The organism is Methanobrevibacter sp., assembly GCF_017447225.1.
In the GTDB taxonomy this organism is placed as follows: Archaea; Methanobacteriota; Methanobacteria; order Methanobacteriales; family Methanobacteriaceae; genus Methanocatella.
In genome coordinates, this window is sequence record NZ_JAFSNZ010000036.1 from 1 (window position 1) to 51819 (window position 51819).

Here is a 51819-nt window from a genome sequence, read left to right on the forward strand (position 1 = left end):
AACTTCTATTATAATGATTATATTGATTTTTCAAAATATTATGAATTTAGTGCATGTATATGAGATTGCCAATATATCAATAAAAATTACATTAAAATAAGCCCGAAATCAAGGTTAAATTTAAATAGTGGACAACACCATTATCTTCAATCCAATTAGTTACATTGTTCAGCAATTTTTTTGAACGAAGTCCAATTAGTCTTTTACAGGCCAATAATATAAATGGTGCTAGAATAATCATCACCAAGGCATGTGCAATTTCAATTGATGTTAAATTCTGATAAAAATCAACAAAACATGATAATGTAAGCAATTGTGAGGTTACAGCTGCCAAAAATAGCAGAATAAAATTTTCCAGATCAAACAATCTGAACAATTGAAAAATTTTTTTAAAGTTAAATGCCTGGAAAAAAGATCCCCTGTGCTGATACCTGTTGAGAAGGGCTGTGATTAATATTGCATATACTGCGATAAATAATGCGAAAAACACCGCAGCCAATAAGATATTATCAGACAAATGAATTTTACCCAAATGGAATAAATATGTAAGCAAAATACCATAAATTGCAACAGTTATAACGGCAAATTACCGATAATCCTTCCTTTATTTTCAATAGCTATCGTGTCTTCTATACGAACCCCGAATTTCCCTTCCAGGTATATTCCCGGTTCAACCGTAATGACCATTCCTTTTTCAATGATTGTCTTATCCCTTAAAGAAAATCCTGGAGTTTCATGAATATCCAAACCCAGACTATGACCTGTTGAATGAATGAACCTGTCGCCATAGCCATATTCAGTGATAATGTCTCTTGAAACTTTATCTATTTCACAGCATTTTAATCCTGGCTTTATTGCCTTGATTGCTTTATCATGAGCTTCACGAACGATATCAAATATCTCATACTGCTTTTCAGTGTAAACTATTGTCCTTGTATTGTCTGAACAGTATCCATTGAATTTAGCTCCCCAGTCAACAAGTATTGGAGTTTCCAAGGGTTTAGACTGCGGAATTGCATGAGGCAGGCTTGTATTGGCTCCACTCACCAAAATAGTGTCAAAGGATTCGCCTGATGCTCCGTTTTCAATCATCAGCCTGACCAGATCAAATGCCAGAACATCTTCATTTTCACTTCTTGAAGCAACATCCAACTCTTTAAAAGCAGTCTGTGCAATTTCTGTTGCCTTTTCAATGTTTTCAATCTCTGAATAATCTTTAATCATCCTTTGTTTATCAATATAATTTTTTGAAGTAATTTCAAAATCGTCCCTGAACTTTTCATAGTAACTGTAAACAAGACTTGGCTCGATGGCCAGATTTTTTATGCCTTCCTTTTTCATATCATCAATCATTATTTCAAATTTTTCGTATTCACGAACTTCGATTGACGAATCCCTTTTTGCGATTTCCATATCCATTTGTGAGGCATAAATTATCGGATTTTCCTTAATGATACAGAAAGCAAAACTGGTAGGTTTATAATTGGAAATATATTGAATATTTGTAAATTGTGTTAATAAGTAAGCCTGAATATTATCTTTTTCCATATCTTTTAGAATATTTTTTATGTGCATAGTTAAATATTTAGAAAAAACTTTTATATATAGAATTAGATATTTTAAAACTATGTTTAAAGTTACAACAAGTGAAATAAGAGATTTGATTATTGCATTCATTTTTATTTCCCTAAGTTTCTCAATCCTTTATTCAGGCCGTAATTTTGCTGCATTACAGCAAATATTTCCAATAGTAATGATTGGATTAGGTTTAGGATTTATATTGCATGAATTAGGACATAAATTCACTTCCATGCATTATGGTTATTGGGCCGAATTCAAGTTATGGCCTGCAGGATTGATATTCGCATTGGTATCATCATTTTTCGGCTTTGTTTTTGCGGCTCCAGGTGCAGTGTATACTTATGCCGGAAACTACTTGGATGACAAGACCAATGGAATCATATCCCTTGCAGGACCTGTTGTTAATATAGCGCTTGCATTAGTCTTTCTGTTTATTGCTGCTGCAGTTTATCCAAGCGCATTTTATGATGCAACAATGCAGTTCGTATTCATTGTATGTTCTCTAGGTTTTTCCACAAACAGTTATTTGGCTGTTTTCAACTTAATTCCAGTTTGGAATTTAGATGGATCAAAAGTACTCAGATGGAATATTGGTATTTGGCTAATTACTATTGCTATTGCAGGCATCATGACATTTATGTCAATGACAATGGGTGTTGAAAGTATAGTTAGAATTTTAATAGGATTTTAAAATGACATCAAAAGAGATTAAATATTTTAAAGGAACTCACAGGATAATTCCTCCAAGCGAAACTATTGCAAACAATGAAGATAAATGCAAGACTGCAGGAATTACCCGTATTACCGAGATTACACATTTGGACAGGATTGGCCTGCCCGTCTTTTCAGCAATCAGGCCAACATCACAGGAAGGGTCAATAAGCATTTATGGTGGGAAAGGAATAAGTGTGGAACATGCCAAGGCCTCAGCCATGATGGAAGGTTTTGAAAGATATTCTGCAGAAAGACAGGATGATGAAACAGTATTTGAAACCTTGAGAGATATTTCTTCAGAAAATGTTATCAATCCGAAATCCCTGAATTTACCGAAGGAATTTGAAAAAAAGGATGTTGATGACATTACACTTGAATGGAGTGTGTGTCATGATCTGATTAGTGGTGAAGACTTTTATGTTCCTTCAAATGCAATTTTTCACCCATATGATTTGGAGAATAATTCCGCTTTAAGCTTATTCAAATCAAACACCAATGGTCTTGCTTCTGGAAACAGTAAAGAGGAAGCTATATTGCACGGAATGTTTGAGGTCATTGAAAGGGATGCGTGGAGCATATTTGAGCTGACCCATAAGAATTCAAAACAGATTGATTTAAACAGCATTGAAAGCGATGTTGTAAATGATGCTCTTTTAAAATTCAGCGATAATGAAATAAACATTAAATTAATGGATTTGACAGCAGACATTAATGTACCGACAATAGCCGCATCTTCAGATGATACGCTGCTAAAAGATGCTGGACTTTTGACTTTGGGAATAGGAACTCATCTGGATCCTGAAGTTGCAATTTTAAGGGCATTGACAGAAGTGGCTCAAAGTCGGGCAACTCAAATTCATGGGGCTCGTGAAGATACAGTCAGGGCAGATTTTGCAAGAACCGCCGGTTATGAACGTATGAAAAGAATCAATAAACATTACTTCCAAGAAGAAGAAAATAAAATTAACTTAAGCGACATTGAAAATAGAAGCACTGACTCGATTACAAAAGATATTGATATTGTTCTGGACGAACTGAAAGCAAATGAAATAGAGCATGTCCTGTATTACGATTTGACACGCCCAGAACTTGATGTTAATGTTGTACGTGTTGTTATCCCGACCATGGAAGTTTATTCAATCGATCAAAGCCGTGCCGGATATAGATTTTTAAGAGTATGATTTTATGGTTAAAATTATAATTTACTGCGGATTATCCGTACCATATGATGAAGCAAAAGAAATTCTGGACTCCCATGATGATGTGGAAGTCATTTACAAAAGGCCAATTAAAAGAGGAGATTTGGGAGTTGACATAAAAGAAAACCCAGATATTATCGGCATTATTGATGGAGTATTTCACCAGAATTCATCTGTTGGCCACAAGGAGCTTTTAAAGGTCATTGACAGTGGAGTCATGGTTGTTGGTGCATCAAGCATGGGGGCCTTGAGAGCATCAGAGCTTGATTCACTTGGAATGATTGGTATCGGATATGTTTATGAGCAGTATGCCACAGGAAAAGTCGCATCAGATGATGACGTGGCAGTTATGCTTGACAGCGAAACACTTGAAAGCTTATCCGAACCCTTGATTAATATGGATTATGTTTTTACCAATGCAGTGAAAGAAAACATCATTTCACAAAGCCAAAAAGAGGAATTGATTCAAATTGCCAAATCAACTTTTTATCCAAAACGTAACTATGCACAAACATTGGCCAGTTCCAATTTAGATGATAATGTGAAATCCAAACTCATTGATTTTATCAGAACATCCCCTGATATTAAAAAAGAGGACGGTAAAGAGTTGCTCAGATATATTGCGGATATGGTGAAATGAAACTAGAAGAAAAGATTAATACTGTTGAAAAGATTTTAAAAGACAAAAAAGTAGCTGTCGGATTTTCCGGAGGTGCAGACAGCACTTTAATCACATATCTTGCATCAAAAGTAAGCAGTGATGTTTTGGCAATAACCATTGACAATCACTTATTTCAGGACAATTTCTTAAATCACACAAAAGATATGGCATCAAAATTTAAGGTAAAGCACCACATAATCGATTTAAACTTCTATGATAATGAAGATTTCTTGAAAAACTTACCTGACAGATGTCATTCATGCAGAAATATGATGTATTCAAAAATAAAAGAGTATGCTGAGGATAATGGCTTTGACTACATCTGTGATGGAAATAACATTAGCGATCTGGTTGTAGACAGACCAGGGATATTAATCACATATGCAATGGATTTCAAAACACCATTAATTGAAGCCAAATTAACTTCAAAAGAAATTCATGAATATCTGAATATAAACAATATCAAATATTCAAAATCAACCACATGCCTTGCAACAAGAATCAAAACCAATACTCCAATCACATCAGACAGGATTGATAAAATCCTGAAAAGTGAAAATTATCTTTCAAAAATAACCGGGAGTGAATTGGTCAAAGTTAGGGATTTTAATGAAATTGGTATATGTGAAGTAGAAGATATTTCAAAAATTGCAAAGATGAATTCATTAAATGAAATTAATGATAAATTAAAATCATATGGATATGAAAAAGTCTGCTTAAATTTGTCATCAATTGATGATAATGAGGAGATAATTATCGACTATGCAAATAATGGATTTTCATACCAACTGCCATTTACAGTAAACATCGAAAATACAAAAAAAGTTCTTGGAAAAAAAATAATCTGTGAAAATTCAGAAAAAATAGAATTGGAAAAAATATGCATAAATAAAAATGGTATGATTGAAGGCCATAATTATGAAGATTATGATGAAGCACTATTAGATTTTATGGACATATTGCCTCAAATCAGAAGAAATATCTAAACTACTTATTTTTCATTTCCATATATTTCTTTAAGACAATGTCCGGAGTTTCAATAACTTTATTATAAGTCTCATTGAATGGAGTCTTTTCATCATCACTTTCTGATGAGTTTCTAAGGCCGTTTAAAAATAATGTTTTGCCATCAATCTTAAATCCGATATCATCGGCTTCGACTTCAATTAGGTTGATTTCGATTTGAGAAGCTCTTTCCAAATCATCATCAGAGGTAACTTCATATTTTAGCTTTAAAGTTTTGTGGGGAGTTAGTTCATTAATAGTTCTTTTAATAACAGATTCAAAAAGTTCCAGGAACTTGACTACAGGAGGTAAGTCATTTGCCCACCAATACGCTAGAACAGAGTTCAGGACGATATGATGTTCCACATATTCATCTCTCCATCTGGCTCTAACGCCTACGGAACTGTCATCAACAATTTTAATAACTAAAACTGGACTAACCGCCATCTTATCACAGTTATTCTACTAAAGCTTTAATTAAGTCACTAGCTCTTACAAGACCAACTAAGTCTCCTTCAACACCAATAACTGGAATTTGCTCAATATGTAATGTTTTCATTTTTTTAGCACAATCTGAAACTTTTGTTTTAGAATTAGCTACTTCAACATTACCGACAGCAACATCACTGACAACTTTATCAGTGAATTTTAAATGATTCTTTTCAATGTATAATACGGAAGTACTGTCCCAAGACCATTTGTCTCCTTCAGTACCAACAGTGGAACTGTGTTCACTTCTTTCGGAAATAATTTCACTTTCAGCAATGAAATCAGTTTCAGTTAAGATTCCGGACAATTGAGCATCATCATTTAATGCCAAGATTGATTTGAGTCCAAATTGCTTCATGGATTCAAATGCAACATTCAATGGAGTTTTTTCCCATGTTGTAGGAACAGTAGTAATCATATAATTTTCAACAGCATCATCAATTTCAAGTTTAGTTAAAGCTTGAGATACTAAATCAAATGAAGTGATTATTCCAACTAATTCACCATCATCATTAACAACAGGAACTCTTCTTACATCATTTTCAATCATTCTTTTAGCAACATCAGTTACATCCTCATCAGGACTGGCTGTAATAAGATTCCTACTCATTAACATAGCAATTTGTTCTTCATCAGGATTATTAATTAAATCAGAACGGGTTACAACACCAACTAATCTGTTATCGTCTTCTTTAACAACAGGAAGAACTGCTTTATTTTCTTTTCTCATTAAGTCTAAAACTTTTTCTCTGCTTCCAGGAACGGAAACACTAACAACCTTTTTAGACATTACTCTTTTAACTAACATTAAAAACACCTTAATAGTAAATATGTAAATAATTATTAAATTAATGTACAATTAATACAGGGCATTTAGCTGTGTGAACAACCTTTTCACTGACACTGCCCAAAATAAATCTATCAAAACCAGATTTACCAGAACTGCCTATAACAATTAAATCGACATCCTCCTCAGAGGCCACATCCAATATAGATTTTGCAGGAGAACCCTCTTTGATAACTGGAGTTATTTTTACGTCTTCTTCATTCATATCTTCAAACTGTTTAAGATCTTTTTCACAACGATCTTTTAATATTTCATTTAATTGTTCTACTTCATCGTTTAAGGAAATCCCATTAATAAAATTATTTTCTGATACACTCAATGCAATAATTTCAGCGCCAGTAACTTTTGCTAAAAATATGGCATGTAATTGTGCTTTTTTTGCAAATTCAGACCCATCTGTTGGGACTAAAATCTTCTTGTACATATTTCCATCTCCAATAATATATGACTCTATATGTTCAATATATTATTGGTTTATAATTTTATTAATAGTATATAATATATTTTTTGTTTCTGAACGATTTATTACAGATAAATGAGGATTTTTAGAAAAACTTTCAATGACATTAAACTCTGCAATCTGGCCAATTTCAATATATGATTTGCCGAAATTAAAAGGACAGGCATTGGTAGTTGCCATTTTCAGAAGTTCACATGGATCTAAATAATCATTATATGTGACAGACATTAGTTTAAGCGTGAATTCCAGTTCTCTGAACATATTTGGTGAGTTAATCATTACATTGTCAGTTCCCAAAATTGGCTTAATGCCTGTTTTCAACATTTCATTTAAAGGAGCAATTCCCACATTCAATGTGGCGTTGGCTCTGGGACAGACAACAACATTGGCATCGGAATTTTTTATCAAATTCAAATCATTGTTTTTAGGATTGGTGCAGTGAACCAGCTGATTGAAGTTAGAATTGACACCTCGCTCAATTTCTGTCCTATTTAATTTGGCTAAAGAGTCAATTTGCGTAGACTCAGACTCGGCAACATGAATGGATGAAATCTTTCCTGCCTTTTTGCACTCTTCAACAATCAGATTTGCAACATCATCGCTAATCTCACCAAATCCACTTGGAGCAATACCGTCAGCTATTTTCAATAACTTGCGAATGGCTTTTCTAACTTCAGATAAATCCGGATCATCGCCATAGAAACTGTCGTCACGGCCGAGAATTATTGGAGTAATCGGAATGTCTTTTGAAGCCTTCCTTAAAAGTTTTACTCCGTTGATGCCCCCTTCACGATAATCAATGAAATGAGTAGTGCCTGATTTGACCATTTCCCACATAGTCCCTCTCATTGCTTCTATGACCGCTTCATCTTCAGCAGCAGCTAAAGCACGGTGTTTAACCCCATTAGGAGGCTTTACCATCTCACCTAAAGATAATCCATATCCTTCATCTTTAATTATTGAGTCACCAATATGAGTATGGCCGTTTAAAAAGGAAGGACATACTATTGCACCATCAACATCAATAATCCTGCCCTCATGGGCATTTTGAGAAATTTCTATGATAATTCCATCATCAACAACAATATTGGCCTTGATTGGATTGAGATTCAGACCTCTTAAAATAATTCCGTTAGCTACAGTAAACATTAAAAAAAAGTTTCTAATAAATAATACTTATAATTTTTCTTTGAAAATTTATGTAAAAACTAAAATCACCAACAATCAAATAAGTTTTTAAAACTTCTTTTTCTTTTTTATAAATCCTCAATTAAAAATTTATTAGATACTAACTATATACTATAATCATACCAAATTTATGAGGATGATTGAAATTAACTCTCAGGAAATAAGATATTTTTACAGAAATATTGTTAAAAGCGGAGACGTATTCCGTATCAAATATAACAATAAGGATTATGGAGAGTTTAAAAAATTATCCGACGCATTATACGAAAGAGATGCTCTTTTTTACTGTAATTTTGACTATGATTTGCTTGTTGAATGTGACCTTGAAAACAAGTATGAAAATATGACATTACCACCATTTCCGGAAAAGAGATCAAAAGGAAGAATAAAAGGAATAAAAGTTAACAAAAAAGAACGTGAAGGAGAAATCCTTTTTGATCACAAAAAAAGAGGATTTTATATTCAGAAAGGAGAAAACATTTTCGGATATTATTCATCAATGACAGAAGCCTTTTATTATAAAAAAATATTGATGGAAAACGATTGGGACGAAAATGCAATTAAAAGCAAGATTACACTTAGAATTGAAATTAATAAAAAACTTGACCTGAATAAGGAATATGAAGTAAAACTTAACTATTGCCCTAACTGCAGAAGCAAACTGAAAATTAACCAGGAAGAATGTCCTTCATGCGGAATTAACATAAAAGAATACCTGTATTCAAACTAAAAAAAGAGAAAAATTAATGAAGAATAATTATTCTTCACCAACATAGTCGTTTAATGATTTTACATTGATTTTATTATTTTGAACCGCTTCAATAGCGTTTAAAGCAGCTCTTGCACCAGCCAATGTGGTAACATAAGGAATTCCTAGCTCAATAGCTAAACGTCTAATGATATAACCGTCCTGAGCAGACTGTTTTCCTTCGGAAGTGTTAATAATCAAATCAATTTCTTTGTTTAAGATTGAATCCCTAATGTTAGGGGAACCCTGAGATACTTTTTTGACTTTTTCAACAGTATCAAGGCCTGTTGCATCAGCTGTTCCTGAAGTTGCGACAAGTTCAAATCCTAGTGTTGCTGCTTTTTCTGCAATTGGTCTGATTTTTTTCTTATCGTCTTCTTTAACACTGATGAATATTTTACCTTCTTTAGGTAAATCCATACCTGCTGAAAGTTGTGATTTGTAAAATGCCATTCCAAAGCTTTCATCAATACCTATACTTTCACCAGTAGATTTCATTTCAGGACCTAAAACAGTATCGGATTCAGGCAGTTTCAAGAATGGGAATACTGATTCTTTTACTGCAACATGATCAATCTTGATTTCTTTAGTTAAATTAAAGTCTTTGAGTTTAGCACCATTCATAATCCATGTAGCCACTTTAGCTAAAGGCACACCAATAGCTTTACTTACAAACGGAACAGTTCTACTTGCACGAGGATTTGCTTCAATGATATAGACCATTTCCTCATCAAGTTTTACTGCATATTGAATGTTCATCAAACCTTTAACATCAAGTTCCAATGCCAATTTTCTTGAATTCTCACGAATAGTGTCCAGGATGTGTGCCGGAATGGTTTGTGGCGGAATTACACATGCGGAGTCTCCTGAGTGAACTCCAGCTTCTTCAATGTGTTCCATGATTCCTGCAATGAATACATCTTCACCATCACATAAGATATCAACATCCAATTCGATTGCATCTTCAAGGAATTTATCAACAAGAATAGGGTGTTCCGGTGAAACCTTAACTGCCTCTTTCATATATTCCTCAAGCTCATTGTTGTCATAAACAATTTCCATAGCTCTTCCGCCGATAACATATGACGGACGTACCAGTACTGGGAATGTGATTTTTTCTGCAATTTCACGAGCTTCCTCAAAGGAATTAGCGGTTCCATAAGGAGCTTGGTGAATGTGTAATTTTTCTAAAAGTTCAGCGAACAATTCCCTGTCTTCTACCCTGTCAATACTTTCATATGGAGTTCCGAGGATTTTTACTCCAGCATTTGCCAAAGGCACAGCCAAGTTAATTGACGTTTGACCACCGAACTGGACAATGACGCCATCAGGTTTTTCCTGGTCGATTACTCCCATCACATCTTCAAAGGTAATTGGTTCGAAGAAGAGTTTGTCTGAAATATCATAATCTGTACTTACGGTTTCAGGGTTGTTGTTGATTAAGATTGTTTCAATTCCGTCCTCTTTTAAAGCTAATGATGAATGTACACAACAGTAATCGAACTCAATACCTTGACCGATTCTGATTGGACCTGCACCTAAAATAACAACTTTTTTCTTTGTTGTTGATGTGAGTTCATTTCCCGTATCATAGCTACTGTAGTAATAAGGAGTTTTAGCTTCAAATTCAGCAGCACAGGTATCTACCATCTTATAAGACTGTTTTATATTGTATCTTGAGAGTAAATTTCTGATATATTCTTCAGTCTGACCTGACAATTCAGCTAATCTTTTATTGGAGCAGCCGATTTGTTTTGCTTTTCTTAAGTATGCTTCATCATCCAATTTATCTGCAGTGACATCATTTTCGAAGTTTACGATATTTCTGATTTTGTATAAGAAGAATTTGTCAATGTTAGTTAATTTTTGGATTTTATCCAGATCCATTCCGTCCTTGATTGCTGAATAGATTTGGAAATAAATTACATCAGTAGGATTGGATAAGTCTTCTTCAGTGTATTCCATATATTCAAAACCGTCAAAGCCCATATCAAGTGATCTGAGTGCTTTTTGGAATGCTTCTTCAAAGGTTCTTCCGATAGCCATTACTTCACCTGTAGCTTTCATCTGAACGCCCACTTCACGGCTGATTCCTTTGAATTTGTCAAATGGCCATCTTGGGATTTTAACGACAACATAATCGATTGCAGGTTCAAATGAAGCTGGGGTTTCTTTGGTGATATCATTTCTGATTTCATCCAATGTCATTCCTAAAGCCACTTTAGAAGAGATTTTTGCAATAGGATAACCTGTAGCTTTGGATGCTAGTGCACTACTTCTTGATACACGAGGGTTTACTTCAATTACTTTATATTCATCAGTTTCAGGGTTTAAAGCGAATTGGATGTTACATCCACCGCGAATGCCCAATGCCCTTATGATTTTAATTGATGCATCACGCATTTTCTGAATGGTTTCATCACATAAGTTTTGAATCGGAGCAACAACAACACTGTCTCCTGTGTGAATACCCATAGGATCGATGTTTTCCATTGTACATACAATAATACAGGTATCTTCCTTATCCCTCATTACTTCAAATTCGATTTCTTTCCATCCGAGAACGGATTCGTCAATAAGAACCTGATTAATGAAACTCATATCCAAACCGTGATTAGCGATTTCGATTAATTCTTTTTCATTATGGGCAATTCCTCCACCAGTTCCACCTAAAGTGAATGCCGGTCTTACAATAACAGGATAGCCGATTTCTTCTACTGCCTTAAGTGCATCATCAACACTTTCAACAGCCTGACATTTTGGAATTTCCCCACCAATCTCTTCCATAAGATTAGCGAACAGGTCCCTGTCCTCCACATCCTTAATGGTTTGAACATCAGAACCTAAAACCTTAATTCCATCCAATAATCCTAAATCTCCAAGACCTGTTGCTATATTTAATCCGGTTTGTCCACCCATGGTTGGTAAAATAGCATCAACTTCTTCTTCCTCAATAATTTTAGCAACAATTTCCGGAGTCAATGGTTCTGTATAAACAGTATCTGCCATGTCAATATCAGTTTGAATAGTAGCCGGATTACTGTTAACAAGCACAGTTTCGATACCTTCTTCCCTTAGTGATTTACATGCTTGTGATCCAGAATAATCGAACTCAGCAGCTTGTCCGATTTGAATAGGCCCAGAACCAATAATTAATACTTTTTTAATATCTTTATCTACTGGCATATCTAATCCTCTTTTAATTAATTAATAATCTTCCATCATTTGATTGAATTCGTCAAAAATGCTCCTTGTATCATTTGGACCAGGTCCTGCTTCAGGATGGTATTGTATACAATGTAGCGGCAATTCCTTATGGGAAATACCTTCAGGAGTTCCATCATTTAAATTAATTTGGGTTAAAACCAAATCAGTTTCTTTCAATGATTCCTTATCAATGGTGAACCCGTGATTTTGTGATGTGATAAATACTTTTCCAGTGTTTAAATCTTTAACTGGCTGATTTTCTCCTCTGTGTCCAAATTTCATTTTATAAGATTTAGCTCCAAAAGATTTTGCAATTAACTGCTGTCCCATACAGATACCAAAAATAGGTAATCTGTTGGATAGTTTTTTCATGGTTTCGATTGTTTCAGTTACCCTGTCGGGATTTCCCGGTCCTGAAGTAATCATCAACCCACTAGGAGAGTAATCTAAAATAGTTTTATAGTCAGTGTCATATGGGAATAAAACTACTCCAATATCCCTTTCTAAAAATGAGTTAATAATATTCTTTTTAACACCACAATCAATTAATGCAACTTTCTTATCAGCATCCTCATTGAAAACTTTAATTTCTTTTGTTGAAACTTCAGGAACAACATCCCTGTCTTCAATGCTTGGCTGTGATTTTGCCATTTCAATTAATTTATCATCAGATATATCTTCAGTGGTGATAGCTGCTTTAAGAGAACCTCTTTCACGAATTTTTAAAGTTAAATCTCTTGTATCAACTCCACTGATACCTGGAGTCTTAAATTCTTTTAAAAATTCATCTAAAGTTTTTTGAGGTCCGAAATTGGATAATTCACGACAAACTTCACGACAAACAAAACCTTCAACCTGAATCTTATCAGATTGATACCAGTCTTCACTTACCCCATGATTTCCCTCTAAAGGATAAGTGGACATCAATATCTCTCCTTTAAAAGACGGATCAGTCAGGGATTCAGTATAACCACCCATACCTGTTGAAAAAACAAGTTCTCCGAGTTTAGTTGTCTCATAACCAAATCCTTCTCCTTTTATAACAGTTCCATCTTCCAAAGCTAATTTAGCTATTTTTACCATTAAATCACCATTATATAAAAAAATATAAAAATTATCTATCTCTATTATATATCTTTTACAATATTATTAAAAGTTTGTTTTTTGCAAAAAAATGGTAAAAAAAGAATTGTGATTAACAAATCACAAATATTTAAGAACCTTATTTCCATTATCTGTTAGCTTATACAATCTGCCCTTACGAACATTAGGGGTTGCGCAAACAACAAGATTTTTCTTTCTTAAATCTGCCAGAATATTAGATATATGATTAGTGCGAATATCCAGCGCATCACCAATTTCAGTAGGAGTTTTCAAATCATAACTAAGAAATTTGATAATGTCTTTTCTGCGATTTGATGCACGGACATATGCAACTAATTCCAGAAACTCTTCATCTTCATGCATAAATAAATATTTATAATAAGTATATACTATTGATATATATCACTTAACACACTCATAACATACCCATGACAAACACTTAATTCACTTCTGATTTTGAGGGAGAAAATGGATGAAAATTTGATTAATATTTTAGACGACTTCAGGAAGATGAAAATTGACTATGACATCGAACGATTTAAACTGATGTCATACCAACTGGAAAATCTCATAAACGAATATGAATCATTAACAAGAATAAGACAGGAAATCCAGGAAAAATACTTTGCCGCAATTGACAATATAAAAGACAATGAAATTGATATGGACATTGATTATTCAAGATGGGAAAAGGTAAGGTTGGATGAAGACTCATACTGGAAAGAGGAATTGGACGAACTGTCTGAAATGAAATATGAAATCGATGAAGCAATAAAACTATTGAAAAATGGTGAGATTGAAAAGCTATTAATTGAAGAAGAAGAAAAATTAACCGGTGATAAGGTTAAAAAATAGTTAATCTATTTTTAAACTGAAATCAAGGCTTCTGGAAGAATGGGTGAGGCCACCTATTGAGATGATATCAACACCAAGATCAAGATAATCCTTAATGTTGTCTTCATTAATTCCGCCGGATATTTCAATTAAGGAATTTTGGCGTATGCCTCTTTTTTCCAGTTCAGCCAAAACCTCACTGACCTGCAGATGATTCATGTTATCCAGCATCACAATATCCGCATTATTTTCAACACAGGCAACTGCATCATCAAGTGTTTCAACCTCAATTTCAATTTTTTTAGAAAAGCTGGCGTTTTTCTGTGCCTTTTTAAGAGCATCCAATGGAGTTCCGACAATAGCTATATGATTATCCTTTATTAAAAGCATGTCATCCAAACTGAATCTGTGAGTATCTGCACCGCCGATTTTTAAAGCCATTTTATCATATTTTCCTATTGCAGGTTGGGTTTTGCGAGTTCCTGCAATGATGACTTTTCCATCAGCCAAGTTAACATACCTGTTTGCAGCACTTGCCACACCGCTCATGCGCATCAGTAAATTCAAAGCAGTTCTCTCAACCAATAATATATCTCGGGCATTTCCATGAATGAACATCAACAAGTCGCCTTTTTTGATTTCACAGCCGTCATTCATATGAAACATGACTCTAACATTTCTTGATTCGAACAGTTCTTTAGCTACATTAATGCCTGCCAAAATACCCTCATCTTTTGAAACAATATATGCATTTACTTCATCCAATTCATCAATAACACTGTTTGAAGTCACATCTCCAAACCCTTCATCTTCTTCAAGCATATATTCAAGTATTTTATCCACATCATCACCTTAAAAAAATTTAATATATTAATTAAAATATATATTTAAATTACAATATAAAATAAGTGATTAAATTATGGAAATTACATTTTTAGGAACGTCATCTGCAGTTCATTCTTATTCAAGAAGCCATCCTTCAATTGCCCTTAAAGCTTTTGGAGAGACCATACTATTTGACTGTGGTGAAGGGACGCAAAGACAATTGATTTATGCAAAAATAAGTCCGATGAAAATTTCCAAGATTTTCATAACGCATTACCATGGAGACCATATACTGGGAATTCCTGGATTGTTGCAGTCAATGAATTTCAGGGGACGCGAAAGCAAATTAACGATTTACGGACCGGAAGGCCTTGATAATTTACGCCAGGCAATATCCCACCTTGGATTTCCTAACTTTGACTTTCCATTGGAATGGGTTGAAATTGACTCAGGAACAATAATTGAAAATGAGGAATACATAATAAAAGCACAAAGAGTCAAACACAATACATTAACTTTAGCTTATTCTGTTGAAGAACTTAAAAAACCAAGATTTTTACGTGAAAAGGCAATTGAACTGGGAGTTCCTGAAGGACCTTTGTTCGGAAAACTCCACAATGGAATTCCAGTTGAAGTAAATGGTGAAATCATACAACCCGAACAGGTTTTGGGTCCACCACGAAAAGGCAATAAACTGACTTATTCCGGAGATACCGTACCTTGTGAAGAGATGATTGAATTTTCAAAGAACTCCACCATTTTAATTCATGAATCAACATACAAAGCCGAAGACAGAGACAAAGCAGACCTGCATGCTCATTCCACTTCAACTGATGCTGCAAATATTGCACTGCAATCAGGCTCAAAAGAGCTGATATTAACTCACATCAGTACAAGATATACTGAATTGGACGATATGCTAAAAGAATCAAAAGAAATATTTGAAAAAACAAGAATTGCCAAAGATTTGATGAAAGTGGAGTTATAATATGATTTTTCCGGTGAACCCTTTAGAAACTACTCTGATGATTATTGCCATAATAGTTATAACAACAATAATAGCCAGAATTATTACAAGACTATTGAATAGATTTGAGCGCTTTAAGGATGATATGACCGGAATATATCTTATCAGAGATCTTATCGTGTACATAATTTATTTTATTGCTTTGATGGAAATTTTAAGTCTGTTTGGAATTAACTTATATGGCACATTATTGAGTTTAGGTATTGTGGGTATTGCAGTGAGTTTAGCAGCCAAAGACATAATATCCAATTTATTTTCAGGAATCATACTTATCCTAGGAAAAAGCATCAGAGTAGGAGATACTATCGAGCTGAATAATACAAAAGGAGTGATAGAAAGTATCCACTTGCGCACAACCACAATAAAAGATGATGATGGCATAGTCAGTACAATACCGAATTCAACTCTTACAAATAACTTGTTCAAATTATATAAGGCTCCTGAAAAGTACCGTATTAATATATTGGCAGGATTACCATTGAATATTGATTTGGATGAATTTAATGAATATATCATTAAAGAAATTAAACAGCTGGATGATGTTTTGGACAATCCAGAACCAAGGATTTATGCAAAAGGTATAACATTTGAAGAAACAAACATTAAAGTATCATTTTGGATAAAAGACTATAATAATAAAGATGATGATAAATTAATTATTACTAATAAAATAAGAGAATTTTCGAATAGGTGAAACGATGAGCATACAGGATGAAATAAAAGAATTGAAAGAGGAGAAAAATGCAATTATCCTTGCACATAATTACCAGCCAAAAGAAATTCAGGAAATCGCTGATTTTTTAGGTGACTCATTGGAATTATGTATTAAAGCATCTGAAATCGATGATAAGGATTTAGTTGTATTTTGTGGTGTCGATTTTATGGCAGAAACTGCATATATATTAAATCCGGACAAAAAAATTGTCATTCCAGATTTAGAGGCGGAATGTCCAATGGCTCATATGTTGCCTGAAGAAGAACTGTTGAAATCCATCGAAGAGCATCCTGATGCTGGAGTAATCCTTTATGTAAACAGTATTGCTGAGGCAAAACAACATGCAGACACATTATGTACCTCTGCCAATGCAGTCAAAGTAACTGAAAGTTTACCTCATGAAAAAATCCTATTTGGACCAGACAATAATTTAGGAGCACATGTTCAGCAAAAAATCGACAAGGAAATCATCCCGACACCAAAAGGCGGACACTGCTATGTTCACAAACTGTTCCATGTTGAAGATGTTGAACTTAAACGTGAACAATACCCTAATGCGATTATCATCTGCCACCCCGAATGTAATATGAACGTTCAGGAAGCTTGTGATGAAGTACTGTCCACCGGAGGAATGTTAAAGTTCATTGCGGAAAGCGATGCTGAAGAATTTGTTATCGGGACAGAAATCGACATGATTACAAGAATTAACTCTGAAATCCCTGGAAAAAAACTTTATCCTTTGCTTGAAGGAGCAATCTGTGAAACAATGAAACTTCACACATTGGAAAAAGTCAGAGATGCATTGAAAAATGAGTCTCCCGAAGTTACTGTTCCTGATGAAGTGGCAAGCAAATCTTTAAAAGCAGTACAGCATATGCTTGATGCATCAAAATAGCTAGTTTATTTCTAGCTTAAAATTTCTTTATTATTATTTTTCAACAAATTCCCTAATCTTATCTTCAATTTTATATAGGGAATCAGCTTCATTGGATTTGTTGGAAGCATCCAACAATATAAATTCGGAACCTTCAACAGCTTCATGAATTGGTATTGAATCATATTCAGGAACAGAAAGGTTATTATTTTTAACACCAATGACCAAAAGCCTGCATTTTATTTTATTTAACTGTGATGTTAAATCCAAAGACAATATGAACTCATTAGCTTTTTTCATATCAAAGATATCCCTAAATAAACCTTCATCGCGGAAATTTTCTAAAGAGACATCTATTTCCTGAGGAGATAATGAATAAATATAATTTATTGGAAAACTCAATAAATAATGAAGCTGTGAAAGCAAAATTAATGCTTGGGACATTGATTTATGATAAACATCCTCCTGATTTTGGATTGAAGTTTCAAGTATGTTGGTTGATAGTTTAGAAAAAACATATTTAAAACCGGAATTTATATGTGAACTTGCAAAATGAATAACAAACTCCATATCTTCAGGATAATGAATAGCCCATCCTAAAGCAATAGATCCGCCAAAAGAATAACCAAAAATACCTTTAATCTTTTTAATTTCTGGAAATTTTTCCTTTAAGAATTGTCTTTGAAAATTAACCAAATCTTCCATTTCATAAGAAGGAAAATCATTTTTTAATTCTGAAACCGATGGGGAAAATGAGTTTGAAAAGCCCAGTGATGTGATGGAAATAATGAAATAATCCTCTTGATTGAATAATTTATCCCTGCCAAATATCTGATTAAAATCATGAATGGATGAGTAGTCATCAAAAAAACCGTGGCAGAAAAGAATTGCATTAATCATATTGCCATTTTCATCATATTTCGGAGTTCCCATACTCCCATAATCAACAACAGCATCTTCAACAATTGTGCCATCATTAAATTCAAATTTCTCAATAAAATATTGTTCATTTTTTAAGAAATATTTCTCTTTATCCATTTCATCTACCATAAATACTGCTTAATGAATAATTGATAATAATCAATATTTATAATTTACTTAAAAAATTAGTAACAAATATGAAATATTCAACAAAACTGTTAAAAAATATCAAAAATATATGAAAAATGTTCATATATCTTCTAAAAAGCCAGATAAAAAAACGTTCATTTCGATTTCTTCACGCGCTATAAAATCATCGAGCCTTATCTTGGCCACATCACTTTGAAAAGGGAAAATATCTTCAAAATACAGCCTTATTTTAATAATATCTTCATTAATTGAAGTTTCTTCATCCAGATTTTCATGGAGATATTTCATTTGATTTGACAATAATCCGCTTACTTCATAATCTATGAAGGGAATTTCAACATTTTCATCAAAATCGGTTATTTTTACAATCATTTTACTCACCGAAATTTTTCATAAATTCGTTTAATTCATCAGCAATAGTTTCTAGTTCATTGAAGCATAAATGGCCGAGTTGGGAGTCCATTATAACAATTTGAGAGCCTTTAATCATTTCAGACATAGGGATTCCATCAAGTTCCGGTGGAAAATGAGGATCTTGAGCACAGGAAATGATAAATGTCTTTGATTTAATCTTGTCCAAGTCATTTTCAACATCATAATTCATGCAAGCTTCATTGCAATATTTAATGTCATATACATCCAAAAATAAGCTTTCTTCACCATACTCCTCAAAATTTTGAGACAATTCGTCCTTTGGAGTTGCCCTTAATGCTTCTTTGGAAACACCAAAATTAAATTCGGCCAAACTGGCTAAGCGGATTGTTCTTTTAATGGAATCGTTTGAAATGCCATTTTCATAATTCTCATCAGAAGTGATGATTTCATTCACGAATTTGGACAGTATATAATCATGACCTGCAACCTTGTAACTGCTTACACCAGGCATAATAAAATCTGCAAAGTCAGGGTATAATATAGCTGAAGTTAATGCAACAAAACCGCCCATGGAATTGCCTATAATACCCAAAACATGATTGATGTTGAATTTTTCAGCCAAAAACTGCTTTTGAAAGTTAACTACATCCTCTATTGTGTAGCTTGGAAATTTATTCTTTAACCCCGTAGAAGATGGAGAACATGACCCTGGAGAACCTAAAGCAGAAATTGATATGAAGAAATATTTATTTTCATCAAAAGGAGCATTTTCATGAATTAAAGGAAAAATCTTTTTTACAGATGTGAAATTGCCTAAAGAACCATGACAATAAACAATAGCATTAGTAATAAGATTTCCATCATATTTAGGAGTTCCAAATGTCATAAATTCAACATTCACAGTTTTTAAAACTTCACCATTTGTAAATTCAAATGAATCCATCACAAACGTTTCCCTTTTCTGTTCAAAATATTCCTCTTCACAAATTTTAAACCCACCATCTATTTTAATATCTAAAATTAATTTTTTAAAACAAAATATTTAAATTAATCTAACCAATGTAAAAAGTAATGAAATATAAAATTCTTGAAAGACCGGATTGTGAAAAAGCATTTGAATTAGTCGAAGAGGCATTACGAAAAAGAGCCACAATAATAATTTTTGCATGCTGCAAAGTGGAGTACGAAGGGCGTGCTTTAAGTCAGCTGAATTGGGGAGAACGCATAATACTAATCAAACCTGACGGATCATTTCTAATACATCAGGACAAAAAAGTAGAACCTGTAAATTGGCAGCCTCCAAAATCCAAAACCAGGCAATACCTGAAAGGAGACAGACTTATATTGGAAAGCCACAGAAGAACACCGAAAGAACTGTTAAGCGTTGAAATCAGACAAATCCAATTTATCAATTATGCGAATGTTGAAGACTTTGAAGAGCTTGAACAGGCAGGATATGAAAAGGACATGAGCGACATGATTATGGAAAGACCACACATTATCGAAGAAGGCTTTACTCCTAAAACAAGAGAGTACAGCGTGGAACACGGATTCATTGACATATTGGGTAAAGATAATGATGGTAATCTGATGATTTTAGAGCTAAAAGCAAGAAAAGCAGGCGTCAGTGCAGTAAAACAACTGAAAAGATACCTGGACGATTTTGAAAATAAAGAAAATGATTATCTGAAAGAATGCAAAGCACAGAAAAAGAAAATTAGAGGCTTACTTGTGGCACCATCCCTTATGGAAGATGCTCGAGAATTGATTGAAGAGGAAGGTATTGAATTTGTAAGTGTTGAACCTCCTCGTGAATTAAAAAGAGATAAAAAAATAACATTGGATGCATTCTAATTCAAGACCGCATCGTCAATTCTTTTCATTTCATCTTCATAATATTTCTTAGTGTGTTCATTTGCAGGAATTGATGTGGTGAGATGACATTCCTTTTCCAATTTGTAAATTAAATAATTTTCATCATCAAGGTCTATTGTTGAATCTTCATCCAGCAATTCCAAATTATCCAATTCATAAATGATATCATCAAATTCCTTTTGTTCCAATTCAATGACATCATCCAATTCCATTTCCTGAATTTTAGGATTTAATTGAAATGCAATTGCTACAAATCCATTCACTGTTTTATTTGAAATGTCAAATTGTGATTTTCTAATTTCATCCATACTAAATTTAATATGAGTTATAGTTGATTTAGTTACTGGGATTTCTTTTGATAAGCCTATTTGATTGATTTCATATGAATTTTTCCAATTTCCAAGTTTATAAACTGCATAATTTATATCATTAACATTAATTTTTTTATCATCAGACATTTGAATCACTCTTACTATTATATTATAATCATTTACTTTAAATAATATAAGTAATAAAACTAAATTTTAATGGAGGTTAATCTGTGAAAAAATGTCCTGAATGTGGAAATCCTAGTTATGATGGTGCTCCAGTTTGTGGAAATTGCGGTTATAAATTTCCCAAACCTAAAGTAAAAGCTATTAGAGAAGAGGATATCTTCGAAGACAGACCAATAATAAATAAAAATGGAAATGAACCAAGTACATTACAAATTTTAAAAGACAATAAACTTGTTATTGGTGCCATTTTACTTATAACAATTATAGTGATTGGTATAATTATAGCTACAGGACCAGCTACCGAAACATCAACTAGTGTTGATGGAGCTCAAAAATATTCAAACGCTGGCGTTTCATTCACATATCCATCAGATTGGAGTGAAACAAATGGAAGCGATGAATTACACGAAGATGCAATCTTCTTTGAAGGTAGCAATGGTACTTTTATTGAGTATTACACTGTTTCTAGTGAATTTTCATCAATATATGAAATAAATAGTCAGAGAATTAGTTCTGCTCAAGAAAATGGAGATTACATAAATACAATTCAAACAATTCAATTAGATGGAAAAAATACGTCTGATGTTGTCTTAGAAAACTACGATGGTAGTTATACAAGATATGTATCATTATTATCTAATGGTAATTTATATGTATTGAAATTTAATGGAAACACATTAGATTCTGTTACATCTAATGAAACTGAAGCTGTATTACAATCTATACATATTGAATAGTATGAATACTTTCATACTTTCAATTTAATTTTTAAGCATAATATGACTAAAATAAAGATAGCTTTATGTCAAATGAATGTTATTGACAATAAGCAGGAAAATATTTTAAAAGCAACTTCGATGATTAATGAAGCTGCTAGTTTCGATTCTGATTTTGTTGTTCTTCCAGAAATGTTCAATTGTCCTTATTCTAATGAAAAATTCATTGAATATGCTGAAGAAGAAAAATTAAGTTCTACTTTAGATATTATTTCTAAACTAGCCAAAAAAAATGAAATTTATATTTTAGCCGGATCAATTCCTGAAAAAGAGAATTCGAAAATATACAATACAAGCTATCTCTTTGACAGGAAAGGAAAAATAATTGCAAAACACAGAAAGATGCATCTTTTTGATGTGGATGTTAAAGACGGAATCTATTTTAAGGAATCAGATACATTAACACCAGGCAATGAATTCAATGTTGCTGAAACAGAATTTTCTAAAATAGGTATGGGAATATGCTATGATGTCAGATTTCCGCAATTAGCCCAAATAAATGTTAAAAAAGGCGCTGAAATTTTATTCTATCCAGGTGCGTTCAATATGACAACCGGCCCTGCACATTGGGAATTGCTGTTTAGATCAAGAGCTTTGGATAATCAGGTATTTTGCATAGGCGTTGCCCCTGCATTGAATGAAGATGCTGATTATCACAGCTACGGCCATTCAATTGCTGTAAATCCTTGGGGAGAAGTAATTTGTCAGCTAGAATATGGGGAAGAATTAAAAATTATAGAAATAGACTTGGATGAAATAAAAAAAGTTAGGGAAGAAATCCCTGTTTTAAAAAATAAAAGAAATGATTTATATGAAATAATCGAAAAATAATTATCTCATTTTTTCCAATCTTTTAACAAACCAGTCTTCTTTTCCCGGTTTTTTCTCGGACAATACTTCAATAGCCTTTTCAAGAACAGCTATTTCATTGTCATCCTGACGCAATTTTCTATATAAAACAGCTAATCTTTTATATGGAGCGTCCTTATCAGTTCCGGAATCGACATATTTTTCATATTCTTTGATTGCTTTTTGAGGATTGGTCTTTTCCATTTCTTTAATAGTTTTCATTGGAATTGTACTTGATACAACTTTGCCTTCAGCTTTTGCCTTTTGAATCTTTTCAGCTTTTTTAATTGCCTTATTACATGATTTTTTGAAGTCTTTTTCAGATTCGGCACGTCTGGCTTTTTTGATTAAGTCAATGGATTCATCGGATGCCAAATCAGCACAGGCATAAATTGTTGCTAATTTTACACCCCAATCTTCATCATCCAGACCTTTGGCAATTGTATCCAATTCCCCGTGAGCCTGAAGTTCGCCTAAAGCACGGATTGATACCTTCCTAACACCAAAATCTTCATCGCTTACTGCTTCGGCAAATAGAGGAATAGCTTTTTCATTATTAGTTTCTTTTAAAGCGAATGCTAAAAATCTTTTATTTTTTCCTGTTTCAGATGTGAATTTAGAAACTAATCTATCGAATGCGACATTGCCCATATTTCCTAAAATTTCAGCAGCTTTAAATCTAACCTGTGCATTTTCATCAGTTGTAGCTTCAATTAACGGATCAATAGCTTCTTCATCAGTTACACCAATTAATGATTCAATGGCTTCTTTTCTAATACTTACATCTTCATTTTGAAGATTTTCTATCGCTTCAGTCATTGTTAGATTAGACATTTATATAACCTCTAATGTTAATATATTAAAATATTAGATTTTGTAAATATATAATCTTTTAAGAAAAGGATTGCTGATAATATGATTCAGGAGCAGACTAAAAATTATTCAAAAAAAGAGATTTATAAAACCCTCCACCCATGGGTTAGAAAATGGTTTGACTCCAAATTTGAAGATTTTACTCCTGCTCAGAAAAAATCAATCGTCGAAATCCATAAGAAGAATAATGTATTGGTTTCATCACCGACAGGCTCCGGGAAAACATTGACTGCATTTTTATCAGTCATCAGCGAGCTTACAGCATTATCCGAAAAGGGAAAACTTGAAGATAAAGTTTATTGTATTTATATCTCCCCATTAAAGGCACTGGACAATGATATTGAAAAAAACCTGGATGAACCTTTAGAGGAGATAGAAAAACTTTCCGGGAAAAAATTGGGCATCAGAAAAGCCGTGAGAACCGGAGACACCACACAATACCAAAGACAGAAGATGCTTAAAGTACCTCCGCACATTCTCATTACAACACCGGAAACATTATCAATTCTTCTTGTAGCACCAAAGTTTAGAGAAAAATTAAGTCATGTGAAATACGTGATTATTGACGAGATACATTCTCTTGCTGAAAACAAACGGGGTGTTCATTTAAGTTTATCCCTTGAGAGACTGCAGCATCTGGTTGGTGGCTTTACAAGAATAGGGCTTTCTGCTACAGTCAGTCCCATTGAAGAAGTTGCAAAATTTTTAGTGGGATATGAATATGGTGTTGAAAGGAACTGCAGCATAGTTAACATAAACTATCTCAAGGAACTGGATATGGAAGTGATGTGTCCTGTCAGCGACATTACAATAGCTGATGAAGAGGATACCCGTTTAGGATTATACAGCTTGCTTGATGATTTAATCCAGGAAAACAAAACAACACTGATTTTTACAAATACCCGTAGCGGAACAGAAAGATTTGTCTATAACCTCAAAAAAATGTTTCCAATGAATTACAACAGCGAAAACATCATGGCACACCATTCATCCCTTTCCAAAGAAGTCAGACTGGAAACTGAAAATAAACTGAAAGAGGGTGAGCTGAAAGCGGTCGTATCATCAACATCCCTTGAATTAGGTATTGATATCGGATACATTGACTTGGTTGTACTTGTTAATTCCCCAAAATCCGTATCAAGAGCCCTTCAAAGAATAGGCAGAAGCGGACATAAGCTGCATGAAAAGTCAAGAGGAAAAATCATCGTGACGGACAGAGATGATCTGGTGGAATGTTCTGTTCTTTTGAAAAATGCCAAGGAAGGCAAAATAGACAGGATTCAGATTCCGACAAACTGTCTGGATGTTTTGGCACAGCATATCTACGGAATGGGAATCGAAAATCCCTGGGATATTGACTATGCATATGATGTTATCCGCAAAAGCTATTGCTATAAAGATTTAAGCAGAGATGACTATGAGGACGTTCTGAGCTATTTGGCCGGAGAATACGGTGCACTTGAAGAAAGATACGTTTATGCAAAAATATGGATTGATTATAATGAAAATACCTTCGGCAAGAGAGGAAAATTAGCCAGAATGCTTTATTCAACAAATATCGGAACTATTCCCGACAGTTCAGGGGTTTTGGTTAAATGTGATGGTGAAACTGTAGGTAAAATTGAAGCGGAATTCATGGAAAGACTTAAAAAGGGTGATACTTTTGTTTTAGGTGGAAACACTTACAGATTCAATTACGGCAAAGGAATGACAATTAATGTCAGTCCATCCAGTGGACCGCCAACGATACCCTCATGGTTTTCACAGCAGCTGCCATTGTCCTTTGATTTGGCAATGGACATACAGCGATTTAGGGCACATATGGATTCAATGTTTCAATACAGAAGAAGCAAGGAAGACATAATGGAATTCATCTACGATTATCTCTATGTTGACGACTTTGCGGCAAATTCCATTTATGAATATTTTGTCGAACAGTTCAAGTATGCTCAGATACCGAGCAACAGAAAATTACTGATTGAATATTACCGTGGTTTTGGTGACAGACGCTTTGTAATATTTCACAGTTTATTCGGAAGAAAGGTAAATGATGCGCTCTCCCGTGCAGTAGCTTACCTTGTGGCAAGAAGATACAATATGAATGTTACAATATCCATATCAGACAATGGATTTTACTTGAGTTCCGACAGTAAAATTGGCGGACTGGAATCATTTAAGGAATTAACTCCTGAAAACTTCAAGCCGATACTTACACAGTCCCTTGAAAAAACAGAAACCCTGGCAAGCAGATTCAGGCATTGCGCCGGAAGGTCACTGATGACTTTAAGGAAATACAAAGGCGAATCCAAATCAGTAGGCCGCCAGCAGGTGCGTGGAAAGATATTGCTTAAATTCGTGCGGGAAATGGATGAGAATTTCCCTATTTTAAAGGAAGCTAAAAGAGAATCACTGGAAGATTATATGGATGTTGAAAATGCTCAAAAAGTAATAGAATGGATTGCCTCAGAAGAAATGGAAATAAAAACAATCAATACTGTAATACCAACCCCATTTGCTTTTAATTTAGTTTCTCAAGGATATCTTGATGTATTGAACCAGAATGACCGTGCAGAATTTACAAAAAGAATGCATCTGGCAGTGCTTGAAAAAATTAAAGACAAATTATCGGATATCTATTAATCAAAAATCATATTTAAAAGATGAATATATAAATTAATGTAGTTAAAAAAATAATTTCATTAAAAAGGTGAAATAATGACTAAATGGAGTGCAGTGATTATAGGTTTTATATTAACCGTTATGGTAAGGGCATTTATTCCACATTATGAGTTCATCGGATTACTTGTTGTAGGATTCATTGTAGGTTACATTGCACACTCAGGAACCCTTGGAGGACTGTGGAATGCTGCTGTTGCAGGTGCTTTAGGCACAATAATAACTGCAATAATATTTATTTTTATGGCAACATTTGGTGGAAGTTTAACTGGAATCTTTGGAGGGCTAGTCGGATTTACCGTATCCGGAGTAGCAAGTTTGATAGAAGTTGTAAAACAACTGATTTATTATGCAATAGTAATGGGAATTACTGGAGCGGCAGGAGGATTTTTCAATTCAAGAAATAAGGAGTAAATAATATGGCATTAAAAGGGGATATTGATTGGAAAGCATTAATTATAGGTGCTGCGGCATCAGCAGCAATGGTAATTATAGGATCTTATGGATATGACTGGGCATACCTTTTCGCATCCATCGGTTTATTATATGTCGGATACACGGCAATCAACATAAAATATGGTGCTATTCTCGGTGCATTAGCTTCCACACCAATTGTATATCTGATGTTTCAGGGAGCACTCGGAGAATTCAGCGGAGAGTTCTTTACATCACCTACAGGAACAGTCAGTGTTGTAGTACTCATTCTTCTTATAGGTGCATTAATCGGATTTGTTGGTGCATGGGCAAAAAGAGACCGTGTAAAAGCAAAGGAAGAGTACGAAAAAAAACAGAAAATTGGTAAAAATAAAAATAAAAAGAAAAATAATAACTAAAATTATGTTATTATTTTTTCTAATTCTTCTTTTTCAATTGCATTTTTGATTTCAAGAGCAATTCTTCTACCCATACTCATAGGTTTACCGTAAGTTAGGTATGAGTAAGGAGAACCGTCCATAAATGTATTTGTTCCACCATCAGTTCTTGCACTGATTTCAAAACAGATTACCTCAAGGTTATCGTTGACTAATGTTTGCATACAGAACGGACCGTTTAATCCAGGTTCAACTAATTTTTTAGCGCTTTCAACCAGTTTATCCGCCATGTCAAACACTTGTGGAAGTAATGATTCTCTTATTACAGCAGGGTGGTTACCTGTTACAACATAAGAAGGACTTAAATCAATGTCAAGTTGGTCTTTTGCAGGCATTCTTACAAAACCGTCAATACTGGATTCATATCTTGTATCCATACCCATCAGTTCAACTTTATCTTCCAGTGCTGAGTAGAAATAGTGTATACAGTAATTACATCCTGAAACATATTCTTCAATGTGTGCTGCTTCGACATCAGAATCTTCTAACCATCCACGAGATTTCATAGCTTCAATTTTAGAGTCGAATTCTTCTGGAGATGATGCTACAAAGTAACCTCTTCCTCCTCTTGCTCCAGGGAACTTGACCATTACTGGCCTGTCAATTTGTGATGGGTCATCATACTTATAAGGAATACGGACATTACCTTCAACAAGCAATGCTCTTTCTTTATCTCTTTCAGCTTCCCATCTTAAAACATCCCTATTACCGAACATAGGAACATTGAACTTGTCTTCAACATTATCCAAACCTGCGTAAGCAACAAAAGAACCGTGTGGAATGACAATTGCATTCATATCTCTTAATTGCTGTTGAACATCCTCATTTACAATGTCTTTGAATTCATCAACAATAATGTATTCATCAGCTACATCAAATCTCTGATATGGGACTTCTCTTCCCTTTTCACAGACAATAGCTGTTCTGAATCCTTCCTCTTTTGCTCCTTGTAAAATATGTAAAGAAGTGTGGCTTCCAAGGGTTGCAAGGGTTATTTCATCTTTATCATATTTACTTAAAATCTCCAAGATATCTTCTTTTTTAACTTCTCCCATAATAACCAAATCCTTGATTAGATAATATATTTTATATATTTATAAATTAATAACTCTTTTTATTTGAACAAATGATTAAAAGCAATGATGACAAAAATATATTTGAGGATAAAATTATGCTAATAGGATTAATTTCAGATACACATATTCCGGATAGGGCCAGACAAATTCCAGGAAATGTTTTGGAATCATTTAAAGATGTTGATTTGATAATACATTCCGGAGATTTAACTACAACAGCAGTCATTGATGAATTGGAAAAGATTGCTCCTGTGACTGCAATTCAGGGAAACATGGATAGAGTTGCAGGTCTTGACCTGCCAACATCACAAGTCATTGATGTGGAAGGCGTGAAAATTGGAGTTGCCCATGGAGAAGTCTATCCAAGGGGAGATACCCAGCAGTTATTGTATTTGGCAAGAGAACTGGACGTTAACATACTCGTTACGGGCCATTCTCATCAGCCGAAAATAGAGCAGGTTGAGGATGTTTTACTTTTAAATCCTGGAAGCCCTATTGTTCCCAGGCTAGCTGACAGGACAGTTATGTTGCTTGAAATTAATGATAAGAATGTGGATGTAGAGATAGTTAAGATTGGTGCGCCTGTATGCAGTGCACTTGATTTTAATCAATATCCGAGGGATTGAAATGGGAAGCAAATGGCAGATGGAAAGAAAAAAAGACCCTTACTACAAAAGAGCTAAAGCAGAGGATTATCGTTCAAGAGCATCATATAAACTCAAGCAATTAGACAAGAAATATAAAATCATTAAAAGCGGAAATACCGTTGTTGATTTAGGTGCAGCACCTGGTGGCTGGTCACAAGTGGCATTGGAAAAAGTTGGTGAAGAAGGAATTGTTGTCGGTGTTGACTTGAACCGTATTGGGGCACTTCCAGAAGAGAATTACTTCAGAATTAAAGGAGACTTCACCACCGAAGAGGTACAGGGAAAGATTATGCGCGTAATCGGCGGTAAGGCGAAAGTTGTCATGAGCGATGCCTCACCGGAATTGTGCGGCATTAAAAACCTGGATCAGTTAAGATCCATTGATTTGACCAATTCTGTTATCGGAATAGCCGACAATATCCTGGAACATAAGGGAAATCTTGTCATGAAAGTATTTCAGGGACCGGAATATAAGGAAATGTTGGATGGGCTTAAAAAGAAATTCAGACAGGTCAAAACTACAAAACCACCATCATCCCGTAAAAAAAGTTCAGAAATGTACGTTGTTGGCTTAGGTTATAAACATCGCATAAAAAAATAAAGAAAAAGAAGTTTAAAGATTTTCATATGCTTGATGAGCAGTAGCCAATTTTTCTTTAGCGAACTCAATTCTACTATCGACATCATTTGATGGTTTGCCTGCATCCAGTGCAGATTGGACATTGTCAATAGCTGAGGCTGCTCGTGAAAGTTCTATTCTAGCATCATTATATTTTTGAATATCATCAGAATCACCAGCATAATAAGTTGATTTTATGGAATCGAACTTGGATTCCAAATCCCCATATTCAGCTTTGAGTTGGGCCAAATCATCATACTGATTTCCGGAAGATATTTCATCAGTAATTGACTCATTAACGATACTAAATCCAACATAAGCAACTACAATGATTGTTGCAATAATCATGATAATTCCAACAACAGAAATTAACATAGAAGTGGATTTGAATAAGCTTAGTCTTGATTTTCTCATATTAACCTCATTTCAATATATTAAATATATAATTTATAAATTTTAATATATAATTTTTACCTAAAAAATTCTTTTTATTCCTAAAATTGAATCAAAATCACTGTCAAATGATACTATTTTGTTTATTCCCAAACTTTCCATAGACTTAAGTATAGTGCAATCAGAATAATTGATAGCCCCATTATAGTGTAAATATAAATCAATAGCATCATTATATTCATTGCTGTTTAAATAATGGATATCGCAAGAATTTAATATTATTTCAATAGATTCTTTAATAATGTATCCTTGTTTGATTTTTTTACATTTGCTTAAGAAATTGATTGTTTCTGTAAGAACCGTATTATTAATAATCAAGTTCCCGCCATCAATCAAACCGATTAGTTCATTTGCACGAGGATTGTTAACATCATTAGTCAGCAATAATCCCACAAGAAACGAAGTATCAACAAAAATCATAGCTCCCGTCTTCCCAATTGTTTTTTGATTTCAACTGAATCAGTAGTGTATGGTAAAGTAATGCTATTCGCCAAATCCTTAAGGGATCCTTTTTTATTGGGCTTTTTTGATTCGGATAATCCCTTAATAATCCATAATTTAATCAATTCTGTTTGGGTCATTCGTGATTCGACTGCAAATTCCTTAATTTGATATATTAAATCTTCATCAAGTCTTAACGAGATCTGTTTGGTTGCCATGAAAACACCTTTTGCTACATTGGTAGCAATATATATTTATATATTAATATATAATTTTTACTTTTCAAATGCTCTATGCAATTATTTTTTAAGCATGAAAACTTAATGTAATATTAATGAAATCTACTACTAAATCACAAACATTAATTACAAAATTTGAAGAATTTTTTGCAACTTCATATAAGGATGATGTGTTTGAAATTCTTGAAACGTACCCGGATAACAGATCGCTGACCGTGGATTATAATATTTTGGAAGTATTCGATCCAGACTTGGCGGATTTGTTGGTTGAAAAACCTGAAGAGGTTATTGAAGCGGCACAAATAGCTGTTAAAAATATTGACCCTCTGGCGAAAGATGCTGATTTAAACATTCGTTTTAAAAATCTGACCAATATTATACCATTAAAGATACTGTTAAGTAAATATATCGGAACATTCGTTGCTGCGGAAGGAATCGTTAGGAAAACAGATGAGATAAGGCCACGTATTGAAACTGCAGTCTTTGAATGTAGGGGATGTATGCGTCTTCACGAAGTTGAGCAAACTTCCGACAGAACAATATTGGAGCCTTCATTATGTGGAGAATGCGGAGGAAGGTCTTTCAGACTGCTTCAGGAAGAATCTCATTATATCGATACTCAAACCGCAAGAATGCAGGAACCTTTAGAGAATTTATCCGGAGGAACCGAACCTAAACAAATGTTAATGATTTTGGAAGATGATTTAGTAGATGAATTAAATCCAGGGGACAAAGTAAGAATTACTGGTACTTTAAAAACATTTAGGGAGGAGCGAAGCGGAAAATTCAAAAATTACATTTATGTAAATCATATCGAACCTTTAGAACAGGAATTTGAAGAGCTTCACCTTTCAGAAGAGGATGAGGAAGAAATCCTGGAATTGTCAAAAGATCCCAATATCTATGAAAAGATAATCAAATCAACTGCACCATCAATCAGAGGATATCGTGATGTAAAAGAAGCTATCGCATTGCAGTTATTCGGTGGATCTGCAAAGCAATTGGAAGATGAAACCAGATTAAGGGGAGATATTCACATCCTTATTGTTGGGGACCCTGGTATCGGTAAGTCCCAGATTCTTAAATACGTTTCCAAACTGGCTCCGAGAAGCATATATACCAGTGGTAAAGGTACCACAGGAGCAGGTCTGACTGCAGCGGCTGTAAGAGACGAACTAGGTGGATGGTCACTGGAAGCAGGTGCATTGGTTTTAGGAGACCAGGGTAACGTATGTGTTGACGAACTGGACAAGATGAGGTCTGAAGACCGTTCAGCACTTCACGAAGCTTTAGAACAACAGACCGTAAGTATTGCAAAAGCAGGTATTATGGCAACTTTAAATTCGAGATGTTCTGTGCTTGCTGCTGCAAACCCTAAATTCGGAAGATTTGACAGATTCAAAGTACTGGCTGATCAGATTGAATTGCCACCCCCAATTCTATCCCGTTTTGATTTGATTTTTGTCGTTGAAGACAAACCAAGCAGAAAAGGGGATTCAGAATTGGCTCAGCACATTCTTAATATTCACCAGTCAAATACTGTTGATTATGAAATCGAACCAGATTTACTTAGAAAATACATCGCATATGCACGTAAAAACGTCAATCCCGTTTTAAGTGATGAAGCAAATGAAGTATTGAAAAATTTCTATGTGGATACGAGAAACAGCAGCGGCAATACTGAAGAAAACTCCGTTGTTCCAATTACTGCAAGACAACTTGAAGCTATTATTCGTTTAGCAGAAGCCTGTGCCAAAATGAAATTAAAAGAAGTTGTTGACAAAGAAGATGCTAAAAAAGCAGTCAGATTGCAGATGGCATGTCTCAAGGAAGTCGGAGTTGATCCAGAAACTGGTGAGCTTGAAGCTGACATCGTTGGCGGAGGAAGACCTAAATCTGAGAGAGACAAAATGGGTGTTATAGTTGACGAAGTAAAATTGCTTGAAGAAGAATATAACGGCCAGGCCCCTGTTAATGTTTTAAAGAACAATATGGAAGAAAAACATGATGTGAGTGAGGATAAAGTCGAAAATCTCATTAGAAACCTAACGCAACGTGGAATCTTATACGAACCAGGTGCAGGATATGTGAAAAGAGTTTAAAAAATAAGTATAGGTATTGAATAATGATTTTAACAATAACTTAATAAATGATTAAAATCATAATTAATATATTATACTTATACTGATTTTTACGGAGTGATAATATGGATAAATATGAAGATTTATTAGAAAGAGCAATAGACCAGTTACCTCCTGAAGTATTTGAACACAAAAGATTTAAAATTCCTAAAGCTTATTCAGATATCCAAGGTAATAGAACATTCATTAAAAACTTTAAAGAAGTGAGTGAAGGATTAAATAGAGATCCTCAACATTTATTAAAGTTCTTAATGAGAGAGTTAGGTACTGCAGGTAATGTAGATGGTGCAAGAGCAATATTGCAGGGTAAATTTACCCATTACTTAATTAATGAAAGAATTGAAGATTATGTGGACAAATATGTAATTTGCCACGAATGTAACAGACCAGATACTAAAATTATAAGAGAAGGCAGAATATTCCTATTGAAATGTTCCGCTTGTGGTGCAACCGCTCCGCTCAAACAATTATAATTTTTTATCTTTTTTACTTATTTTTTAAATGATTTTTATGTTTTGTATAGAATGCGGAAGCGAAGATAAACAGATGGTTGGGGAAATCTGCATAGATTGCTTTTTAAAAGAATTTGAAATGATTGAAATTCCCGAAAACATTATTGTTGAAATATGCAGCCATTGTAACAGCCGTTTAGAGGAAGGAAAATGGAGCGAATCATATCTTCCGGAAGAAGAAATAATATATCGTGCTCTTGAGAGAAATATAAAAATCAATGATTTGGTTGAAAATGAAGAAATCAACCTTGAAATTGACCAGATTAAAGGCACAATAGCTAACTGTTTTGTTGAAGTTGTTGGTGATGTTTATGGAGTTTCAATTGATGAAACACATGACACTCAGGTAAGAATTCAAAAAACCGTTTGTCCAACATGCAGCAAACTTCAGGCAGGATATTACGAATCAGTTATCCAATTTAGAGCAGACAAAAGAGAGATTAAAGCTGAAGAATATAAAAAGGCGGATGAAGTTGTCGCAAGAACGTTGGATAAGCAGGCAAAAGTGGATAAACTAGCTTATTGTCCGCAGATTGCCAAATTAAAAGAAGGTTATGATTACTATATTGGATCTTTAAAGACGGGAAGAAAAGTTGCCGAAGCACTGAAAGAGGAATTTGGTGGAGTCATTAAAGAATCACCAAGACTCATCAGCGAAGACAAATCAACCGGAAAAGGTCTTTACAGAATTTGGATTTCTATTAGGATTCCTGAATTTGAAATCAATGATATTGTAGAATATGAAGATAAGATAATACAAGTGAGTGACATTGACAAAAATAGGGTTGTGGGAACAGATATTAAGACAAACAAGAAGCATAACATTCCAATGAAAAGTTTGGAAAACATAAAACTCGTTAAAAAAGAATCAGAAATAGAAACCACAACAATAATATCAATGTCTCCAAAAATAATCCAAATTTTGGATCCGAGTGATTTTTCTGCAGTCGATTTGGAAATGCGGGATGAATTTAAAGATTACAATATTGGTGACGAAATCAGAATTATTAAAATTGATAATTACATTTACTTGATTAAATAAGTGATAAAATGAATATTGAAGAAAAAATTCAGTTAATTGAAGAAGGAACCCTGGAAGTTATAGACCGTGAAGAACTAAAAGAAGTGCTTGAAAAAGACCAGCCTATAGCTTATACAGGTTATGAACCTTCAGGTAAAATCCATTTAGGGCATGCTGTAACTGTACAGAAACTTAAAACCCTACAAAAATTAGGTTTTAAAATTAAAATATTGCTTGCAGATTACCATGCATTTTTAAATGGAAAAGGAACAGTTGAAGAGATAGCGGAAACTGCCGAATACAATAAAAAATGTTTCCAGGCATTAGGTCTTGACGAAACAACCGAATATGTTTATGGCTCATCTTTCCAATTAGAACCTGATTATACTGATAAAGTTTATAAATTAGCTACATTAACTACATTGAAAAGAGCTAGAAGAAGTATGGATCAAGTAAGTCGTGCAGATGACAATCCTAAAGTAGCTAGCGTGATTTATCCGATAATGCAGACTGTAGATATGGCTGCACTTGAAGTGGATATCGCATTAGGCGGAATGGAACAAAGAAAAATCCAAATGTTAGCCCGTGAAAACCTTGAAAAAATTGGTGAAAACGTTCCAGTATGTATCCACACACCATTATTGCACGGTCTTGACGGTGACGCTAAAATGTCTTCAAGCAAAGGAAATTATATTGCAGTAGATGATTCAGTTGAAGAAATCACCAAAAAAATCAATAAAAGCTACTGTCCACAGGGAGAAATTGAAGGAAATCCAATGATTGAAATTGCAGAAACCTTTGTATACCCAAATCAAGATACTTTACTTATCAAAAGACCTGAAAAATTCGGAGGAGACATTGAATTAACTCACGACGAATTAATTAAGGAATTTGGTGAAGGCAACTTACACCCAATGGATTTGAAAAACGGAATTAAAGATTTCTTAATTGAATTCTTTGCTCCGGTTAGAGAATATATGGAGGAAAATTAAATGGTCGAAGAAAAAGAAGAGTTCGAAATGGGTTTACCGAACGGCGTCGGTGAACAAATGCTTGCTCATGCATTTGAAAAGTTTGATATTAAATTGGAACAAACTGAATTCGGTCCTAAAATTATTGGAGAATACGATGAGCTTGTTAAAGTTAAAGAATTTTTAGCTAATGCGATTGCTGAAAGGATAAAAGAATTAGAAGGATAATTATTCTTCTTTTATTTATTTTTTATGAAAAACTATAAAAACTACATTTCATACATTTTAGGCCTATTTGTAATGACAATAGGCATAGCATTTTCAATTAAATCTAATTTAGGAATATCTCCAGTCAGTACAATACCATACACCATGACTGTCATCTGGGGCGTTGAGATAGGAATAGCCACAATCATTTTCCATTGCATACTTGTTTTAATTCAGTACATACTGCTACAAGACAGATTTGGTATGAAAAACTTGAGCCAGATACCTGTTGGGATAATATTCGGGTTTTTTACAAGTTTCTCTGTTTATATATTATCTTTCATTCCAGAATCAACAAGTTTCTTAATATCGTTAATATATATGATTATCAGTATTTTTACAATAGCATTTGGAATATTTCTGTATTTGCCACCTAATCTGATACCTCTTGCAGGAGAAGGTGCCATGCAGGCCGTTTCAATTGTTTTTAATAGAAAATTTTCAAACGTTAAAATCGGATTTGATGTGACAATGGTGGTGATATCCGCAATAACATGCCTATTTTTCATACATTCCCTGGGCAGCGTTGGTTTAGGAACGATTATTTCAGCCATTTTTGTTGGCATGGCACTGAAGTTAATTGTAAAATTATACACATCTGTTACTGGAAAAACGGTTGATTTAAAGTCAATGTAGACCATTTTAAAAAAATCATCAACATCTTATAAACAATACCTCCCATTATTTTTACACAGGATTTTCAACACAAAAATTAATAAAATTTATTCAAGCATACTTTAATAAATAAATAAAATTTAAAAAATATCAAATATACTTTATAGTGTTGCATAATCAGCCAATATAAAAAATTTTTTGATAAAACTTAAAAATAAAATTATAAACACCCCAATTAACACCAAAATAATTTTAAAGCAATATTATTAAAAATCACTCATTTAAAATAAAGTATAACGACCCATATATTTACCCAATTTATCAATTTAACTTTAAAAATACCATAGTTTATATAGTATAAATTAATACTTTTTAATTAAGTGAAGGTGATTGTATGAAACGATTTACTAAAATGGAATATGATAATCCAGACGAAATGGTTTTTGGTTTTGCAAAACACCCTGTAAAAACAAAGTATGATATCGAAATCGGTGCAGGATATGTCAATCCAATTATCAAAGTAGCTCCTAAAGAAGGCAGTGAAAAGTCAATGGAAAGTATGGTTGCAGAATGTAAAAATATTGCCATCAGCGCATGTCAAAGAGCATTGAATATAGGTTTGCCTTCTTTCATAATAGAACAGGAACACATTGCTCAACAGACTGCAAATCCCGAATGGGCAGGCGCCTGTACGCAGGCACAAGTCGAAGTGCTTGAAAAATTCCATGACGAATATGGGATAAAAGTAGCGCTTAAAGCAACCCCTGCAGATATTAGGGATGAAGAAAAGGGATCAGACTACAGAACATCACAGCAATATCAAAATGTAATGGAATCTGTAGAACAGTGCTGTGAAAATGGCGCATCAATAATCTGTATTGAAACAACGGGAGGAAAATCCGTTTCAGATTATGGAATATCAAGAGGAGATCCAAGAGCAATTCTCTTTGGTATTGGAGTATTGGGAAGTATCGATATGGAATTTATGTGGGAGGAAATTGTTAAAATATGTAACAAACACAATGTGATTCCTGGAGGAGATACGAACTGTTCACAATCAAATACAGCAATGTTTTTGGCAGGAGGATTGCTTGATAAAGACTGTTCACATACATTGGCAGCGATAGCTAGAGGTATTGGTGCAGGAAACAGTTTAGTTGCTGTAGAATGCGGTGCAAAAGGACCTCTTAAAGATTGTGGATATGAAAATCCTATTGTTAAAGCAATAAGTGGAGTGCCAATTGCAACCGAAGGTAAAAATGCTGTGTGCGCACATTCAGATTTGATGGGTAACCTGATTGCCGGAATATGTGACTGCTGGAGTAATGAATCCGTTTATCACAGGGAAGAAATGGGTGGAACAACACCAGAAGTTTGGCTGCAGGCTACCGGATTTGAAGCTTCATTAATGAACACCGCAATCCAAACCGGTGAAGAAAAAACTCTAAGAGATTTATACACATTAACAGACAAATACAGAGATCCACAGGCATTAATCTTAGCATATGACAACGCATACAGAATAGGTCAGGCCATTGTTGAACATGGTGAAGACCCATATCAAAGAAGTATCGCAGCGGCTCTGGAAGTCGGAGCAATAATTCAGGAAGCAGTAGATTCTAAAAAGATGCAATTGACCAGATTTGAACAGGACAGCCTGGACAGTGCAATGAGAACATTCAGAAAATTGCCAGAAGACTCTGCCAAATTCATAAAACGTAGCGTAAGAAGATATGGTCGTAAAGTTGAAGATTTCGACCCTAAAAACTATGAATTATAAATGAGGGATTGAAATGAGTTATAAAGATTTAGAAGATAAAATTAACCAAGAAAAAATATCTGTCAGATATAATGTCGTTGCTGAAGGTGCAGCAATGAAAGCAGAAGATTATCCTGAAGTTAAAGAAATCCTTCCAACAGACGAACCATTCAGAAAAATTGCATTGGAAATATTATATGAAGATAAAATCAATGCACTGAAAGACGTTAAAAAATCACTTGATGATGGTGTTTCACCAATTGAATTAATTAACAACGGTTTGATGAAAGGAATTGATGCTGTAAGTACACTATACACCAAAGGAGTTTATTTCTTACCTGATTTAATGCTTGCCGGAGATGCTATGATGGAAAGTGTTAAAGAATGTGAAAAGGTTCTAGGACGTAAAAGCGATACTAAAGGAACAGTGGTCTGTTTTGTGGCTGAAGGAGACCCTCACGATATCGGTAAAAACTTGATTTTAATGTTTTTAAGAGCTGGAGGATATGAAGCTATAGACTTAGGTCGTGACGTTCCTGCCCAAAGAGTCGTTGAAGCAGTAAAAGAACACAATCCGTTATTCATGACAGGAACTGCCCTTATGACCACAACAATGACTGCATTTCCAAAAGTTGTTGAAGCACTTGAAGAAGCAGGTCTTGAAGTTCCTGCTATCGGATGCGGCGGTGGAGCAGTCCGTAAAGATTATGTGGAAACCATGCCTATGACCGTTTACGGTGTAGAAGCATATCACACTCCAAAACTAGCTGATGCAATATTAAATGACAACAAAAACTGGGAAGATTTAAGAAAAGAATACAGTGACGTTGTCGGCGAATTCGTATCAGAATATGCGAGTTAAATAAAATGAATGAAGAATTTGGGATAGCTATAGATATTGGAACAAGCGGTATTCGAGCACAAAGTTATGATTTAAATACCAATAAAACAATATCTACAGCAATAACCTTAAGACATCCCTTGCCGGGAGCCAATGTTGTCGATCATCTTCATTTCGCACTGGAAATTGGGGTTGATGAAGCACACACATTATTGATGAGAGCTATAAACAAAGTTATCTCCAATTTGGATATTGAAAATATTAGAAAGATTGCCGTATGCGGAAATCCCATACAGTTATCTCTATTCAACAATATTGAAATTAGGGATTTGGCTTTTTGGGGTGAAAATGCTTTAAAGGAACAGAACATAACTCCACCATCCAGAAAATCAAAGGTTATCAAATCATCCGAAATCGGATTGGATGCTGGTGATGATGTTGATGTTTACATCCCCCCTGCGATAAAGCATGAAATCGGTGCTGATGCATTGGCAATGCTTTACAAATCTGATGCCTTAAACAAAAATGAAGATTCATTGATTATTGACTTTGGAACCAATGCCGAAATGGCGCTTATTGTTGAAGGTGAAGTTTACACCGCTTCTGCAGCTGCAGGCCCTGCAATTGAAGGACAGACAATAGAAAAAGGCAGACTGGCTTCCCCAAATACAATTTGTGATATCGAAAAGGAAAATGAATACTGGAGAATGAAAATTCTTGACGATGAGTTATTTACCTGTGATGGTGACCTGATTAATCCAAAAACGGGAGAAGTAATTGAAAAAGGCGTTTTTGAAGCAAAAGGAATTACCGGAACCGGTGTTATAGCTGCATTCAGCTTAGCCATAGATGACGGATTAATGAATAATGATAAAATTTATCTGCAAGATGATGTTTATCTAACAAAAGATGACATTTCAAATATTGGAAAGGCACTTGGGGCTTTTAGAGCTGGAGAGTTAACCTTAGCTGAAAGTTCTGATATTTACCTGGACGAAATTGACTCTGTTTATATGGCTGGTGCATCCGGTTTTTATGTGGATGCTAAAAAATCATTGAAAATCGGACAGATTCCCCCATCTTCAGCAGAAATATATCAAATTGGAAATACTTCCCTTGCAATGGCAAAGGATATTGTTTTAAACCCAAAATTACTTGATGAATTGCAGGAAATAGCTGATAATATTGAAAGCAACCATATTATGCTTGCAACATCAGAAATATTCGAGAAAATATATTCACTTGAATTAGCAATGTATGAACAAGGAATGCCGTTTTCAACATATAAACAATGGCTTTTAAAATATGGCTTTCAGGATCTTCCACCAATTGAAGAAAACCCGGAAATTCATAAACTGTTCGAAAGAGACATTGCAGACAGTGGCGAAAATCCAATAAAAACTGTTGATATTTCAAATACAATGACAACACAATTTGATAATTGTATTTACTGTATGGAATGTGTAAATAACTGCCCTGAAAATGCATTATCCTTAGATGGAGAAAAATTTAACCTGAGAAGTGATTTATGCTCAGGACTCGGCTGTTTAAGATGCGTTAGAAACTGCATGCAAAATGCATTCAAATACAATCAATTTTATGAAAAAAGTGATGACTTATGAATTATAAAGAAAACCTTAAAAAAGCACTTACTGGTGAAAAAGTAGATGCAAAACCAATAGTTAGTGTGACACAACTCGGAACTATTGATGCAATGAACCAAAATAACATTTCATGGCCAGAGGCCCATAAAGATGCTAATCAAATGGCTACATTAGCCAGTTCATTATATGAACTTGCAGGACTTGAATGTGCAAGGCTGCCATTTTGTCTGACTGTAGAGGCTGAAGCACTGGGCTGTGATGTGAATTTGGGAAACAATGAAAGAGTGCCTGAAGTTGAAATTACACCATTTGAATATGCGGATGATATTGAAGCACCTAATGATTTTCTTAAAAGAGGAAGGATACCTGTAGTTTTAGAAGCAATTGATATTTTAAAAGAAAAATATGATGAATTGCCTATAATTGTCGGTATTACAGGACCATTCACATTAACAGGACACTTGCTGGGAATTGAAAACCTTGTAAGATACATGAAAACGGATGTTGAAGAAGTTGAAATAGCTGTTGAAAACTGTGTTGATGTGAGCATGGATTATATAGAAGCTATTCAGGACCATGGAGCGGATGTCATATGTGTCAATGAACCTACTGCATCTCCAGAGTTGATTGCGCCAAATGACTTTAAATCATTGGTCAAACCAAACCTAGAAGATCTGGCAGATTATATTGAAATTTTAAAGGTTCTGCATATCTGCGGGTCTACACAACCGATAATAAAAGATATGGCCACATGCGGTTTTGATGGAATCAGTGTTGAAGAAGCCGTCGACATTCCTCAAGCCCAACAGGAAATTGCAGATATTGATTGCGTTATTTTAGGAAATATCTCAACATCAAAAACATTGTTAAGCGGCAATGCAGATGATGTTAAAAATGATGTGAAAAAAGCAATTGATGATGGAATAGACATATTAGCGCCAAGTTGCGGAATTGCACCAAACACTCCACTAGACAACATTAAAGCAGCAATTGCAGAGCGAAATGAATATTTCAATCTTTAAAATTGAATGAAACAAAAATTGTAGCAACAGAAGAATCTTGGCCATAGCCATATTCTTCTTTTAAATATTCATCACTTTGTGTTGAAGGTGAAGATGAAATTACTTCAGAAATGTTATCAAAGCCATCTAATTCAGGAAAAGGAACGGGAGGCAATACAAAATATTCATTACCTTTTTCCAAATTATGATTATGCAACACGTCCTTAAAAATTATAAAATCATCACTTAAAAATTTAACATCCTCGTCATCACGATACTTTTCTTTTTCAGAGTCCGTGAAAATGTCATGACCTAAAACTTCACCGTCAAAAATTAAAAGCAGCGTTGGAGATGGTGGTGGCCTGAAAAAACCCTTTTTAAAAATAACAACTGAACAGTCTCTTTTAAAGCATTCCTGAATACCCTGATTGAAAACGGGAATTAATTCCTCCGATCTTTGAGACTCAATATCAATGACATTCAATATATCCCGTTTTGACAGTTCAAAAACACCCAGAACACCATCGAGAGATGATAATAATTTTAAAATACCTTGCATAAAACTCCTACCTAACACAATCAGGACACAATCCCACTTTTGATGCGACAGCCTTTTTAATATCTGAAGAAACTTTATTGATTCCATTATTGGCATTGATTATTTCATGTTCAAAGTTTTCAGCCAATTTTAAATAGTTTTCTCTAACACCAGTCAAAAATTCTTCATTTTCAAATGTATCCTCGCCGGAAGTTCTTGCAACAGATGTTTTAACATCCAAATCCAGTAAAATTAATAAATCAGGCTTTTTAGCATACTTATTTAGAATAGCTATCCACTCAGCAGGTTCCTGATAGGCAAGTGACGAAATAAATGATCTGTCGGATATGATAACCTTTTTTTCATCTTCCAGTTTATCCATTATCAGCATCCTATCCGCTGCAAAAAGCAATCCCAATGTTTTTTGAACTCTGTCTGTTGTTGCATCTGGCCTTTGTAAGATTTTTCTAATTAATTTACCGACTTCTGAATCAGTTGGTTCAACCAAAGTCTCGACTTCAAGACCATTAGCCTCTAACCATTCCTTTAACATTTGAATTTGAGTGGATTTTCCCGCACCGTCAATTCCTTCAAAAACAATATACATAAAAATAATTTTAGTTTAGATAATATTTAAATTATCTGAAAATGGCTTTTTTACAAATAAAATAAATAATACGAAAAACATAATTTAAATTACTATAAAAATATCAGGGTGTAAAAAATAATGCATTTACAAGAATTATTGGCTCCGGCAGGTTCTTATGACGTGCTTGTTATTGCAGTCAATGCAGGTGCTGATGCAGTTTATATTGCAGGACAAAATTATGGTGCTAGAGCTTTTGCTAAAAATTTTACAATGGAAGAAATCGAAAAGGCAGTTACTTATGCTCACTTAAATAACGCCAAAGTCCATGTCACAGTCAATACATTAATCAATAACTTTGAGATTATTAACGTTCTAGATTATCTATTCAAACTATACCAGATTGGCGTTGATGCAGTTATCGTTCAGGATTTTGGAATTATTCAGCTTTTAAAGAAATTAATGCCTGATTTGGAAGTCCATGCATCCACACAAATGGCATTGAGCAATTATTCTGCAATCAGATGGGCTTATGACAACAACATCAAAAGAATTGTTCTTCCAAGAGAAAAATCAATTGAAGAAATCGAAATGATCCACAGCCAGATTGAAAAAGATGATATTGACTTGGAACTGGAAGTTTTCGGTCATGGAGCGCTATGTTATTGCGTTTCCGGAAATTGCTATATGTCCTCATACAATAGCGGAAGAAGCGGAAATAGGGGAGCTTGTGCACAGCCATGCAGACGGGAATACCGTCTGAAATACAGAGGATATAATGTGGGAAACGGATTTCTGTTATCAACACATGACCTTGCAACATACAATAATCTGGATGCTATTTCAAAAGCGGGAGTTACATCCCTCAAACTGGAAGGCAGAATGAAATCTGGAGACTATATAGGAACCATTGTCAACAGCTACAGGAATATAATCGATGGAAATCCCGGTGACTGGCAAAAAGATTTACACCTTGTTTTTAACAGAAGATTCACCAATGGATACATCATGAATGATAAGCCTGGTCAGGTAATGGGAAGAGGCAGTTCCGGTCATGAAGGATTATATATAGGAGATATAACCAATATTGACGGAACCAAAGTAACGATTGAAATAAAAAACAAAGAAATTCCTGTTATTCTTGAAAAAGGAGATGGAATAGCATTTAAGTACAACGGCAAAATCAAAGGAATCTATCTTGAAAACATCATCAAACAGGATGAAAATGAAATCATCATTGATACGACACGTCTTGTAAAGGTAGGAACTGAAGTGTTTATCAGCTATTCTGCAAAAACCCATGAAAGCCTAAAGCAGTTTAAAAACGAAACAGTAAAAAACAATATACCAATTAATGTGACATTCAATTTCCAGAAAGACCTGACAGCAAACATTAAAGTCGAATATTATCTTGATGATGAACTGATTAATTTCAGATACAAAGGAATTGCAAGATTCGAAAAGGCCAAAAACCGTCCAATAACAAAAGAGTCAATTATTAAACAGCTTGAAAAAACAGGCGGAACATCATTTTACATGGAAAAAATCAGATTCAATGACATGCCAGAGGATTTATTCATTCCGATAAGCGGATTGAATAAAATCAGAAGAGAAATTCTTGATAAAGCTGAAGAATTATTATTAAATCATTATACTCCAACCAAAAAGTCAATAAAATCAACTAGAAAAAAATTGGAAGAATTCAAAAACAATTATGAATCTTATGAAAATAAGACCAATAAAAAAGCAAAACTGTCCCTTTTTGCCAATGATTTAAATCAGATTAGAGCGGCAAACGGTTTTAATTTGAAAAGAATATATCTTGATGTGAATTGCCTGTACAATAACCCTGAGGATTACTACGAAAACATTGAAGATATCTTAAAAGAGGCAATACGAATTGCACCTGAAATTGAAATTGTTTGGGTTTTATCATCATTTATAAATGAATTTGAATTAATAAAAGCAAAAAACATTATAAAAGAATTGGAAGCAGAAGGATACTTAATTTCAGTCATGGTTGACTCACCGGGAGCAGAAAAGATATTTGACTGTCCTGTATATGGAAACCATAATCTTAATGTATGGAACTCATTTACTGTGGAAAATCTGTCAAAATATAACGGACTGATATTGTCCTGTGAACTTTCCGGACGTGAAATTAAAGAAATAACCCATAAAAATTACATTAAAAATACCGATTTGGAAATGATTGTCCACGGCAACCTGGAAGTTATTGTGAGTCGTGACGACTTTTCAAACCTAAACGATGGAAGAGATTTCATCATAGGAAATAATGCGGAATATGCAACATTGGAAGATAAGAAAAGGAAAAAATTCAAATATAAAGTATTCTTTGACTATAATCGCCAAAGCCATATCCTGAATAAGGATTGCTTATGTTTGATTGAAGAGATGAATGAAATAAAAACTTTGAATTTGGATAATCTTATTGTTGACTGCAGATATTCAACAGAAGAGTATACCAAAAATATATTGGCAATCTATAATGATAGTTTGGGCGATATTTCACAGGAAAAGCTGAATGAATTTAAATACGAGATAATGGACTTTTCACAGTCATACATTAATAAAGGAAATTATATTGAAGGAAGATTACATGAGGATACCTGAGTTACTTGCCCCTGTCGGATCCATGGAACATTTAAAGATTGCAATTAATGCAGGTGCTAGTTCCGTTTACTTGTCTGGAAAAAACTATGGTGCAAGAAAGTATGCTGAAAACTTCACATTAGATGAAATACGTGAAGCAGTGCACATTGCACACCTGCACAATGTACGAGTTTATGTAACCGTAAATACATTAATTAAACAAATGGAACTGGAAAATGCACTTAATTATTTGAATGAGTTATATGCAATAGGCGTGGATGCTGTTCTGGTTCAGGATTTAGGCCTCATTGAACTGATTAATAAATATCTGCCGAAGCTGAAAATTCATGCCTCAACACAGTTTACCTGCGAAAATCAAAAGAAAATTGATTATCTTGAAAGCAAAAATGTCAAAAGAGTTGTTCTTCCACGTGAAATGAGAAAAGAAGAAATAAAAAACTTAAAAACAAATATGGAACTTGAAATATTTGCTCATGGAGCATTATGCTATTCATATTCAGGACAATGTTTGATGAGCAGTTTCAAAGGTGGAAGAAGCGGGAACAGAGGAACATGCGCCCAACCATGCAGGCAAAAATACAGATTATCAAATAATAAAAAGAAAGATTATTATTTATCTCCAAAAGATTTATGCTTATATGAAGAACTGAAAGAAATCAGCGAGTTGAATATCAGATGCATTAAGATTGAAGGAAGAATGCGTTCCAAAGAATACTTAGCCATCGTCATAAGCAGTTACAGAAAAGCATTGAACAAACTAAAAAGTAACAAAATCACCAATACTGAAAATCTTAATTTAGTATTCAACAGAGGATTTACCAAAGGCCAGTTTATGAATTCCTACAAAAGAAGCATCAGATCAGGGCATTTGGGATTAAGAATCGGTAAGGTCATAGACAGTAAAAATTCACAGATTGCCATTAGAATCGATGACAATATAAATACTATACCGGACAAGGGGGATGGATTGTTAATTGTTAAAAATAACAATGACTATGGAATGGAAATTTCGCAAAATCCGATAATTACAACATTGAATCATTTTAATAAAAATAAATTAAAGTCTATTAAGGATTTAACAAGAAAAGACAAGGTTATGATTATCAAAAAAGTCAGACAGAACAAAAAAATTAACTTCAATCTAACCGGTTCGACAGTTTATCTGACAAAAAGAAATTCATTGAATAAGTTAGTAAAAGAAATTGAAAACAAGACTTCCAGCTATATAAAATCAAAGCTAATATTGACATTTTCTTTAAAGAACAAATATCCTCATCTAAAAGGACGCTTAACTCTTGCAAACCGTAGGGAAGTTACTTATGAAGTGACTGGAACAAGCAAATTTGAAACACCTTTGAAAAGAAATGTTGATGCAAAAAGCATTGAAAAGCAATTATCCAAACTGGATAATTACCCATATCAGATTACCCAAATCAATATGAACTATGACGGCAGCCTGTTTATTCCGATTAAGGAAATTAATAAAATTAGAAGAGAGTTATTTGAAGGATTGGCTGAAGAAGTAAATAAATTATACGAAAATAAAAAAGAAAAAATTGATTACAATCAAAATCAATTGAAAAGAACTGACGAACTTTCACTATCATATTATACAAACAATATTGAGGAATTATCTGAAATTACTGGTGTTAAAAGAGTTTATTTGGAAATTCCGCCAAAAAACAGTATTAATTTCATGGTTAATTTCCTGAAAAAGGCTGTTGAAATAAGTTATCCAAAAGATTATGAATTAATCTGGAAATGGCCAGATATCGCTCATGATGAACTAATTAAATCCCTAAATAAAGTTAGAGGAATTTTAAATAAGATGGGACTAAAAATAGACATCATGTCCAATGACTTTAAAGGAGATTATGGACCATATTCGATGAATATAAGCAATACCGAATCAATTAATGCATTGAAAGATTATAAACTAGCCACTTTATCACCAGAACTTACAAAACCCGATTATGAAGACATTATCAGACACTGCGAAGATAATTCAAAAATTGAAATTCTAGTTCAGGGATGTATTGAACTTATGAAAACAAGATATGGATTTAAAGAAAAAATTGACAATGCAAAGTTAATTGATTCTAAAAACAACATTTATCCAATACATAAAAGTTTATCTGAAGAAGAACTGATTATTTTCAATAGTGAAGACTTATCATTAATTGACGAAATAGACTACCTGAAATCAATAGGCTATGTTAATTTTTCAATAGATGGTCGCTTTAAAGACAATGATTACTTCAAATTAATAGAAGTTTATGATAAAGCATTGAATGGCGAAATTAATAAAAAAGATGTTTTAAAATATTCGCCAAAAACCACAAAAGGAAATTTCTAAAAAATATTACTGTTCAAATGCTCTAGGCAAATTCTAATTATATATTAAGTTAATAATAACATTAAGGGTTTGGTTAAAATGGAAGGAGAATTACAAACATTGCAAGAAATAAAAGGAATCGGAGATAAAATCTCTGAAAAAATAATTAGAAGTGTTGGGGGAGAAGAAGAACTCCAGAAAATAATTGATGAAGTTGATGTAGAAAGAATAATTGAGATAGACGGAATAAGTCAGAGAAAAGCAATTACCATCATGCATCAGTTATTGAATAATGACAATTACGAATTTATGAAAAGCGACAGGGCAATTGAAATTTATGAAGACATCATAAACAAGATATTGGCATACTCCAATACATCATATTCAAAAAACAGAATTCTTCTCTTAACACCATCCAAAGATTTGAATAAAATCAAAAAACAGGTAAAATTCATAATGGATGCTAAAAATGCAGTATCCCAAATGCCAATTATCAAATTAAGAGGATTAATGAAAAACTTGAAAGAGCTTGAAGAGCCAAAAGCAGAATATGATGCAAGTAAAGTCATCTTAGTTGAAAGCGAAGAGGACAATTCATATCTATGTGATTTAGGCCTTAACCAATACTACCCCATTTTAACCGCAAGCGATTCTCCATTACTCAAAGAGGAATTGATGAATTATGATTTAATATTTTACGTTTATTCCCAGGCAATTCTCGATTTTGAAGGAATGCCAAATTTAGTTATGATCAATATTGATGAAAATGACTATGAAATCGTTCCCGAAAAAATAATCAACTTCTTTATCCAAAACCAGGAGACATTTCAAAGAGTTCATGAAATTCAAAAAATCAGAAACAAGGAAAGTGTTTTGGGAGATATAATTCCAATAATTGATGAGTTGAACATCGTTGAGAAAAAAGAAGTTGATTTGGACGAACTTGTTAATTCATTGAAATATGAGATGGATGAAGAATTAGAAAAATCCATAAAAAATATTGACCTTGAAGGAGATGAAATTCTCAACTTATTAAACAACAACTTCCCACCAAAAATAAGCAAAATATTTGATGATATTATAAGTAAACGTAAGGAAATCATCAAGGAAAAAACTGGGCTGGATTTTGATCCATACCTCAGAAAATATCCTATTGAAATTGACGAACAGGAAGTTGAAAGAGTAAAACTTGAAAGATCATCCAAAAAAGAGAATGATATCTTCGATATTAAGAAAAGCGCGGCAATACAACTCAATTCAATTAAGCAAAGAGCTATAGAGGAAGTTGAAGATGTAATTAAGTTCGATTATGAATTCTCACTCGGAAGCTTTGCATATGAATATGAATTAGTGGAACCCGAATTCACCAATGACATTAAACTGAAAGGAGCGCTTCACTTAGATTTATCCCTTAAAAAGGATGAAGACCACATTCAAAAAATTGATTATGAACTGAATGAACAGGAAAATATTGCGCTTCTAACCGGAGCAAACAGTGGTGGTAAAACTACACTGCTTGAAACATTAACCCAAATTTCAATCATGGCACAAATGGGTCTTCCTGTAAGTGCTGATGAGTGCGAAATCAAATTGTTTGATGAAATCTATCACTTCTCCAAAAAGAGATCACTTGATGCAGGAGCATTTGAATCATTCCTAAATGTATTCATACCAATTGTTACAACAAACAGTGAAAAATTAGTATTGTTGGATGAACTTGAAGGAATAACAGAGCTTGAAGCGGCCGTTAAAATCATTTCCACATTTATTGACATGATAAAGGAATCAAATTCCTACGGAATAATAGTAACCCACATGGCAAGAGAACTGATGAATTATACGGAGGTCCGGGTCGATGGAATAGAAGCTAAAGGATTGGATGAAGATTACAATTTAATCGTTGACAGAACTCCAAAAATGAATTTCCTTGCTAAAAGTACTCCTGAGTTGATTTTGAAAAGAATATATGAAAAATCTGATGATGATTTAAAGATAGTGTATGCAAGAATTTTAGAAAAATTCTAAATACTACATTACACAAAATTTTTTATTGATGAAAATAACTTCCAACACAAAAAATCCAGATATTCAGAGAATAAATCAGATTTACCAGGTGCTTAAAAAGAATGATTTTGGATATTTGATTGAAGAAAACACTTTTTTTAAGACATTTCCTTTTCTTAGAAATAGAAAAAGAGAAAAAGAAGAGAATTTTCCTGATGAAACAATACCAATAAGAATTAGAAAAGTGCTTGAAGATTTGGGGCCGGCATACATAAAATTAGGCCAAATGTTATCTACAAGACCAGATTTAGTGGGTTTGGAAATATCTGAAGAACTTCAAAAATTAAGGGATAACACCCCCGTTGTCGATTTTGAAAAAATTAAAGAGTTAATTGAAGAGGAATTAGGTCAGAACATAGAGGACATTTATACTGACCTAAACGAAACTCCAATCGGTTCAGCATCTATTGGTCAGGTTTATACTGCTGTTTTAAAAGAAAATGGAGAAAAAGTAGCCATTAAAGTACAAAAACCAAATAGTGAGGAAATTGTTAAAACAGACATTAAAATCATGAAATTTTTAGCCGTGAGAATTGATAAATTCATCAGCAAAACAAAAGTTTACAATTTGCCCGCAATCGTTTCTGAATTTGAAAGATCCATATTAAAAGAAATAAATTACCTGGAAGAAGTAAGAAATATGGAAGTTATCCAATCTAATTTTAAGAATGTCCCTTATGTACATATTCCTAAAGTTTATGATGATTACTGTTCGGGAAAAATAATTACAATGGAATTGGTTAAAGGAGAAGAACTGAGCAAAGTAATTGAAGATGACTCTAAAAAATACAACAAGAAATTAATAGCAAAAAGAGGAACAAATTCATTTTTCAAACAGATTATGCTTGACGGATTTTTCCATGCTGACCCCCATCCCGGAAACATATTCGTAATGGAAGGCAATAAAATCTGTTACATTGATATGGGAATGATGGGAATACTGAGCGATGATTTTAAAGAAAATCTAGCAGAATTAATTATTCTTTTAATTAACGGAAATGCTGACAATATCATTAATCAATTAATTTATATGGACATAATTACGCCATCACAGAATACTCCAGAGCTTAAAGAGGACATTAATGATTTAATGAAAAAATACTATGGAACAAAGCTTAAAAACATCAATGGAAGTATTGAAGATTTGCTGAACACCATGATTAAACATAATGTATCATTACCTAGGGAGTTTGTAATGCTTGCAAGAGGATTGGCTCTGGTTGAGGAAAGCGGTAAAAAACTGGATCCTGACTTTGATACAGCTAAAGAGTTGAAAAGATTATCCAAAAAAATATTGGCTCAAAAAGTATCGCCAAACAGATTAATAAAAATCGGTTCAAATTATCTTCTGGAAATGGGACATTTAGCCAAAGGACTGCCGACAACAGTGAACAATACATTATCCAAATTGGAAGCGGGCGATATTACATTAAAATTAAAGATTGAAGGAATCAGTGAAATATCCAAACAGTTAACAACAGCAATAATTATAGCGGCGCTGATTGTGGGTTCGTCACTTGCACTATTTGCAGACAAAGGACCGACAATAATTGATATTCCAGTTTTGGGATTAATCGGCTTTTTAATAAGCTTTGCATTGGGAGTCTATCTTGTAGCCCAATACATAATGTTTAACATGGACTGAAAATATTTCAGGAAAAATTAAAAAAAAGATGGTGAATATGTTCTACTCACCATTAACAGCTTTTACTTCTTTGTATGTTAGATATAGTGAATAAATCCAAATAATGAATACAATAATTCCTAAAATTGGACTTACCAAATAGAATAACACTTCAAAGATTATAGCAAGAACTGCTAAAATAATCCCTCTTTTCACATCTCCGGCATAAATTAATCCTAATCCTGACCATATGATTGAAAGAACAATTGCAATTATCATATTTTTCTTAGCCATTTTTCATCCTCCTTTTAACTTTTTTGATAAGATATTAACATTTCTACTTTTAAAAATATATAAATTATACAGTTTATGAATATACATGACCGCTGAATAGATCAGCGCAACCACTGCCTGCACCAGCAGCATCGAAATGACCGGCATCCCTCCGGGCACAAAGAGATGCTGCAGCCAGTTCAGTGCCATGGTCAG

General features: G+C 33.8%; 53 protein-coding genes. 31 read left to right on the plus strand and 22 right to left on the minus strand.

Annotated features, from left to right (window positions below; genetic code table 11):
* Positions 1-91 precede the first annotated feature (91 nt).
* Together IJQ68_RS03440 and IJQ68_RS03445 are read right to left on the minus strand one after the other, a co-directional pair.
* Complete coding sequence (locus tag IJQ68_RS03440; RefSeq protein ID WP_292796975.1) at positions 92-517, minus strand: hypothetical protein; 426 nt, start codon at positions 515-517, stop codon at positions 92-94.
* A gap of 56 nt (positions 518-573) precedes the next feature.
* Positions 574-1575 (minus strand): M24 family metallopeptidase, encoded by a 1002-nt coding sequence (locus tag IJQ68_RS03445; protein WP_292796977.1) that lies wholly within the window; start codon positions 1573-1575, stop codon positions 574-576.
* Positions 1576-1627: 52 nt separating this feature from the next.
* Between IJQ68_RS03445 and IJQ68_RS03450 the strand changes: the two genes are divergently transcribed.
* The 4 genes from IJQ68_RS03450 to IJQ68_RS03465 are packed head-to-tail and all read left to right on the plus strand — an operon-like array spanning position 1628 to position 5141.
* Complete coding sequence (locus IJQ68_RS03450) at positions 1628-2272, plus strand: site-2 protease family protein (RefSeq protein ID WP_292796979.1); 645 nt, start codon at positions 1628-1630, stop codon at positions 2270-2272.
* Position 2273: 1 nt separating this feature from the next.
* Complete coding sequence (locus IJQ68_RS03455) at positions 2274-3476, plus strand: YcaO-related McrA-glycine thioamidation protein (RefSeq protein WP_292796982.1); 1203 nt, start codon at positions 2274-2276, stop codon at positions 3474-3476.
* Positions 3477-3480: 4 nt separating this feature from the next.
* The gene (locus IJQ68_RS03460; RefSeq protein WP_292796984.1) at positions 3481-4134 is read left to right on the plus strand and encodes a TfuA-related McrA-glycine thioamidation protein; all 654 of its coding nucleotides are present in this window, start codon (positions 3481-3483) and stop codon (positions 4132-4134) included.
* Positions 4131-5141: a 7-cyano-7-deazaguanine synthase gene (locus IJQ68_RS03465; protein ID WP_292796987.1), complete on the plus strand. Its 1011-nt coding sequence runs from the start codon at positions 4131-4133 to the stop codon at positions 5139-5141. Before IJQ68_RS03460 ends, IJQ68_RS03465 begins: the two co-directional genes overlap by 4 nt.
* 1 nt (position 5142) lies before the next feature.
* Here the strand turns inward: IJQ68_RS03465 and IJQ68_RS03470 are convergent, their stop codons facing one another.
* From IJQ68_RS03470 to IJQ68_RS03485, 4 genes are read right to left on the minus strand one after another with little or no spacing between them, the layout of a single operon-like run.
* Entirely contained in the window at positions 5143-5607 is a 465-nt protein-coding gene (locus IJQ68_RS03470) for a hypothetical protein (protein WP_292796989.1), read from the minus strand.
* Between the two features lie 10 nt (positions 5608-5617).
* The gene (locus IJQ68_RS03475; RefSeq protein ID WP_292796992.1) at positions 5618-6457 is read right to left on the minus strand and encodes a CBS domain-containing protein; all 840 of its coding nucleotides are present in this window, start codon (positions 6455-6457) and stop codon (positions 5618-5620) included.
* Positions 6458-6497: 40 nt separating this feature from the next.
* Positions 6498-6920 (minus strand): universal stress protein, encoded by a 423-nt coding sequence (locus IJQ68_RS03480; RefSeq protein ID WP_292796995.1) that lies wholly within the window; start codon positions 6918-6920, stop codon positions 6498-6500.
* 42 nt (positions 6921-6962) lie between these two features.
* Complete coding sequence (locus IJQ68_RS03485; RefSeq protein WP_292796998.1) at positions 6963-8105, minus strand: amidohydrolase family protein; 1143 nt, start codon at positions 8103-8105, stop codon at positions 6963-6965.
* A gap of 175 nt (positions 8106-8280) precedes the next feature.
* Here IJQ68_RS03485 and IJQ68_RS03490 point away from each other — a divergent pair, with 175 nt between their 5' ends.
* Positions 8281-8874: a zinc ribbon domain-containing protein gene (locus tag IJQ68_RS03490; RefSeq protein ID WP_292797001.1), complete on the plus strand. Its 594-nt coding sequence runs from the start codon at positions 8281-8283 to the stop codon at positions 8872-8874.
* A 27-nt stretch (positions 8875-8901) separates the two neighbouring features.
* Here the strand turns inward: IJQ68_RS03490 and carB are convergent, their stop codons facing one another.
* The 3 genes from carB to IJQ68_RS03505 all read right to left on the minus strand — a co-directional run bounded on the left by carB (position 8902) and on the right by IJQ68_RS03505 (position 13566).
* On the minus strand, positions 8902-12078 hold the full coding sequence (gene carB / locus IJQ68_RS03495; protein ID WP_292797003.1) for a carbamoyl-phosphate synthase large subunit: 3177 nt from the start codon (positions 12076-12078) through the stop codon (positions 8902-8904).
* Between the two features lie 21 nt (positions 12079-12099).
* Positions 12100-13182, minus strand: a complete 1083-nt coding sequence (gene carA / locus IJQ68_RS03500) for a glutamine-hydrolyzing carbamoyl-phosphate synthase small subunit (protein ID WP_292797006.1) — start codon at positions 13180-13182, stop codon at positions 12100-12102.
* Positions 13183-13302: 120 nt separating this feature from the next.
* Complete coding sequence (locus IJQ68_RS03505; RefSeq protein ID WP_292797009.1) at positions 13303-13566, minus strand: transcriptional regulator; 264 nt, start codon at positions 13564-13566, stop codon at positions 13303-13305.
* A 105-nt stretch (positions 13567-13671) separates the two neighbouring features.
* Here IJQ68_RS03505 and IJQ68_RS03510 point away from each other — a divergent pair, with 105 nt between their 5' ends.
* Positions 13672-14058: a hypothetical protein gene (locus IJQ68_RS03510; RefSeq protein ID WP_292797012.1), complete on the plus strand. Its 387-nt coding sequence runs from the start codon at positions 13672-13674 to the stop codon at positions 14056-14058.
* Here the strand turns inward: IJQ68_RS03510 and nadC are convergent, their stop codons facing one another.
* Positions 14059-14880, minus strand: coding sequence for a carboxylating nicotinate-nucleotide diphosphorylase (nadC, locus tag IJQ68_RS03515; RefSeq protein WP_292797015.1), 822 nt, complete (start codon positions 14878-14880; stop codon positions 14059-14061).
* Positions 14881-14956: 76 nt separating this feature from the next.
* Between nadC and rnz the strand changes: the two genes are divergently transcribed.
* The 3 genes from rnz to nadA are packed head-to-tail and all read left to right on the plus strand — an operon-like array spanning position 14957 to position 17499.
* On the plus strand, positions 14957-15850 hold the full coding sequence (rnz, locus tag IJQ68_RS03520) for a ribonuclease Z (RefSeq protein ID WP_292797017.1): 894 nt from the start codon (positions 14957-14959) through the stop codon (positions 15848-15850).
* A gap of 1 nt (position 15851) precedes the next feature.
* The gene (locus IJQ68_RS03525) at positions 15852-16583 is read left to right on the plus strand and encodes a mechanosensitive ion channel family protein (RefSeq protein ID WP_292797020.1); all 732 of its coding nucleotides are present in this window, start codon (positions 15852-15854) and stop codon (positions 16581-16583) included.
* Between the two features lie 4 nt (positions 16584-16587).
* Positions 16588-17499: a quinolinate synthase NadA gene (gene nadA, locus IJQ68_RS03530; protein WP_292797022.1), complete on the plus strand. Its 912-nt coding sequence runs from the start codon at positions 16588-16590 to the stop codon at positions 17497-17499.
* Between the two features lie 33 nt (positions 17500-17532).
* Here the strand turns inward: nadA and IJQ68_RS03535 are convergent, their stop codons facing one another.
* From IJQ68_RS03535 to IJQ68_RS03545, 3 genes are all read right to left on the minus strand, one after another.
* Positions 17533-18528, minus strand: a complete 996-nt coding sequence (locus IJQ68_RS03535; protein WP_292797025.1) for an alpha/beta fold hydrolase — start codon at positions 18526-18528, stop codon at positions 17533-17535.
* Positions 18529-18648: 120 nt separating this feature from the next.
* Positions 18649-18921, minus strand: a complete 273-nt coding sequence (locus tag IJQ68_RS03540; RefSeq protein ID WP_292797028.1) for a DUF5750 family protein — start codon at positions 18919-18921, stop codon at positions 18649-18651.
* 1 nt (position 18922) lies between these two features.
* Complete coding sequence (locus tag IJQ68_RS03545; RefSeq protein ID WP_292797030.1) at positions 18923-19867, minus strand: alpha/beta fold hydrolase; 945 nt, start codon at positions 19865-19867, stop codon at positions 18923-18925.
* A 128-nt stretch (positions 19868-19995) separates the two neighbouring features.
* Between IJQ68_RS03545 and nucS the strand changes: the two genes are divergently transcribed.
* Complete coding sequence (gene nucS / locus IJQ68_RS03550; RefSeq protein ID WP_292797033.1) at positions 19996-20778, plus strand: endonuclease NucS; 783 nt, start codon at positions 19996-19998, stop codon at positions 20776-20778.
* Here the strand turns inward: nucS and IJQ68_RS03555 are convergent.
* The gene (locus IJQ68_RS03555) at positions 20775-21257 is read right to left on the minus strand and encodes a hypothetical protein (protein ID WP_292797036.1); all 483 of its coding nucleotides are present in this window, start codon (positions 21255-21257) and stop codon (positions 20775-20777) included. The two genes, nucS and IJQ68_RS03555, sit on opposite strands and share 4 nt — an antisense overlap.
* 83 nt (positions 21258-21340) lie before the next feature.
* Here IJQ68_RS03555 and IJQ68_RS03560 point away from each other — a divergent pair, with 83 nt between their 5' ends.
* Entirely contained in the window at positions 21341-22033 is a 693-nt protein-coding gene (locus tag IJQ68_RS03560; RefSeq protein ID WP_292797038.1) for a zinc ribbon domain-containing protein, read from the plus strand.
* 42 nt (positions 22034-22075) lie between these two features.
* Positions 22076-22903, plus strand: a complete 828-nt coding sequence (locus tag IJQ68_RS03565) for a carbon-nitrogen hydrolase family protein (RefSeq protein WP_292797040.1) — start codon at positions 22076-22078, stop codon at positions 22901-22903.
* On the opposite strand, the gene IJQ68_RS03570 is transcribed toward IJQ68_RS03565, so the two are convergent.
* Positions 22904-23755, minus strand: a complete 852-nt coding sequence (locus IJQ68_RS03570; RefSeq protein ID WP_292797042.1) for a HEAT repeat domain-containing protein — start codon at positions 23753-23755, stop codon at positions 22904-22906.
* A gap of 81 nt (positions 23756-23836) precedes the next feature.
* On the opposite strand from IJQ68_RS03570, the gene IJQ68_RS03575 reads away from it, so the two are divergent.
* The 3 genes from IJQ68_RS03575 to IJQ68_RS03585 all read left to right on the plus strand — a co-directional run bounded on the left by IJQ68_RS03575 (position 23837) and on the right by IJQ68_RS03585 (position 27303).
* Positions 23837-26434 carry an ATP-dependent helicase gene (locus IJQ68_RS03575; protein ID WP_292797045.1) on the plus strand — a complete coding sequence of 866 codons (2598 nt, stop codon included), beginning with the start codon at positions 23837-23839 and terminating at the stop codon, positions 26432-26434.
* Positions 26435-26509: 75 nt separating this feature from the next.
* A complete protein-coding gene (locus IJQ68_RS03580) occupies positions 26510-26884 on the plus strand; it encodes a DUF5518 domain-containing protein (RefSeq protein WP_292797047.1) in 375 nt (124 codons plus the stop codon).
* Between the two features lie 5 nt (positions 26885-26889).
* Entirely contained in the window at positions 26890-27303 is a 414-nt protein-coding gene (locus IJQ68_RS03585; RefSeq protein WP_292797050.1) for a hypothetical protein, read from the plus strand.
* Between the two features lie 2 nt (positions 27304-27305).
* On the opposite strand, the gene IJQ68_RS03590 is transcribed toward IJQ68_RS03585, so the two are convergent.
* The gene (locus IJQ68_RS03590) at positions 27306-28397 is read right to left on the minus strand and encodes a formate--phosphoribosylaminoimidazolecarboxamide ligase (protein WP_292797053.1); all 1092 of its coding nucleotides are present in this window, start codon (positions 28395-28397) and stop codon (positions 27306-27308) included.
* A 116-nt stretch (positions 28398-28513) separates the two neighbouring features.
* Here IJQ68_RS03590 and IJQ68_RS03595 point away from each other — a divergent pair, with 116 nt between their 5' ends.
* Together IJQ68_RS03595 and IJQ68_RS03600 are read left to right on the plus strand one after the other, a co-directional pair.
* Complete coding sequence (locus IJQ68_RS03595; protein WP_292797055.1) at positions 28514-29044, plus strand: YfcE family phosphodiesterase; 531 nt, start codon at positions 28514-28516, stop codon at positions 29042-29044.
* Position 29045: 1 nt separating this feature from the next.
* Positions 29046-29666, plus strand: a complete 621-nt coding sequence (locus tag IJQ68_RS03600) for an RlmE family RNA methyltransferase (RefSeq protein WP_292797058.1) — start codon at positions 29046-29048, stop codon at positions 29664-29666.
* Between the two features lie 12 nt (positions 29667-29678).
* Here the strand turns inward: IJQ68_RS03600 and IJQ68_RS03605 are convergent, their stop codons facing one another.
* Genes IJQ68_RS03605 through IJQ68_RS03615 form a run of 3 tightly spaced genes read right to left on the minus strand, consistent with a single transcriptional unit; the run spans position 29679 to position 30796 of the window.
* Positions 29679-30098, minus strand: a complete 420-nt coding sequence (locus tag IJQ68_RS03605) for a hypothetical protein (protein WP_292797060.1) — start codon at positions 30096-30098, stop codon at positions 29679-29681.
* Positions 30099-30158: 60 nt separating this feature from the next.
* Positions 30159-30557 carry a type II toxin-antitoxin system VapC family toxin gene (locus tag IJQ68_RS03610; RefSeq protein ID WP_292797063.1) on the minus strand — a complete coding sequence of 133 codons (399 nt, stop codon included), beginning with the start codon at positions 30555-30557 and terminating at the stop codon, positions 30159-30161.
* A complete protein-coding gene (locus IJQ68_RS03615) occupies positions 30554-30796 on the minus strand; it encodes a hypothetical protein (RefSeq protein WP_292797066.1) in 243 nt (80 codons plus the stop codon). Before IJQ68_RS03615 ends, IJQ68_RS03610 begins: the two co-directional genes overlap by 4 nt.
* Positions 30797-30912: 116 nt before the next feature.
* Between IJQ68_RS03615 and mcm the strand changes: the two genes are divergently transcribed.
* The 10 genes from mcm to mtaA all read left to right on the plus strand — a co-directional run bounded on the left by mcm (position 30913) and on the right by mtaA (position 41570).
* On the plus strand, positions 30913-32919 hold the full coding sequence (mcm, locus tag IJQ68_RS03620) for a minichromosome maintenance protein MCM (RefSeq protein ID WP_292797069.1): 2007 nt from the start codon (positions 30913-30915) through the stop codon (positions 32917-32919).
* Between the two features lie 104 nt (positions 32920-33023).
* Entirely contained in the window at positions 33024-33431 is a 408-nt protein-coding gene (locus IJQ68_RS03625; RefSeq protein ID WP_292797071.1) for a translation initiation factor IF-2 subunit beta, read from the plus strand.
* Between the two features lie 28 nt (positions 33432-33459).
* Complete coding sequence (locus IJQ68_RS03630) at positions 33460-34512, plus strand: 60S ribosomal export protein NMD3 (RefSeq protein ID WP_292797073.1); 1053 nt, start codon at positions 33460-33462, stop codon at positions 34510-34512.
* Positions 34513-34520: 8 nt separating this feature from the next.
* The gene (locus tag IJQ68_RS03635) at positions 34521-35483 is read left to right on the plus strand and encodes a tyrosine--tRNA ligase (RefSeq protein ID WP_292797076.1); all 963 of its coding nucleotides are present in this window, start codon (positions 34521-34523) and stop codon (positions 35481-35483) included.
* The gene (locus IJQ68_RS03640) at positions 35484-35690 is read left to right on the plus strand and encodes a hypothetical protein (protein WP_292797078.1); all 207 of its coding nucleotides are present in this window, start codon (positions 35484-35486) and stop codon (positions 35688-35690) included.
* Between the two features lie 72 nt (positions 35691-35762).
* A complete protein-coding gene (locus IJQ68_RS03645) occupies positions 35763-36365 on the plus strand; it encodes a YitT family protein (protein ID WP_292797080.1) in 603 nt (200 codons plus the stop codon).
* A gap of 373 nt (positions 36366-36738) precedes the next feature.
* Entirely contained in the window at positions 36739-38124 is a 1386-nt protein-coding gene (gene mtaB, locus IJQ68_RS03650; protein WP_292797082.1) for a methanol--corrinoid protein co-methyltransferase MtaB, read from the plus strand.
* 13 nt (positions 38125-38137) lie between these two features.
* Positions 38138-38965, plus strand: coding sequence for a methanol--corrinoid protein MtaC (mtaC, locus tag IJQ68_RS03655; protein ID WP_292797084.1), 828 nt, complete (start codon positions 38138-38140; stop codon positions 38963-38965).
* Between the two features lie 5 nt (positions 38966-38970).
* Positions 38971-40566, plus strand: coding sequence for a methylamine methyltransferase corrinoid protein reductive activase (locus IJQ68_RS03660; RefSeq protein WP_292797086.1), 1596 nt, complete (start codon positions 38971-38973; stop codon positions 40564-40566).
* The gene (mtaA, locus tag IJQ68_RS03665) at positions 40563-41570 is read left to right on the plus strand and encodes a methylcobamide:CoM methyltransferase MtaA (protein ID WP_292797089.1); all 1008 of its coding nucleotides are present in this window, start codon (positions 40563-40565) and stop codon (positions 41568-41570) included. The genes IJQ68_RS03660 and mtaA overlap by 4 nt, the downstream gene beginning before the upstream one ends.
* Here mtaA and IJQ68_RS03670 read toward each other — a convergent pair.
* Both IJQ68_RS03670 and tmk read right to left on the minus strand, forming a co-directional pair.
* Entirely contained in the window at positions 41560-42108 is a 549-nt protein-coding gene (locus tag IJQ68_RS03670; protein ID WP_292797091.1) for a hypothetical protein, read from the minus strand. The genes mtaA and IJQ68_RS03670 overlap by 11 nt on opposite strands.
* A 7-nt stretch (positions 42109-42115) precedes the next feature.
* The gene (gene tmk, locus IJQ68_RS03675; RefSeq protein WP_292797094.1) at positions 42116-42694 is read right to left on the minus strand and encodes a dTMP kinase; all 579 of its coding nucleotides are present in this window, start codon (positions 42692-42694) and stop codon (positions 42116-42118) included.
* Between the two features lie 120 nt (positions 42695-42814).
* Here tmk and IJQ68_RS03680 point away from each other — a divergent pair, with 120 nt between their 5' ends.
* The 4 genes from IJQ68_RS03680 (at position 42815) to IJQ68_RS03695 (ending at position 51351) form a co-directional block, all read left to right on the plus strand.
* Positions 42815-45307 carry a U32 family peptidase gene (locus IJQ68_RS03680; protein ID WP_292797096.1) on the plus strand — a complete coding sequence of 831 codons (2493 nt, stop codon included), beginning with the start codon at positions 42815-42817 and terminating at the stop codon, positions 45305-45307.
* Positions 45294-47663, plus strand: coding sequence for a U32 family peptidase (locus IJQ68_RS03685; RefSeq protein WP_292797098.1), 2370 nt, complete (start codon positions 45294-45296; stop codon positions 47661-47663). Before IJQ68_RS03680 ends, IJQ68_RS03685 begins: the two co-directional genes overlap by 14 nt.
* 78 nt (positions 47664-47741) lie before the next feature.
* The gene (locus IJQ68_RS03690; protein WP_292797100.1) at positions 47742-49667 is read left to right on the plus strand and encodes an endonuclease MutS2; all 1926 of its coding nucleotides are present in this window, start codon (positions 47742-47744) and stop codon (positions 49665-49667) included.
* 28 nt (positions 49668-49695) lie between these two features.
* Positions 49696-51351 carry an AarF/ABC1/UbiB kinase family protein gene (locus IJQ68_RS03695; RefSeq protein ID WP_292797102.1) on the plus strand — a complete coding sequence of 552 codons (1656 nt, stop codon included), beginning with the start codon at positions 49696-49698 and terminating at the stop codon, positions 51349-51351.
* A gap of 42 nt (positions 51352-51393) precedes the next feature.
* On the opposite strand, the gene IJQ68_RS03700 is transcribed toward IJQ68_RS03695, so the two are convergent.
* Positions 51394-51624: a hypothetical protein gene (locus IJQ68_RS03700; RefSeq protein ID WP_292797105.1), complete on the minus strand. Its 231-nt coding sequence runs from the start codon at positions 51622-51624 to the stop codon at positions 51394-51396.
* Between the last annotated feature and the right edge of the window lie 195 nt (positions 51625-51819).

Excerpts from the sequence above, each read along its gene's own strand:
- IJQ68_RS03695 (WP_292797102.1), top strand. The coding sequence starts at position 49,696 with ATGAAAATAACTTCCAACACAAAAAATCCAGATATTCAGAGAATAAAT.
- carB (WP_292797003.1), bottom strand. The coding sequence starts at position 12,078 with ATGCCAGTAGATAAAGATATTAAAAAAGTATTAATTATTGGTTCTGGG.
- IJQ68_RS03490 (WP_292797001.1), top strand. The coding sequence starts at position 8,281 with ATGATTGAAATTAACTCTCAGGAAATAAGATATTTTTACAGAAATATT.
- IJQ68_RS03680 (WP_292797096.1), top strand. The coding sequence starts at position 42,815 with ATGCATTTACAAGAATTATTGGCTCCGGCAGGTTCTTATGACGTGCTT.
- IJQ68_RS03445 (WP_292796977.1), bottom strand. The coding sequence starts at position 1,575 with ATGCACATAAAAAATATTCTAAAAGATATGGAAAAAGATAATATTCAG.
- IJQ68_RS03605 (WP_292797060.1), bottom strand. The coding sequence starts at position 30,098 with ATGAGAAAATCAAGACTAAGCTTATTCAAATCCACTTCTATGTTAATT.
- IJQ68_RS03475 (WP_292796992.1), bottom strand. The coding sequence starts at position 6,457 with ATGTTAGTTAAAAGAGTAATGTCTAAAAAGGTTGTTAGTGTTTCCGTT.
- IJQ68_RS03660 (WP_292797086.1), top strand. The coding sequence starts at position 38,971 with ATGAATGAAGAATTTGGGATAGCTATAGATATTGGAACAAGCGGTATT.
- mcm (WP_292797069.1), top strand. The coding sequence starts at position 30,913 with ATGAAATCTACTACTAAATCACAAACATTAATTACAAAATTTGAAGAA.
- mtaA (WP_292797089.1), top strand. The coding sequence starts at position 40,563 with ATGAATTATAAAGAAAACCTTAAAAAAGCACTTACTGGTGAAAAAGTA.
- IJQ68_RS03535 (WP_292797025.1), bottom strand. The coding sequence starts at position 18,528 with ATGGTAGATGAAATGGATAAAGAGAAATATTTCTTAAAAAATGAACAA.
- IJQ68_RS03525 (WP_292797020.1), top strand. The coding sequence starts at position 15,852 with ATGATTTTTCCGGTGAACCCTTTAGAAACTACTCTGATGATTATTGCC.
- IJQ68_RS03610 (WP_292797063.1), bottom strand. The coding sequence starts at position 30,557 with ATGATTTTTGTTGATACTTCGTTTCTTGTGGGATTATTGCTGACTAAT.
- IJQ68_RS03595 (WP_292797055.1), top strand. The coding sequence starts at position 28,514 with ATGCTAATAGGATTAATTTCAGATACACATATTCCGGATAGGGCCAGA.
- IJQ68_RS03555 (WP_292797036.1), bottom strand. The coding sequence starts at position 21,257 with ATGTCTGATGATAAAAAAATTAATGTTAATGATATAAATTATGCAGTT.
- carA (WP_292797006.1), bottom strand. The coding sequence starts at position 13,182 with ATGGTAAAAATAGCTAAATTAGCTTTGGAAGATGGAACTGTTATAAAA.
- IJQ68_RS03575 (WP_292797045.1), top strand. The coding sequence starts at position 23,837 with ATGATTCAGGAGCAGACTAAAAATTATTCAAAAAAAGAGATTTATAAA.
- IJQ68_RS03600 (WP_292797058.1), top strand. The coding sequence starts at position 29,046 with ATGGGAAGCAAATGGCAGATGGAAAGAAAAAAAGACCCTTACTACAAA.
- nucS (WP_292797033.1), top strand. The coding sequence starts at position 19,996 with ATGAAATATAAAATTCTTGAAAGACCGGATTGTGAAAAAGCATTTGAA.
- IJQ68_RS03485 (WP_292796998.1), bottom strand. The coding sequence starts at position 8,105 with ATGTTTACTGTAGCTAACGGAATTATTTTAAGAGGTCTGAATCTCAAT.
- IJQ68_RS03580 (WP_292797047.1), top strand. The coding sequence starts at position 26,510 with ATGACTAAATGGAGTGCAGTGATTATAGGTTTTATATTAACCGTTATG.
- IJQ68_RS03635 (WP_292797076.1), top strand. The coding sequence starts at position 34,521 with ATGAATATTGAAGAAAAAATTCAGTTAATTGAAGAAGGAACCCTGGAA.
- IJQ68_RS03455 (WP_292796982.1), top strand. The coding sequence starts at position 2,274 with ATGACATCAAAAGAGATTAAATATTTTAAAGGAACTCACAGGATAATT.
- IJQ68_RS03585 (WP_292797050.1), top strand. The coding sequence starts at position 26,890 with ATGGCATTAAAAGGGGATATTGATTGGAAAGCATTAATTATAGGTGCT.
- IJQ68_RS03460 (WP_292796984.1), top strand. The coding sequence starts at position 3,481 with ATGGTTAAAATTATAATTTACTGCGGATTATCCGTACCATATGATGAA.
- IJQ68_RS03690 (WP_292797100.1), top strand. The coding sequence starts at position 47,742 with ATGGAAGGAGAATTACAAACATTGCAAGAAATAAAAGGAATCGGAGAT.
- IJQ68_RS03450 (WP_292796979.1), top strand. The coding sequence starts at position 1,628 with ATGTTTAAAGTTACAACAAGTGAAATAAGAGATTTGATTATTGCATTC.
- IJQ68_RS03470 (WP_292796989.1), bottom strand. The coding sequence starts at position 5,607 with ATGGCGGTTAGTCCAGTTTTAGTTATTAAAATTGTTGATGACAGTTCC.
- IJQ68_RS03540 (WP_292797028.1), bottom strand. The coding sequence starts at position 18,921 with ATGATTGTAAAAATAACCGATTTTGATGAAAATGTTGAAATTCCCTTC.
- nadA (WP_292797022.1), top strand. The coding sequence starts at position 16,588 with ATGAGCATACAGGATGAAATAAAAGAATTGAAAGAGGAGAAAAATGCA.
- IJQ68_RS03645 (WP_292797080.1), top strand. The coding sequence starts at position 35,763 with ATGACAATAGGCATAGCATTTTCAATTAAATCTAATTTAGGAATATCT.
- IJQ68_RS03570 (WP_292797042.1), bottom strand. The coding sequence starts at position 23,755 with ATGTCTAATCTAACAATGACTGAAGCGATAGAAAATCTTCAAAATGAA.
- IJQ68_RS03630 (WP_292797073.1), top strand. The coding sequence starts at position 33,460 with ATGATTTTTATGTTTTGTATAGAATGCGGAAGCGAAGATAAACAGATG.
- IJQ68_RS03590 (WP_292797053.1), bottom strand. The coding sequence starts at position 28,397 with ATGGGAGAAGTTAAAAAAGAAGATATCTTGGAGATTTTAAGTAAATAT.
- IJQ68_RS03685 (WP_292797098.1), top strand. The coding sequence starts at position 45,294 with ATGAGGATACCTGAGTTACTTGCCCCTGTCGGATCCATGGAACATTTA.
- mtaC (WP_292797084.1), top strand. The coding sequence starts at position 38,138 with ATGAGTTATAAAGATTTAGAAGATAAAATTAACCAAGAAAAAATATCT.
- IJQ68_RS03510 (WP_292797012.1), top strand. The coding sequence starts at position 13,672 with ATGGATGAAAATTTGATTAATATTTTAGACGACTTCAGGAAGATGAAA.
- IJQ68_RS03700 (WP_292797105.1), bottom strand. The coding sequence starts at position 51,624 with ATGGCTAAGAAAAATATGATAATTGCAATTGTTCTTTCAATCATATGG.
- IJQ68_RS03625 (WP_292797071.1), top strand. The coding sequence starts at position 33,024 with ATGGATAAATATGAAGATTTATTAGAAAGAGCAATAGACCAGTTACCT.
- IJQ68_RS03640 (WP_292797078.1), top strand. The coding sequence starts at position 35,484 with ATGGTCGAAGAAAAAGAAGAGTTCGAAATGGGTTTACCGAACGGCGTC.
- IJQ68_RS03545 (WP_292797030.1), bottom strand. The coding sequence starts at position 19,867 with ATGGATTCATTTGAATTTACAAATGGTGAAGTTTTAAAAACTGTGAAT.
- IJQ68_RS03565 (WP_292797040.1), top strand. The coding sequence starts at position 22,076 with ATGACTAAAATAAAGATAGCTTTATGTCAAATGAATGTTATTGACAAT.
- rnz (WP_292797017.1), top strand. The coding sequence starts at position 14,957 with ATGGAAATTACATTTTTAGGAACGTCATCTGCAGTTCATTCTTATTCA.
- tmk (WP_292797094.1), bottom strand. The coding sequence starts at position 42,694 with ATGTATATTGTTTTTGAAGGAATTGACGGTGCGGGAAAATCCACTCAA.
- IJQ68_RS03465 (WP_292796987.1), top strand. The coding sequence starts at position 4,131 with ATGAAACTAGAAGAAAAGATTAATACTGTTGAAAAGATTTTAAAAGAC.
- IJQ68_RS03615 (WP_292797066.1), bottom strand. The coding sequence starts at position 30,796 with ATGGCAACCAAACAGATCTCGTTAAGACTTGATGAAGATTTAATATAT.
- IJQ68_RS03505 (WP_292797009.1), bottom strand. The coding sequence starts at position 13,566 with ATGCATGAAGATGAAGAGTTTCTGGAATTAGTTGCATATGTCCGTGCA.
- mtaB (WP_292797082.1), top strand. The coding sequence starts at position 36,739 with ATGAAACGATTTACTAAAATGGAATATGATAATCCAGACGAAATGGTT.
- IJQ68_RS03480 (WP_292796995.1), bottom strand. The coding sequence starts at position 6,920 with ATGTACAAGAAGATTTTAGTCCCAACAGATGGGTCTGAATTTGCAAAA.
- IJQ68_RS03670 (WP_292797091.1), bottom strand. The coding sequence starts at position 42,108 with ATGCAAGGTATTTTAAAATTATTATCATCTCTCGATGGTGTTCTGGGT.